Consider the following 57,671-nt stretch of genomic DNA (forward strand, 5'->3'; position numbering starts at 1 on the left):
TGGAGCACACCCTGGAGTTGAGTGATGTCCATAAAGTAGCGGAAGTCGATGGTGCACCCTTCGCCGCGGTGTCTGCGAATATCGACTCGGGCAAGCTGCAACTGACCATCGGCCGCCTGATGACCGAACGCACCGCGGTGCTGGCCAGCTACCGTCTCAGCGTCTATATCCTCGCCAGCGTCGCGGCCATTGTCCTGGCCCTGGCCGGCTGGTTGATGGTTCACCGCGGCCTGCTGCCGCTGCGGCGCCTGGCACGCCACGCCCATGGCATCGGCATCGGCAACCTGACCGAACGACTCGACAGCCAGGGCGCGCCGAAGGAGCTGTTACCGATGATCGACTCTTTCAATACCATGCTCGAGCGCCTGGGCAAGGGTTTTGAGCAACTGGCTCACGTCTCTACGGACATGGCCCATGAACTGCGCACCCCCATCAACAACCTGCTGGGTGAAACCCAGGTCGCCATGCAGCAGAACCGCAGCGTTGAACATTACCAGCAGCTACTGGCCTCCAATGTAGAAGAGCTGGAGCGCTTGGCGCGCATGCTCGACAACATGCTTTTCCTCGCGCGCACCGACCCCAGCAGTGCCCGTCAGCAGCGCCAGGAGTTGGACGCCGCTGAAGAAGTGGAGCGCATGGCTGATTATTTCGAAGGTCTGGCGGCAGACGCCGACATCAGCATCCGCGCGGAAGGTGAAGGGGTCATCTGGGCCGAACCCGTCCTGCTGCGCCGCGCCCTGGCCAATCTGTGTGCCAATGCGATCAAGTACGGAGCACCGCATTCCGAATTGTTGATCCAGGCCATACCGTCGGACACTGGCATCCATCTGCGTGTGTGCAACCAAGGCACCACCATCCCGGCGGAGCACCTGCCGAGACTGTTCGAGCGGTTCTATCGGGTTGATCAATCGCGTGAGCGCTCGGCCCAATCCAATGGGCTTGGCCTGTCGATCGTAGCGACCATCATGCAATTGCACAGTGGTCACTACAGCGTTACCAGCGAGAGTGGCGTGACCTGTTTCGAGCTGTCCTTCCCGATGCGCGAGCAATAAATCGGTTGGATCGATCACCCGTTCATTTGCGCCAAACTCCGGCTTTCTCTCAAATCCGCGCTACGCTAAGTCAGCGGTCGCCATGATTTCTCCGGGCTTTTCCGGGAGCTGCCAGCCGTGCTTGAGATATCAGGTCATGAGCCAGATCACGCGCGTAGCCCATACTCGTACCCAGGCCCTTGCCAAGCTGTGTCTGCCGGCGTTCCTGCTGCTGAGCTATCACGCATGGGCTGCGCCACAACCGATCGACCTGTTTATCATCGACGCGCCCCCGCTGACGCTTGTCGATGACGCCAAGGGGCACGGCATCGTCGGAGATGCCGCCCTGATGGCCATTGCCAAAGCCGGCTATGTCGCTCATATACAGGCGCTGCCCTGGGCCAGGTCGCAAAAATACGTCAGTGAGAAGCAGGACCTCTTGATCGCCCCGTTGTCACGTACGCCCGAGCGCGAAGATCACTTCACCTGGATTGCGCCCATCATGAGCATGGACCGTGCTTTTTTCAGCCTTGAGCACCGGGTGAGCAGCTTCGCCGAAGCCAGGAAGATCTACCATGTGATCGGCGTGGGCCTGGGCAGTGCGCAAGAGGAAATCCTGCGTGCCCAAGGTTTCAGCGACAAGCAGATCCACCCCTTGACCATTGGGGAAAATCCCGCGCAAATGCTTTTGAAAGGCCGCATCGATGCGTGGTTCAACGGTGTCCCCGAAAGCCAGTACATCTGGCCCAAGGTCTCCAGCCGCAAGCTGCTGATGAGCCCCGTCATGAGCACGGTGGATCTCTATCTCGCCTGCTCGAAGCAATGCTCCTCCGAACAGGTCCACGACTTGCGCCAAGCGATTGAAGCGCTTCGCCGTGACGGGACGCTGGCACGGATACAAAAGGACTACCTGTCGCAGTGAGTCGCGAAGGGGGACCCCTTTTGTACGTGCCATCCTCCCTGCCGTTTACGGCGTTCACTCAACGCCTGGCGCCTTGCCCTTGCGATACGCCATCGAGTCATCGATTCTCTTGAGTATGTAGTCCCCCGCCGCCACTGGCGGATACAGGCTCTGCGCCGAATCGATCCCCAGCTCACAGGGATCGACCAGGGCGCCATAGGTCGGATCATAGAAGGTGGCAATGGAGTAACGCTCATGACCTGAGCGGTTGATCACCCGATGCAAGGTCGAGCGAAAGCGATTGTTGGACCAGCGCGCCAGCAGGTCGCCGACGTTCACCACCAGGCTGCCCGGGATCGGCGTCGCATCGATCCAGCTGTTGGAGCCCAGCTCACGGACCTGCAAGCCGCCGCTGTTGTCCTGATACAGCAAGGTGATGCAACCGTAGTCGGTGTGGGGCGCCACCCCGAATTGATCGGCATCGGCCTGGGCCGGTTGCGGCGGGTAATAGACCATCTGGGTGCGTTGCAAAGGCTTGGTGTATTTGTCGATGAAGAAATGCTCGTCAATCCCCAACCCCACCGCCACCACCCTCAACAGATCCGCCCCGGCCTTGCCGATTTCCTGATAGTACTCGGCCAGGACCTCGCGCAACGACGGCATAAATGCCGGCCACTGGTTCGGGCCGCGCAGCGCCTCACCGGCGAGCACGCTGGGATCGTCTTCAGCCAACTCGAGCCCGATACTGAAAAACTCCTTGTGATCGGGTTTGCTGGCTTCGTACATGGTAGCCCCGCCCAGCGCGTGCCAGCCACGATGGCGCTTGTTGACGGCCGCCTCGCGCTTGACCTCGGTCGGATAGGCAAAGAACTCCGCGGCAGCCGACATCGCCCTGTCGATCACCGGCTGCGGTACACCGTGATTGATGATGTAGAAGAAGCCGGTATCGCAGCAGGCAGTCCGGATGGCATCGGCGGCTCGACGAATACTCGCCTGGTCACCTTCGCGAACACCGGACATATCAATCAGGGGAAGACGGATGCTGGAAGACATATGCACTCCTGGGGGCGTGGTTGAGAGGACATGACGCACTTATTGCTCAGCTGTATATACAGCTATAAGCATTTACCGTGCCGTCCCTCTCGCCCGACACCCCTTCACCGCACGCCAAAGCGCCTACCCACTGTTCAATACCGCCGGTGGGGTGGATTTCCCCGTGACCATTGATTTCCATACGCCCCAACAGTGTGCGATGAGCACGTATCAGGTGCGGCTTTCGGTTACACCCCCTGAGGCAGCAAGGCCAGGCTGTGCCGGGCGATGACCGCGTTTTCGTCAGTGGCAATGACCCATGCCGATACTTTGCTCTGCGCCTGGGAAAGGCAGGCAGACACGGCCTGATCGGGCTTCTCACTGCCGGTGTTTTTTCGAACTACGCCTAACCAAGCGCACCCCTCAAGAATCCCATCGCGCACCTCATGCGCGTGTTCTCCGATGCCACCGGTGAACACCAGCGCGTCAACGCCACCGAGCACCGCGGCCAGCGCGCCGATTTCCTTGACGACGCGGCGTACAAACAACGCTATGGCCTGTTTGGCGGCGTCCGAACGGCTGGCCATCAGCGTGCGCATATCGCTGGCCTCGCCGCCAGAGACACCCAGCAAGCCGCACTCGTGATACAGCAGGTGTTCGACTGCCTGCACGCTCATGCCGCGCTCACGCAGCAGGTACAGCACGATCCCGGGATCCAGGCTTCCCGGTCGACTGCCCATGAGCAATCCGTCCAGCGTGGAGAAGCCCATGGTGGTCGCGCGGCTGATCCGGTCATGCAGCGCACATAAACTGGCGCCGTTGCCGAGGTGGGCGACGATCGTCCGCCCTTGTGCCGCATCGCGGTCGTAATCGGGCAAAACACCGGCAATATACTCATAGGACAAGCCGTGGAAGCCGTAACGGCGAATGCCCGCCTCACTCAGGGCCTTGGGCAGTCCGTAAAGGGTTTCCAGTGGATCGAGGGTGTGGTGAAACGCAGTGTCGAAACAGGCCACCTGGGGCATACCGGGATACTCACGGGCTAAGTGGAGCATGGGCGCCAGGCACAACGGCTGGTGCAACGGCGCCATCGGCGTCAGCGCCTGCATCTCGCGGATCAGCGACCCATCCACCAGCGCCGCCACCTCGCGCCGCTGGCCGCCATGGACCACGCGATGGGCCGCGGCGCGGACACGCCACCGGGTATTGCTGTCGATCCAGCCCATCAGGTGGCTCAAGGTGGCAGCGTCCATGCCGTCACCGGCACTCGACCAGTGCGCCTGCGGCCCGGCCTTGAGCCGGGTGTCCTGATAACTCAGGCTGGCCTTGTGTTCGCGCACTTCGACACTGCCATGCCCCAGACAGTGGGGCGCTGACAGGCTCGCGTCATAAAGGGAAAACTTGAGCGTCGAAGAACCCGCGTTAAACACCAACAACGCGGGGCAAGGATCATCCATCGTGGTGCACTCCTGTTTTGCCGCAGCCGTTACTGGCCAGGGCCGTCCGCTCCGTTTTCGGAGGCCGGCGTCCATTGCCATTGCGCCACTTCCGGCAAGTCCTGGCCATGTTCGATCAGGTACAGGGCATGCCTTTCCCGGGAGGCCCAATAACGTGCACGCGCGGTCTCGACCTGCGGCTGCAGGCGTGGGACACGTTCAATCACATCCAGGGCCAGTTGGTAACGATCCAGCTGGTTGATCACCGTCAGGTCAAAGGGCGTCGTGGTGGCCCCCTCCTCCTTGAACCCCCGGACATGAAAACGCTCCTGCTGTCCGCGACCGTGCAAAAGCCGGTGGATCAACGATGGATAGCCGTGGAAGGCAAAGATAACCGGTATATTGCGGGGAAAAAGTTCCTCGAAAGCCCCCTCCGATAGACCGTGGGGGTGCTCGCTATCGGGTTGGATCACCATCAGGTCGACCACATTGACAACCCTGACCTTCAGATCCGCTACGTAATCGCGCAACAAGGTCACCGCCGCCAGGGTTTCCAGGGTTGGCACATCACCGGCGCAGGCCATCACCACATCCGGGACCTCATCGTCATGACTGGCCCACGCCCAGCGACCAATGCCACGCAGGCAATGGCTGATGGCCGATTCGATATCCAGCCACTGCCAGGCCGGCTGTTTGCCCGCGACAATGACATTGATGTAATTGCGACTGCGCAGGCAGTGATCTGTCACCGACAACAGGCAATTGGCATCGGGTGGCAGGTAAATACGCACCACCTCGGCTTTCTTGTTGGCCACCAGATCGATGAATCCCGGGTCCTGATGGGAAAAACCATTATGGTCTTGCTGCCAGACATGGGAAGACAGCAACAGGTTGAGCGAGGCAATGGGTTTGCGCCAGGGCACACTGGCGGCGGTTTTCAACCATTTGGCGTGCTGATTGACCATCGAACCGACAATGTGAATGAAGGCTTCGTAGCAGGAAAACAGCCCATGACGCCCGGTGAGCAGGTAACCCTCCAGCCAACCTTCGCACACATGTTCACTGAGTATTTCCATGACCCGCCCATCGGCGGCCAGATGATTGTCTCCCGGCTCCAGGTCCGCCATCCAGGTCTTGCCACTGACCTCATAGACCGCGTCGAGCCGGTTGGAAGCTGTTTCATCCGGGCCAAACAGCCGGAAGTTCGCAGACGCCAGGTTGCTTCTCATGACCTCTTTCAAAAACACGCCCAGCACACGTGTCGGTTCTGCCTGTAAGGCCCCGGGGCTTGGCAGTTTGACCGCATATTCCGAAAAACGCGGGATTTCCAGGGAGCGCAGCAGCAACCCACCGTTGGCATGGGGATTGGCGCTCATGCGCTGGTGTCCGCCCGGTGCCAGTTCGGCAATGTGGGGCAGCAAGGCGCCGCCGGCGCTGAACAGCTCCTCCGGGCGGTAACTCTTGAGCCATTCCTGAAGTTGCATCAAATGCCTGGGTTGTTGCAGGTCCGCCAGCGGTACCTGGTGGGCACGCCAGGTCCCTTCCACAGGCAAGCCGTCGACGAACTTGGGGCCGGTCCAGCCTTTGGGCGTGCGTAGTACCAGCATCGGCCAGAGCGGACGCTCCGGCACCGACTGCCTGGGCTGCCGACGCGCAGTACGCTGAATTTCGCGCAGCTCCGATAAAATGGTGTCCAGGGTTTTAGCCAGGGCCTGATGCACCGTCTCGGGATCATCGCCTTCGACAAAGTAAGGCTCATAGCCATAGCCATACATCAAGGCGCTGAGCTCTTCCTCGCTGATGCGCGAGAGCAGCGTAGGGTTGGCAATCTTGTAGCCATTGAGGTGCAAAATCGGCAGTACGGCGCCGTCACGCCGCGGGTCGAGAAACTTGTTCGAGTGCCAGCTGGCCGCCAGTGCGCCGGTTTCGGCCTCGCCATCGCCAATCACACAGGCGACGATCAGATCGGGATTATCAAAGGCCGCACCATAGGCGTGCGCCAGGGAATAGCCCAACTCCCCGCCTTCATTGATGGACCCGGGCACCTGCGCCGACACATGACTGGAGATACCATAAGGCCAGGAAAACTGTCGAAACAGCTGCAGCAATCCGTCGGCGTTTTGTTCCACCCGCGGGTTCAGTTCGGTGTAGGTCCCTTCCAGATACGCCTGCGCCATGATGGCCGGCGCGCCGTGCCCCGGGCCGGTGACAAAGAGCAGGTTCAGGTCATGGGTCTTGATCAGGTGGTTGAGGTGCACGTAGATCAGATTCAAGCCAGGACTGGTTCCCCAGTGCCCCAGTAACCGAGGTTTTACATCGGTCAGTGCCAGGGGCCTGCGCAACAGCGGATTGTCCTTGAGGTAGATCTGCCCAACGGCCAGATAGTTGGAAGCCCGCCAGTAGGCATCGAGCCCTTCCAATTGATCCTTGTTCAGAAAGTCACTCATGAAGAACTCCGATGGGTGCGAACACGAGCGTTTACTATCGGAGTCGGAGCACTTTGCTGCTTGATCTACATCAAGCCAGTTGGTTTCCCCGGCCTTTACCGAGCCATCAACTCCGGTTGCAATTGATGGGACACGCCATCGGCCTGCGCGCCCTCTTGCGTCTGCGCATACGCATTACAGGACGCGGGAGGCAGTTTGAGTGCAAGCACATTGCAGACGGGATTATCGAGAATCCCTTCCGCGGTGCTCCCGATCGTCGAACTGAGAAGATGGTGATTGGCAGAGCCAATGATCAGGAGATCATAAGTATTACGCTGGATATAGCTACGAATGACGTTGGCCGGTGCTCCCACCAGGAAATGCCGATGTTCCTTGGCGAACCCATGTTCAGTCGCCAATGCATCGAATACGTTCCTGCGGGCCTCATAACTCGGCAACTCAGCACTTGAGAGGGCTGCTGCAATGCTCTTGCAGCCTACGGAATCGCAGTGGTAGACCGTAATCAGATGCAACGACGCATGACAGGCATCCGCCAATTGCCGGGCCATGCTGATGATCTGGTCATTTTCAGTCGCGCGCGCCTCGCCCTCCAGTTCAATGTCCACTGCCACCAGGATCTTGCGCAGACGAGGGGCTGGTGCTTGCTTGATATAGAGTACCGAGGTCTGGCTGGCACACAACAGGTCCCAATCGAGCGACGACAACACCAGACGTTTTAGATGAGCTTCCTCATGCAAGTCTTTGATAATCAAGTCAGTCTTCAGGTTCTGCGCGTAGGCTGCCAGCTCAAAAGCGGATGGTTTTCCCCAAATAACCTCGTACTGCACTTCAACTCCCTTTTCACGCAACAAGACCGCTTCGCTGTTCAGCCACTGCCGATAAACATCCATCATGCCGTTGCGGGCGTTGTCCAGATTGACCGAATGGCCGTGCCCGACCACATCGAGTGCCGCTGCATGGACGAAAGCAACCAGATGCAACGCCGAATTGAGTGTCTGCGCCAATCCCCCCGCATATTCCAACGCAGGGGTGTGCACCGGTTGGGAAGGTGCAATAAGCAGTAGACGCAATGATCGGATCATGACTCACCTCGGCATTTGGCAGTCCCGCCGTTGATTGACCCATGTACGCCCGTTCTGCTCATGGTCTGTTTCCATAGTGGACCCAAAGCAGCAGGCGAATTTGATCTCCCTCAACAAGCACGCTGTTGTAGCGCGCCGTCCGCGGCAGAATCCGTCGTGTATCACCGTGTATCTCAAGCCGGTTCGATACAAGCATTTACACCCACAGGGCAATCTTGAAACAGGCCAGATACGTCTCCGCGTTCAAATAAGAGTCAGCCAGAACACCTGACCCTTCGTTTGAAAGGACACCGGAACATGAAGACAACCCTGTTGAAACACCCCGTTGATAAAAAACGCCGCCTGCTTGGCTCGTCCGTCCTCGCATTCACGCTGATGCAGTTCGGTGCGCTTGGTGTCGCCCACGCGCAAGCCAGCAACGCAGCAGCCCCGGCAACGGTGAATACTGGCGGCACCAGCGGTGCGGCCCAGTCCACCCCGTTCGGCCTGCTCAAGCATATCGATGCCGGTTTGCTGGATGTGGCCTACGCCGAAACAGGCCCGGCCGATGGTCCTGTGGTCATTCTCCTGCACGGCTGGCCCTACGACATTCACAGCTATGACGCAGTAGCACCGTTACTGGCGGCAAAGGGTTACCGGGTACTCATGCCCTACGCACGGGGCTACGGCGATACGCACTTTCTTTCCGCCAACACCGTGCGCAACGGCCAACCCGCCGCGCTGGCCAGCGATGTTATCGACTTCATGGACGCACTGAAGATCAAGCAGGCGGTGCTCGGTGGCTACGATTGGGGCGCGCGCTCGGCGGATATCGTCTCGGCACTCTGGCCGCAACGGGTCAAGGCGCTGGTCTCGGTCAGCGGTTATCTGATCGGCAACCAGGAAGCCGGCAAGACCCCATTGCCGCCCAAGGCCGAGTTGCAATGGTGGTACCAGTACTACTTCGCCACCGAACGGGGCCGTGCCGGCTACGAAAAGAACACCCACGACTTTGCCAGGCTGATCTGGCAGACGGCCTCGCCGAAATGGGCCTTCGACGACGCCACCTTCAATCGCAGCGCTGCTGCCCTGGACAACCCCGACCAGGTTGCCATTACGGTCTTCAACTACCGCTGGCGCCTGGGACTGGTCCAGGGGGAAACGAAATACGATCCTCTGGAACAGAAGTTGGCCAAGGCCCCGTCCATCGGAGTGCCGACCATCACCCTTGAGGGCGACGCCAACGGCGCACCGCATCCCGCCGCCGAGGACTATGCCAAGCGTTTCACCGGCAAATATGAGTACCGGCTTATCCAGGGCGGCATTGGCCACAACCTGCCGCAGGAAGATCCGCAGGCCTTTGCCAAGGCCATTGTCGACGCCGATCATCTTTGATAGCCATTTGAAGGGACTTCGCCCTTGGGTTTGGTGTTCAAGCCCCGTCAAAGGGTGACTAACTCCATCTGCAAATACTTCTCGAACCACTCGCCAGCGAGCCTGGCGACCTCCCCAAGGGTGCCGGCCTCTTCAAAAAGATGCGTTGCCCCCGCCACGACCTCCAGCCGCTGCTCACAGCGCAGGACATGACTGCTTTGGAAGTTCAGGCCAAATACCAAGGGGTCCTGTGCGCCGACGATCTGCAAGGTCGGTGCCTTCACCCGTGGCAGCACCACTGTTGCCAGGTCGGTCCGCCCTCCCCGACTGACCACCGCGTGCACTCTGTCCGGGCGCTCAGCCGCCGCCAACAGTGCCGCGGCGGCGCCCGTACTGGCGCCAAACAGGCCGATCCGTAACGAATGCAACTCCACATCCTGGCCGATCCAGTCGATCACCTCTACCAACCGGCTGCCCAGCAGGGTGATATCGAAACGCAACTCGCGGGTCAGGTTGTCCAGGCGTTGCTCGGTCTCCGTGAGCAGGTCGAACAGCAACGTTCCCAGTCCCTCCCTGGCAAGGGCTTGGGCAACGTGCCGATTACCCGGGCTGGTACGGCCGCTGCCACTGCCGTGAACGAAGATCACCAGCCCCTTTGCATTCATCGGCAGGAACAAGTCGGCTGACAACTCGACATCCATCAGGTCCAGCGTTCGAGATTGAGGCTCAAGCATCGGAGTGCTCCCGGTTCGTATCCAAGAGGTTCCTTTTCCGGAATAGCGGTCGTGGTCGTCCAGGTCAACAGCAGGATGCTGAGGACGTTGAGGTGGACTATCAGGGTGTTCCCCTGGTTGGATCTGCAACAATGGCGCCCTTGCAGCTTCCATGAAATGACAATCGCAATGTTGACCTGGATCAACAAAGGTACGACCTCGTGCAGCCTTCATGAGATAGCTGGGGTGGGCGCTTCAACAGATTCAGCGGATGGCTTGATTCCGGCCTGGTATCGGCTGGTTTGCTTGACCCATATCAATCACGGAAAACTTCATAGGCCAGTACCTCCCCCTCCACGCTGATGGCCACCTCATCACCCGGCCGCGGGCATAAATGGCCGGGCACGCGCGCAATCAGCGTGGTCGATAGGCCCGTACCATCCGACAGCCCCAGGTGCACACAGGCATCATGCCCGTAGTAGTCCACTTTCAGCACCCTGCCCCGCGCCTTGCCGGTCGCCCATTCCACGGCTGAGAGCCTGATCTGCTCCGGCCGCAGCAACACCTGTACCGGCCCGTCGGGCATGGCCGCCATCAGGCGCAAAGGTCCCAGGGCACACACCACGCGGGCGCCGTCGACAATCCCCGGCAACAACATTGCATCGCCAACAAAGCGCGCAAGCTCGGGACTGACCGGCATCCGGTACAACTGCTCGGGGCTCGCCACCTGTACCAGTTCACCCTTCCATAACACCGCGACTTCGCTGCCCATGGACAACGCCTCGGACTGATCGTGGGTGACCAGCAACGCAGTGGCGCCGGCCGCCGACAAGGCCTGCGCTACCGCCTGCCGGGTTTCCACCCGCAGCGCGGCATCCAGCGAGGAAAACGGCTCGTCGAGCAGGACCAGGGCCGGCGCCGGTGCCAGCGCCCGTGCCAGCGCTACCCGTTGCTGCTGTCCGCCGGACAACGAATGCGGTGAACGATTGGCAAAATCGCCGGGCAAGCCCACCAGTTCGAGCAACTCGGCGACGCGGTGGTGGGCTTTTCGCAGTTGCCGCGGCAGGCCGAAGACGATGTTTTCGGCCACCGACAGATGCGGAAACAGCGCGCCTTCCTGCGGCACATAACCGATATGACGCTTCTCCGACGGCACATAGACGCCGGGACCGCTGACCCGCTGGCCATTGATCTGAATCGTCCCCGCGTCACCGCGCTCGAAGCCACAGAGCAGCCGCAACAACGTGGTCTTGCCACTGCCGGACGGTCCAAGAATCGCCACCAGGCTGCCGGACGACACCGACAGATCGACGCCACGCAATACCGGGGTGTTGCCAAACGTCTTGCGCAGGCCGCGAATTTCTACATCAGCCATGTCGATCCCTATGATTGGAAGCTACCCAGCACCGCCGATTTGCCGAACAGCGACATCAGCAGCCAGGTGGAAAACAGTGAAATACCGACCAGCATGGCGGCATACGGCGCGGCAGCGGCAAAGGCCATCGCCGAGGTATCGACCCAGACCTGGGTGGCGAGCGTGTGGGTACCGATGGGTGACAACAACAAGGTGGCGGTCAGCTCCGTGACGATGGTGATAAACACCATCGAAGCGGCGGCACCGATACCGGGGCCGGCCAGCGGCAGAATCACCCGCCATGCCGTTTGCCACCACCGCAGGCCCAACGAGCGGGCCGTGTCTTCAAGACGGGGTTCGATCTGCACCAGCGTGGCGTGTACACCGACCAGTGCCAGCGGCAGGAACAGGATCGAATACGTCAGGACCAACAACGCCGCACTCTGGTAAAGCGGTTGGATAAAGCGGATCGAGATCGAAATCACCGCCAGGGCGATGACGATACCCGGCACGCCCTGCCCCAGATACGCAATACGCTCCAGCAAGGTGCTGATACGACTTGGAAAGCGCGCCAACAAAAAGCCCAGGGGCAACGCGAGCAAGGTGGTGAGCAGCGCCCCGGCCAGGCCAAGGCCCAAGGAGGCACAGGTCGTGCTGGTCAATTGCCCCAGCGAGAACTCGGAGGGCGTCACGGCGGCCTCGCTGTGCTGCAGCAACCAGTAGCCGATCATGCCCAGGGGAACGCCCAGGGTGGTCACGGTCAAACCGGCAAACCCGGCCCATACCAGCCATTTCGCCCGGCCCAGTTCGTAGCGGGTGGCCGATCGGCGTGTGCCACGGTCGAGCCGGTCATAACGCGTGAGGCCGCGCACCTTGAACTCCGCCACCAGGCAGATCAGGCACAGCAGTACCAGCACGCAGGCCAGCAAGGCCGCACCGGCACCGTCGAAGCTGGCACGATATTCGGCATAGATCTCGGTGGTAAAGGTCCGGAAACGCAACAGTGCGAACGCGCCAAACTCGGACAGTACGCTGAGGGCGACCAGCAGTACCCCGCCCAGCAACGCCGGTTTGAGCTGCGGCAGCACCACGCGAAAGAAGCAGCGCCACGGCCCGAGCCCGAGGGAACGGGCGGTTTCCTCCAACGCCGGGTCCATGCCCCTGAGCGCAGCGGAAACCGGCAGGTAAACCAGTGGAAAGTAGGCGGTGGTGACCACCAGCAAGGCACCGGAGAAATCCTGCAACGACAGGCTCAAGGAAACCCATGCATAGCTGGTGATAAAGGGCGGCATGGCCAGCGGCACCGCCGCGAGCACCGCCCAGACACCTCGTCCCGGAAGATAGGTGCGTTCGACGAACCAGGCCACCGCCGTACCGATCAAGGCCGAGGCGAACGTCGCCGCCAGGACAATCAATAAGGTATTGACCGCCAGCTCGCCGACAATGGGCCGGAACAGTAATTCGACCGCGTCATCGTAGCTGAAGCTCGCCGCCTGCTTCAGGGTGAAGGCCAGCGGCGCCAGCACCAGCAGCGCCACGACGACACAGACAAACAAAAGTCCGAACGGCGTACGCCGTTCGGACTTGACCGCAATGGTCGCATTGGCCATTTACAGCAGGCCGGCCTGGCGCAGCAACTTGACCGCGTGGCTATCGTCACCCAGGGTTTTCATATCCAGGGCCGGTGGCGAAAGCTTGCTGAACGGCAGCAGCACAGGGTCCGGAGCAACACCCGCGCGCAGCGGATACTCGTAGGTCACCTTGTTGCCGGCCATCAACTGTTGAGCGCCTTCGCTGGTCAGGTAGGCGACAAACTTGTTGGCGGCTTCCTGGTTGCGGGTGGTCTTCAGGACCGCGACGCCCGACACGTTGACCAGCGCCCCGACATCACCGTTGGCGAAGTGATAAAGCGCACTGTGGGTCCCTTTGTCACCGGCTTCGGTGTGCAGGCGCGCCCAGTAGTAGCTGTTGATCACCCCGACGGCAACACCACCACGGTTGACGGCAGCGGTAACGCCTTCGTCATCGTTGAAAATCTGCGAGTTGGTGCGCAGGCCCTTGAGCCACTGCAAGGTGGTGGCTTCGCCCTTCACCGCCAGCATCGCGCTGACCAGGGGCAGGAAGTCGGCATCGGCCGGCGCAATGGCCACCTTGCCTTTCCAGGCCGGCTCGGCCAGGTCGAGCAACGAGGCCGGCAATTCAGTGGCCTGGACCAGCTTGGTGTTGTAGGCCAGCACGTTTTCACGGGCCAGCACCCCGACCCAATCACCGCTCGGCGAGCTGTAACGGGCCGGGATAGTCGACAAAGTGGCGGGTTGCACGGGGGCCAACAAGCCCTTCTCTTCCAGCAACATCAGCTCGGGAGAGTTTTCGGTGAAGTACACGTCGGCGGGCGAGGCACTGCCTTCGGCCAGCAGTTGCGCCGCCAGTTCCGGACCTTCACCGGTGCGCACCTTGACCGAAATGCCGGTCTGCTTTTCGAAATCCTTGACCAGTTGATTGACGGTCTGCTCGTGTTGCGCACTGTACAGGGTCAGCGAGGCGGCCTGAGAGACGCCGCACGCCAGCATCGCGGCTGCCAGGCAGGCGAGTTGGACAGTGCGCGGCAACGTGGCGTTGAAAACCTTGAAAGACATTCGAAATACTCCCAATACAGCGATGATTACAGCCAAAGAGGCGCAGCCCGATACAGGCTGCGCCCTGCTCGACAGCCCTTAGCTGTCGAGCCCTTCGAACAACCCGGCACCGATGAACGAACCCTCGCTGGCACCCGGTGGGCAGGCGAAGATCCCACTCCCCACATGGGTGGTGAACTGGTTCATGATGTCCAGGGTGGACAGTTTCTTGTTGATCTTGATAAAGCCGCTGCGCGGGTCGCGCTGGTAAGCCACGAAGAACAACCCGGCATCGAGCATCATGCCCTGGCGCCATGGTGGCCAACGCTCGGCATAAAAACCCACCCCATCGTTGTAGGAGTAGGCACGCCGCAGAATCTGCGCACCGTCGTTTTCAGCGGCGGCGGACAGCCGCGCATGGGCATTGTCCGGAATGATCGGGTTGCCGTCCTTGTCTTGTGCTTCAAGATCCAGCGGGTCGGACTCGTGGGTCTTGCCCAGCGGCGCGCCACTGGCCTTGTCACGACCCACCACCTCTTCCTGGAAGCCCAGTTCCGTCCTGTCCCAGTGCTCCAGCGCGATACGGATACGCCGCACCACGACATAGGAGCCCGCCTTCATCCAGCCGCCTTCATCGCCGACCCAGACCACCTCGTCCATCATCTTGCTGTCGCGAGTGGACGGATTGTTGGTGCCATCCTTGAAACCCATCAGGTTTCGGGTGGTGCCGCCGCCAGCCGGGGGGCTGGTAAAACCGGACTGCATCCACTTGATCAGGGCTACGCCATCCGCCAGGGCGAGCAGTTCGCGCAACGCATGGAAGGCCACCTGCGGATCATCGGCACAGACCTGGATACTCAGGTCGCCGCCGCACTTCTCGGGTACCAGTTGGTCACCGTTGAATTTCGGCAGATCGACCAGCGCTTCCGGGCGCCGCGATGCCAGGCCATAACGGTCCTTGCCATCACTGCTGACAAACAAGCCGGGACCGAAGCCAAAGGTCACGGTCAGGCGAGACGGCCTGAGCCCCTCGGCCGAACCGCCGTCCAGTGGCGCGGCATCCTTGGGCACCGCCAGCGGCTGGGCGGTCTCGCCATGACTCATGCGGTTGGCCGCAACGGTCCAGCGCTTGAGCAACGCGATCACATCCGCCCGCGCGGTGGTTTCCAGGTCGAATGCGGCAAACAGCGAATGGGTCTGCTGTGGCGTGATGATGCCGCCCTGGTGCACGCCATAGAACGGCTCGACTGCGGCCAACGCCTGGCCGGCCTTGGGCTTTGCCAGGCTTTCGGCCGCGGCCGCGCCGCCGGTGCCGATCACTCCCGCGGCAACGGCCAGGCTGCTGGCCGCGCTCAGGAAACGACGCCGGGACAGGCCGGGAGCACTGTCGTCGTATGTACTCATTTGGCCAGGACCAGCATGTTGACGTCGTCTTCCACGTAGTAGAAGCCATCACCGGTCGGTGTCATGACCAGGCCGAACAGATCGCCGTTACCCGGTGGTGTCTGGGCCTTGTTGGCATCGATCCACTGGGCAAAGAGTTGCTTGCCGGTATCCGGGTCGATTTCCACGACCTTGCCGTTCAAGCCGTTGGTGGTCAGCAAGTGGCCATTAGGTGCGGTGGTCAGCGCCAACGGACGCAGCAACATGCCGTCCTTGGTCAACGTGCGGCCGACACCGGCGCTGGTGGTACGGGTGGTGGCATCCCAGATTTCGCTGATGCGGTTGGCCAGGGTATCGGAGACGTACAGCTTGTCGTCCTTGCCCATCGCCAGGCCGGTCGGGCCGACGAGGAACACACCTTTGTCAGCCTGGGCGCTGAAGCCACTGCCGACCACGGTCTGGTTGGTGATCACTGGTGGCTTGCCTTCCGGGATCTTCAGGTCCAGGCGCAATACCGTGGACTGAATCACCACCGGTGGCGTGCCCTTGGCGCTGCCGACACCAAAACCGGCGTTGCTGACAAACAAGGTCGCGCTGGAACCGTTGTCGATCACCGCCATATTGCCCCACGGGTCGTTGATATTCGGCCCGGACCAGACATCCACCACCTTGCCGTTCGGGTCGAGCACCACCAGGCAACCAGCGCCCTTGGTGTCGGTGGTCCCGTCATTGCTCGGGGTGCTGCCGACGATCACCCAGCCACTCTTGAGCATGGTCATCGCGGTGCTGAGGCCGACGCCGCCCGGGCACTGCGGCAGGTCATGGGGCAATTGGGCAAACAACGACAGCTGCTTGGTGCTCGGGTTGTAGTCGACAATGGTGGTGCCGACGCCCTGCAGGTTGGCGGCGTTGTTGAAGTTGTCGACCAGCACGTCATCCTTCTGGATTTTCCCGGCGGACACCGGTGCCACGGCAATGGCGTACGGGTTCTGGTCGCCATTGTCCGGGACCGTGGACGTCAGGGGCTGGTGCTTGTGGATGCCGGTCAGGAAACCCTGGGCATCATCCGCGTGCGCCGGCAGGGCGACATTGAAGGTCAATAGCGTGGCCAGGGCCACAAGGCCTTTGCCCAGACGCGGCAGGCTCGAATACGTCATGCAATACTCCTGATTTCTCGAAGTCGACAGGCCCTGTCGGGCAGGGCCGAAATCAAACAAAGCGGATCGGTGCGCTCGGGCCGGCGCAAAGCGCTCGGCCAGCGTCCGGTCTAGAGGGTGATGTTGGTGCGCAAGCCCCAGACCAGCGTGTCACCCATTCGCAGCGTCGGATCGTTCGGGTTCTGGCCCGCCCCTGGATTGAGCGTGTACTGAATGTCCGGTTGCAGTTGCAGCCACGGGGTCAACTGGTACTGATAGGTCGCTTCAAGAAAGGTCTCGCCATTGCGCACGCGGTTGCCGCTGTCGAGATCCAGACCCGCGGCGCCACTGCCGACCTTGACGTAACCCAGCGCCAGGCTGACCGTATCGGCATCGCGGCCTTCGAAAGGCGCGGCCAGGGTCACGCCGGCGTTGGCACTGAAGCTGATCAGGTTGCGATCGCCCGGCGCCCCCATCAGGCGGGTGAACACGCCCACCGAACGCATGCTGTCCGGGGCCTGGCGCCAGATCATCTGGTCGGCCACGGCGTAGACGCTGTAGTTGCCCGAATGCTCGGTGGCGGTGCCGTTGCTGTTCGGATCGGCGAGCGACAAGCCGTCGGTGCCGTAGCGCTGGTCGGCGAAGTTCTGCGTGTTGTACCAGGCGCCGAGTTTGTAGAGACCCGGCAGACCGGGGTTGGCGGTCTCCGTCTGACCCAGAGAGGCCGGGTTGACGGCGTACTGCAACTCGGAGATGTACAGCGCGCCGGTGTGCAGGTCGAAGTTGGTGCCGTGGGCGTTCTGCCGTTGCGGGTCACCGTCGTTGGTGCCCGCCGGGTTACCGTCATAGACGCCCGCGAGGACGGTGATCGCATCGGTCGGATGCACCCGCACACGGATACCCAGGGCCGACAACGGATAGGCCGGGCCACCGGCCGGCATGTCGTAGGACGGCACCGCCGGCCAGCCGAACATGGTGTTGACGAGGGTACTGGCGTACTGGCTGACCATGAACTCCTGGTCGATGCTCTGCTGGCCGACGCGCAAATCCAGGGTCTCGTCGAGGAATTTCTGCTGGTACCAGGCTTCCCACAGACGGGTGCCGGTGTCCGCTTCGATACCGCTGGCGGTCTGCAGGGTGCCCAGCTTGTCGGCGCTGAGATTTTTCCCGTGGACGCTTATGGCGCTGATGTTCAGGGTACCGCCGGCCAGGCCGAACATCTTGAGGGTGTCGAGCTTCAGGGTCATGGTGGTGAGACCGTCGTAGTCCCCACCGCGATTCAAGCCGCCCTTGGCATTGTTCAGGTATTCGCTGGTTTCCGTCAGGCCCAGGGTCACGCCATAGGCCGCGAGGCTCGAGCGCAGCCCGCCGATATCGCCGAGCATGTTCTGGCGCGTCCAGAAACCGGTCCACTGACCGGCTGGCGCGGCCTTGATCGCCAGATCCGCTTCAGGCAGGTCCGCAGGGTTGACGTCATCTGTCGCCATGGACGGATTGGCCGTCGGCACTGCTTGCGCCGCGTTGGCGGGAGCGACCCACAGCCAGGCGACAGAGCAAGCCAGGGCGGTCGACAGAACAACACGCTGGGTGGATCGGTGGTACGACATTGCGCGCATCGATGACTCCATAAGGACTTGATCCTCACACCGCGGCAACAGGCTCGGGCCACGGGAAAGGATCAAAATGAGAATCGAAATGAGAACCGGTCTCGAATTGCGCGCATCTTAGGCCTGGGAATTTTTTAATACAATTTGTTTCAGATGAAACTTCGCCTCCAGAACATGAAACTTTTTCCCCAGGCTCTGGTTCGGGCCTCACAGGACGATATCCCCCCGCCCTTCTCGGCGCCGGCCGGAGAAAAGCACGATGTGATATCTGTAATTGGCTCCGCTATAGCGGAGCATGGCCGGTCCGAGTGCCAAAGCACTCGGCGGTTTTCAGGCTGTCAGTGCTAATGCGTCGCCAGCAACGGGTTCACCAACTGATCCAGCAGCGCCCGATCGATTTTCGGATCGCCCACGCTACCGTCCTTGCGCACCACGCCCTGCCTGTCGATGACGTAGGTCATGGGCATCCGCCAGACCCGGCCAAACCCCTTGAAATCGGCGTCCCGCTGGAACGCTGCGGGATAGCTGTAGCCGGCCATGACCTTGTGCACCATGGCGTCGTCCTCCGGCTCATCCATGCTGATCGCAATAATCTTCAGCCCTTCGCCTTTGTGCTGTTGGTAATAGGCTTCCATGGCGGGCATTTCTGCCCGGCACGGCTCGCACCAGGAAGCCCAGAAATTCACGATCACCACCTGGCCGGCCTGTTTGCGCAGATCAAAGGTCTCGCCATCCAGGGTTTTCGCCGTCAGATTCGGCGCGTGCTCGCCTACATCAATCGCCCAGGCGGGCAGACCAACCAGGCTGCAACAGAGCGCGAACAAGGGCAGCAGTCTTTTTGTGCTCATCAAGTTTCCCTCCGTCTCATGGATCACTAGAACGCGTATCGGGCGCCGATGGTCGCGGTATAGCGCGGAGCAAGCTGCACGCCGTTGACATTCTGGTAGACCGGCACCTGCACGAAGCAGTAGAGCGAGGTCTTTTTGCCGACCGGCACCGTCACACCCGGACTGAGGTAGGCCAGAGTGCCGCCGGTGCTGACGGTGTCGGCATTGGCACCGACATCGCGCTCGACATGTCGCACATTCAGCTGGAGCTGCGGCGTGACGTAGGCGTTGCCCATGTAGCGCAGGCCGACATTCAGGTTGACGCCATCGCCTGGGCGATAGTGATCACTGGAATCAAGCGCCTTCTGCAGCAAGGCCTGGCCGAAGTAGTCCCAGTTCTTGTTCAGGGTATCCATGTAATAGACACCCAGGATGCCGTCGGTGGTCCCGGTACCCGGTTGCAGGCCACGGTCTATCGCCACAGGGCCTGGGGCGGTGGGGTCGGTGGACGGGGCGGTGTCGTCATGGGCCCCCGTGGGCAGTTTCAAACCGAACAACACTCCCAGGTTGTGCTGCGGTGTGAACCCCTGATAACGACCGATGACCTTGACGTCGCCGAGACTGGAGGTCCTGGAGCTGTACTGACCCCCACCATCACCTGGGGTCACACCATCCGATGCCGTGCCCAGGGTGTTATGGCTGCGAAAGATATACGGCACTTGCAGATCCACGCCCCAGCTCGCATTGAAGCTGTAGTCCAGGCCCATCGTCAGGTAGTCATTGCGGGTGTACTTTTCCACCTCCTGTGGGTTGCCGTTGTTGGAGATCTGGCTCGCGGCACCTGGAGAAATGCTGTGGCTACCACTACGCAATTGGTTCTGGTTCAGATAGTCGTAACGCAGGTCCAGCTTCAGCCCCGACGAGCTGCTGATGCCCAGATTGTCCCAATCGGAACTGAGGGTGCAGCCACAGCTGGCACAAGCCAACGCGAGGTGCGGAAATAAAGCGGTGACAGACAAAGCCGCGAGCGGCAATACGCTTCGACGGGTACGGCGCAGTGATGGCATGACCATGGGGTTGGCATTCCTGGATTAAGTTGCAACGCATAGGGACAAACCACCCAAACAGGCTGGGGAGGATTTGCCATTGCAAGGAGAATCAGGAAAAAGCGGGCGGGCCGCGCGGCTCGGAGACCAGCCAGACTGTGCTGGCGTAGGGAGGGTAGATCGCTTGTGCCAGCACGACGTCGGTGCGACCGGAAAGCTGCCACTGAACGACGCTGGGCGGTAAACCGATATCGACCGCATGGACGACACACAGCAGGCAATGGCATTCATGGTACTGGTCCGGCGAGGGATCGCGGCTGCCGGAGGACGTGTCGTGTCCGGTCATACCGACCATGTTGCAATGCTCGCCCATCATCATCGACTGCCCATGGGCAGCCGGCAGCAACAGCATCACGCTCGGCAGCAACGCCGCAAGCATGGCCAGGCAAATGGCAAGCCGACGCAATGAGTGGGAAAACCGGGGCATGGACACGAAAGTGACGTCGCTGATTATTATTGGCGCCAAGGGTGACAAACAACGGTCACCAGTACAACGTGTCGGCAACGGTTGCGACATTGTGCCGCAACACGTTTCAGGCAACAGTTTATATATAGCTTATATAACGGCCCGGCGCGTCAGCTCAGCCCAGATCACCTCCTCCTACTGGCAAGGTCACGCCAGTAATGTAGGAAGCATCGTCGCTGGCGAGAAAAAGGATCGCCCCTGCCTGTTCGTCGATGCTGCCATAACGCTTCATCAAGCTGCTGTCCACGGTCTGCTCGACGATCTGTCGATACCAGGCTTGTTCATCGCCGCTGGGTGCCTGGGCATTGCGCGGGATACGCCGCGGCGGCGCATCGGTGCCGCCCGGTGCCGTGGCATTGACCCGAATCCCGCGGCCGGCGGTCTCGAAGGCCAGGCAGGCAGTCAGGGCATTGACCCCGCCCTTGGCCGCGCCATAGGGCACCCGATTGATCCCGCGCGTAGCCACCGACGAGACATTGACGATCGCCCCGCCGCCCTGCTCCAGCATGTAGGGCAATACCGCATGGCAGCACCAGAGGGTCGGGAACAGTGAGCGGCGCACCTCCGCTTCGATCTCGGTTTCCTGGTAATGCTCGAAAGGTTTGGCCCAGATGGTCCCGCCGACGTTGTTGACGAGGATATCGATGCGCCCGAAACGCTTATGGGCGGCGCGCATGACCTCTGTGCAAGGAGCATGCTGTTCCAGGTCGGCAGTCAGGCTGAGGACCCGTTCGCCACGCAGCTCGTGGACCAGTTCGGAACGGTCCACGGCCACCAGCCAGGCGCCCTCCTCCAGCAAGCGTTCGGCCACTCGTCGACCGATACCTTGGGCCGCGCCGGTGACCAGCGCTACCTTGTCCTTGAAACGTGGGTTCATCACGATCTCCTCAGGCGGCATCGCCGGTCACCAGGGTATTGGCGGTGAATTTCTCGTAGTGGAAGCTGCTTGGGATCACGCCCTCTGCCTTGAAGTGCTGCCGTACGGCATCGACCATCGGCGGCGGGCCACACAGGTAAACGTCGACCTCCCCGCCGTTGAGCAACCCGGGCGCGATGTGCCGGGTCACATAACCCTGGCGCGGGTGCAGGGTCCGCGGGTCGGAGACACAGGTGACGAAGGTGAAATTCGGCAAGCGCTCGCTGAACCCTTGCAACGTCTCGACCATGACCAGGTCCTGGTCCCGGGAAACCCCATAAATCAGGTGGATCGGCTGACGTTCGTTGCGCTCGGCGAGCACTTCGAGCATCGACAGAAACGGCGCCAGTCCGGTACCACCGGCCAGGAACAGCAACGGCCGGGTCACCGTGCGCAGGTAGAAACTGCCCAGCGGCCCGCTCATCGAGACCTTTTCGCCGGGCTGGGCCCGACCCAGCCAGCCGCTCATCAGCCCACCCGGGACATGCTTGATCAGAAAGCTGACGTGGTACTCGCCGGGCAGGCTGCTGAACGAATACGAGCGGGTCTGTTCACTGCCGGGGACGCCGATATTCACGTACTGTCCCGGCAGGAACGCTGGTGCCTGATCAAGTTCGAAACGGACTTCCAGAGCTGCGTCGGCGTGAGCGGTGATCCCCGCCAGGGTCGCGTCGAACCGCGAGGTGCCAGTCTTGCAGGTGCCGGACGGCACCGGCACGGCCAGCACACAGTCGCTTTCGGGAATCATCTGGCAAGTCAGCACCTGGCGCTGCTCGACCTCATCGGCCCCCAGCGCTTCCTCGAGATAATCTTCGCCGAGGTCATAGGCGCCGCTTTCGCAACGGCATTTGCAGGTACCGCAGACGCCGTCGGAACAGTCCATGGGCAGGTTGATCCGTTGGCGAAAGGCGGCGTCGAGCACCTTCTCGCCGGCCTTGCAGTCGATAAAACGAGTGACCCCATCCTCGAAGTTCAGGGCAATGCGATACGTCATGGGCCGGCCCTCAGATATGATAAATATCAATGACTTGGTGGATATAGTCGTTCTTGAGTATCACCTTCTTGCGGGTGATCAGCGGTTGCTCGCCGCTGATATCCAGGCGATAGAACGAGGTCCCGAAGTACGAATCCGTGGTCTTGTAGCGATGGCTGAGGGTGTGCCAGTTGAAGCGCAGCTCGACTTCACGCTCATCACCGTCCAGCACTTCCAGGTTGGCGATCAGGTGCACGGTGCGCGGCTGCGGGGTGCTGGCGCTGGAGCGCTCGGTCTTGATCCGGAACACGCGGTCTTCCAGGCCGTCGCGGTTGGGGTAGTAGATCAGCGAAATCTCGCGCTGCGGGTCTTCGGTCAGGCTGTCGTGGTCATCCCAGGCCGGCATCCAGAATTGCGCCTGCTGGCTATAGCATTGCAGCCATTCGTCCCACTGGCGGTCGTCGAGCAGTCGGGCCTCGCGGTAGAGGAAATCCAGCAAACGATCACGTGAAAGGTTCATACCTGGCCCTCCTTGTCCGTGGCGATCAAACCTTTGCGCTCGCGCTCCAGCGCCGTGAGCAGGCTTTCGGCCCAATGCGCGTGCTGGCGCACGAACAGACCTTCGTCCTCGGTCTTGATACCGCTGAGCAGCGGTTGCATGCCCATCGCCCGGGCATTCTCGTCGGCGCCTTCCAGCCATTGTTTGGCGCCACGGCTGAGGTCGTTCCACAACGGGATCGAGCCCTGGTAGCCGGTCTGGCAGGAGCGAAACTCCTCCAGGTCATCGGGCGTGCCCATGCCGCTGACGTTGAAGAAGTCCTCGTATTGGCGGATACGGGTTGCGCGCTCCTCGGCGCTTTCACCCTTGGGCGCCATGCAATAGATGGTCACTTCGGTCTTGTCCACCGCAATCGGCCGCACCACACGGATCTGCGTCGAGAACTGATCCATCAGATAGACGTTGGGGTACAGGCACAGGTTGCGGGTCTGATCGACGATAAAGTCGGCACGTTCCTGACCCAAGCGCTCAGCCAGAGCCTGACGATGAGCATGCACCGGACGGACCTCCGGGTTGAGCAAGCGGGTCCAGAGCAGGATATGGCCATGCTCGAAGGCGTAGACGCCGCCCAGGCTTTTCGACCAGCCGTTGGCATCCACGGTGCGCGTGCCCTCGGACTCGTAGTTGCGCCGCTGCATGGTCGCCGAGTAGTTCCAGTGCACGGAGCTGACGTGGTAACCGTCGGCACCGTTCTCGATTTGCAGCTTCCAGTTGCCGTCGTAGACATAGGACGAGCTGCCCCGCAACACCTCCAGGCCTTCGGGGGCCTGGTCGACCATCTGGTCGATGATGACCCGGGTTTCCCCCAGGTAATCGTTCAGCGTCGGGACTTGCTCCGAGAGGCTGCCGAACAGGAAGCCGCGATAGTTTTCGAAGCGCCCCAGGCGCCGCAGATCATGGGAACCGTCGCAGTCGAAGCGGTCGGGGTAGGCGCCGGTCTTGCCATCCTTGACCTTGAGCAGCTTGCCGGTGTTGCTGAAGGTCCAGCCGTGGAACGGACAGGTAAACGAACCCTTGTTGCCTTGCTTGTGGCGGCAGAGCATGGCGCCACGGTGGGCGCAGGCGTTGACCAGGCCATGGAGCAGGCCCTGCTTGTCGCGGGTGATCACCACCGGCTGGCGGCCGATAAAGGTCGTGAAGTAGTCGTTGATCTCCGGGACCTGGCTTTCATGGGCCAGGTAGACCCAGCCGCCTTCAAAGATGTGTTTCATTTCCAGCGAAAACAGTTCGGTGTCGGTGAAGATGTCGCGGCGGCAGCAGAAGGTTCCGCTGGCGGGGTCTTCCTGAACCGACTCGCGGATCTGGCAGGCGAGTCTGTCGAGTGTGTCGCTCATGGGCTGGGCCCTCCATTGTTCTTGTCTCAGGCGCCCTCACCTTATGCCTGCCCTGACCGTCACAATATCCGCCCCCTGCAAATCGCTATCCGCTACGTGCAGCCACCTCCCGCTGGCGGCGCCAGGTGTGCGAAGGCAGCTCGCCAAAGCGTTTGCGATAGGTTTCGGAGAAGCGCCCCAGGTGAACAAAACCATGGTCCAGCGCCACTTCGGTGACACTGCGGGCGCCCGGTAGCTGCAATAGCGCATGCACCCGCTCCAGCTTGCGCTGGCGCACATAGTCGCGGGGCGAAATACCGACATGCCGTTCGAACAATAAATACAGGGAGCGCTCGCTGACCCGCGCCACCTCGCGCAATTGCTCTACACCGATCTCATCGTGCAGATGCGCCTCGATAAATTGGCGGACCGCTTCGAAGCCACCAGCGCTCTCCGCCTCGGGGCAGACCCGTTGCACATTGCTCGCCAGCAGGCCCAGCAGCTTGCTGGCGACAATGCGCTCATACAGGGTTTGAGTCTCCGGTTCCGCGCAGCTCTCAGCCTCGTGGCAAATCAGCCCCAGCAATTGCACAAAGCCATCCAACCCGGCCAGGTCGCGGCGCTCACTGTCGAAGCGAATGCCCTGGCGCGGCAGCAGCCAGTGCTGATCCAGGCAGGCATTTTCCAGCAAGCGCACCGGCAGCTTGACGATAAATTTCTCGCAATCGGCCGAATAGGTCAGGTCCACCGGATCATCCGGGTTGATCAGCAGGATCTCACCGGGCGTATAGATCCGCTCCTCGCCCCGGGAGCTTGAACGGCAGTGTCCGCTCAGCAGTATCTGCAAGTGATAGATGGTTTCCAGGGCCGGCGACGTTACCTGGACCCGGGCGCCGTAGCTGATGCGGCACAGGTCAAGGCTGGAAAAGGTCCGGTGCTTGATACTCGCTTGCGGGCGGCCCCTGGGCGGCAGGCGAATGCAATGGCTGCCGACATGCTGGTTGACATACTCGGAGACCGCATGGGCATCGGCCTGTTCGAAAATCCGGCTGCGCTCACTCAACAAAGTGGTCATGGGATAAGCCTCTCTTGTTTTTCCATCAAGGCTGGCAGGACGACAAAAGTCCCGCGGGCAGACGCACGCGGGACCTGTAACGCCGGAACGCGGCGAGGGTCAGGCTTCGAGTGCCCGCACCCGCTCACCCTTGTCCTGTTCCTTGGCGGCGTCGGTCGACTGCAAGGCAAAATCGAAGTCGATCTCGGCATGTCGGCCGTTCGCGTCTTCCTTGAAGACGATTTCGGCAATCAACTCGTCGCGGGTGGCGTAGGCAAAGTCGTCGTGCAGGTAGGGATCGCCCGCCAGGTTGATCTGCGTGGTCAGGTGACGATGACCCGGGGCGGAAATAAAGAAGTGGATATGCGCCGGGCGCTGGCCGTGCCGGCCCAGTTGATCGAGCAACTGCTGGGTCGGGCCGTCCGGCGGGCAACCGTAGCCGGAAGGCACGATGCTCTGGAAGCGGTAGCGACCTTCGGCGTCGGTACGGATGCGCCGGCGCAGGTTGAACTCCGACTGCGAAGGATCGAAGTAGGAATAGGTGCCACCGGTGTTGGCATGCCAGACATCGACCAGCGCATGGGCCAGCGGCTTGCCGTCGAGGCCGCGGACCTGACCGCGCATAAACAGCACGGTGCCCGGATCAAGGCCGTCATCCAGCCGGGCCTCCTCTTCACAAAGTGGCGCACCGGCCACATACAGCGGTCCTTCAATGGTCCGTGGCGTGCCACCGACATGACCGGCCTGCTCGTCTTCGGCATCCAGCAACAGGTCGAGATAGTGTTCCAGGCCCAACCCGGCGACCAGCAGGCCGGCCTCCTGGCGGCTGCCCAGTTCGTTCAGGTAGTTCACGGCCTTCCAGAACTCTTCCGGCGAGATCCGCAGGTCTTCGATCAGGCGGATGCTGTCGCTCAACACCCGGTGGACAATCTGCTTCACCCGTGGATTGCCGGCAGCCTGGTCAAGGCCGGCGGCGCCTTCGAAGAAGCTCTGGACTTCGGCGGTTTGGGAAATACGAACGGTCATGCTGCTGTTCCTCATCATTGTTCTTGTGGATGCAAACCTTGGAAAACCCCGGCTCAGCGGTCGTCGTCACGGACCGAAGAGGGATGCCTGCACAGCGCCATGACCTCGATCTCCATATAGGGATAAAGCGGCAGTTGCATCAGGGTATCGTGCAGCGCCTGGGCATCCGGCACATCAAAGACGCTGACATTGGCATACAACCCGGCGATGCGCCAAAGGTGGCGCCAGGTGCCCTCCCGTTGCAGGCGCTGGGCCAGTTCGCGTTCATCGGCCTTGAGTCGCGCAGCCTGTTCGGCCGGCATGTCGGTGGGCAGTTTGACGGTCATGCGTACGTGAAAAAGCATGGTGTGTCCTCTGGGTTCAGGAAGTCAGTGGCGGGCAAAACGCGCCAGGCGTTCTTCATCGATGACCAGGCCGAGCCCGGGAGTCTTCGGGATCAGCAGCTGGAAATCACGATAGGTCGGCGGTTCGACCAGAATGTCTTCGGTCAGCAGCAACGGGCCGAACAGTTCGGTGTGCCACTCCAGCCTGTCGAGGGTGGCGAAAGCATGCGCGGCCGCCAGGGTGCCGATACTGCCTTCGAGCATGGTGCCGCCGTACAGGCCGATACCCGCCGCCTCGGCAATCGCGGCCGTACGCAGCACGGCACGCGGGCCGCCGGTCTTGGCGATCTTCAGGGCAAAAATACTCGCGGCGCCCATTTGCGCCAGGGCAAAGCTGTCCTGCACCGACTCGATGGCTTCGTCGGCCATCAGCGGGATCGGGCTATGGGCGCTCAAACGCACCATGCCGGCACGATCATGGCGGGACAGCGGCTGCTCGATCAGCTCGACCCCGGCATCGGCCAGTTGGCGACAGGCACGTACCGCCACGGCCTCGCTCCAGGCCTGGTTGATATCCACCCGCACACTGGCGCGGTCGCCCAAGGCACGCTTGATCGCCGCGACATGGGCGATATCCCGCGCCGGTTCGCCGGCACCGATCTTGAGTTTGAAATGACGATGGCGGCGCAGGTCGAGCATGCGCTCGGCCTCCTCGATGTCCTTGCCGGTGTCGCCGCTGGCCAGGGTCCAGGCCACTTCCACGCCGTCCCGCAACCGGCCACCGAGCAGTTCGGCCAGCGGCAGCCCGAGGCGTTTGCCCTGGGCATCGAGCAAGGCGGTTTCCACCGCCGAGCGGGCGAAGGTATTACCGCGAATGGCCCGGTCGACCCGTTGCATGGCGGCGTTGACATTGCTGGCGTCCTGGCCGATCAGCAGCGGCGCAAACCAGGTATCGAGGTTGACCTTGATGCTTTCCGGGCTTTCCCCGGCATACGCCAGGCCACCAATGGTGGTGGCCTCGCCGATGCCGACGATACCGTCGCTGCAACGGATACGCAGGATCACCAGCGTCTGGCCGTGCATGGTGTGCATCGCCAGTTTGTGCGGACGAATGGTGGGCAAATCGACAATCTGGGTATCGAAGTGTTCGATCGTTACAGCGCTCATGGCGTATCCATCTACGTGGTATTGGTCTTTCCGCCATGATTGACGCTCAAGGCGGCGCCGGTCCAATATTGAATAAGTCTCGCTTCATACCCAGGAGGTATCGTGGAGCTTCGTCATTTGCGTTATTTCAAGGTGCTCGCCCAGACCTTGAACTTCACCCGTGCGGCCGAGTTGTTGAACATTGCCCAACCGCCCCTGAGCCGGCAGATCCAGCAACTGGAAGATGAATTGGGGGTGGCGCTGCTGGAGCGTTCGCGGCCCTTGCGCCTGACCGAGGCCGGGCGTTTTTTCCAGGAACATTCCAGCCAGCTGCTCGAACAGCTTGAGCGGGTTTGTGACGATACCCGGCGCGTGGCCGCCGGCCGCAAGCGCTGGTTGGGTATCGGCTTTGCGCCTTCGACCCTCTACGGTGCCCTGCCCGACCTGATCCGCCGCCTGCGCAGTTTTGGCGATATCGAGCTGGGCCTGTCGGAGCTGATCACCCTGCAACAACTGGAGGCGCTGAAAAGCGGGCGGATCGATATCGGCTTTGGGCGGATGCTGTTCGATGACCCGGCCATCGTCCAGAAAGTCCTCCGCCAGGATCCCCTGGTCGCAGCCTTGCCGGCCGGGCATCCGCTGCTCGGGCGACCGGTCAGTTTGGAGGAGTTGGCCGCGGAACCCTTTATCCTCTATCCCGCCAGCCCGCGCCCCAGCTATGCCGACCATGTCCTGGGGGTGTTCGCCGGGCATGGCCTGAGTATCCACGTGGCGCAGATGGCCAACGAACTGCAGACCACCATCGGCCTGGTGGCCGCCGGGGTCGGCATTGCCCTGGTACCGGCCTCGGTTCAGCGCTTGCACCGGGATGACATTGGTTACACCTCGTTGCAGGACAGCAGCATCACCTCGCCCATCGTGCTCAGCTACCGGGCGGGCGACGTCTCGGAGGTGTTGCAGCGTTGTCTGAACCTGTTGAACAGTCATGACGAGTAGCACTTTTTCGAGCGCTTTTCATTTGTCTGATCCGACGGCTGGTTGCAAACTGCAAATCTACCGTGATTTACAAGGAGCCAGAATGACCGAGCACAGCACGGGGGTCACACTCACTGCCAAGGGCCTGGTGTTCGAGGATGACTGTGGCGAACCCTTTCTCCAGGACGACGCCGTGCGCGGGCTGCTGGAGAAAGTCTTTGCCGATAGCGGCGTCGATATCACCGCGATCCACACCCAGAGCCAGTACAAGAAGGCCTTGCGGCATGTGATGATCAGTTCGATCCAGGGTCCGGGCGGTATCGAGGCGATCCTGGCCATGGCGCTGCAAGGCGTCGAGCTGCTGCATCAGCAATTCGCCGGGCGCGATGACTTCCAATCGCGGCTGTGTGCCGGTGCGCTGCAAGGCCTGTTGAATGGCGATCCGGATGGTTTGGCCAAGGCCAAGAGAGCCAGCAGGATCCTCGCTAGCGGCTTGCGGCCGGTGGCAAGCGTCAGCGTGCCGGACGACCGATCACTTCGCACAGGCGACTCATGCACACCGAGCCCACCACCGCGAGAATGATCGGCACCAGGAAGTCGTGATCGATCCGGGTGAACTCCGCCACCAGCACAATGGCCGTGATCGGCATGCTCATGGACGCCGCGAGGAACGCCGCCGCACCGACAATGGCGAAGGCCCCCAGGGCGACGCCTGGAAACGCCAGGCTCCATAATCCCCCCAGCAGAATCGCCATCAGCGCGCCAATCGCCAGGGCGGGCGTCAGCAGCCCGCCTTCGGCCCCGGCCCGCAAGCTGGCGCTGGTCACCAGCACCTTGGCCACCAACAGCGCGGCCGCCAGCCCCAACGTCAGTTCGCTGTCAAAGCCCAACTGCGCCGGCCCCTTGCCGTTACCCAGCACCTGGGGCAGATAGACCGCCACGCAGCCGATCAGGGTGAAGTTGATCAAGGACAACACCGGCAAGCGCCAGCCGCGGGCAGCCTGGATCCGGGCGCGACCGGTCAGTTGCACAAAACCATAAGCGGCGAGCCCGAACAGCGGCCCGGCCAGCATCGACCAGGCGAGCAGCCCGGGTGTCAGCGCCAGGCTCGGCACCACGTATTGCACCTGCGCGCCCAGTCCGACCCAGGCCACGGCGGCGCCAATCGCCGAAGTCGCCAGGGCCATGATCGCCGCCGGCCAACTGAACACCGCCAGCAACCCTTCCAGGACAAATACCGCGCCCCCCAACGGCACGTTATAGACCGCCGCCAACCCGGCCCCTGCCCCGCAGGCAATCAGCAGCCGGTGGGTCTCGGGGGGCAACTGCGCCTTGCGCGATAACCAGGCACCGACCAGTGCGCCGACCTCCCGGGGCGCGACTTCACGGCCCAGCGGTGAGCCCAGGGCCACGGTGATGATCTGCAACAGCGCATGGCACACCGTGGTTTTGGGCGGCATTGCCGGTCCGTCGGGCGCCACGGCTTTCTTGATACCGACCAGCGGGCTGCCGAATCGATAGATCGCCCACCAGCCCAGGCCCGCCACCAGACCGCAGAGCGCCAGGGCCAGGATCCGTCGCGACGTCGAGGCGCTGCTCACGCCGATCAGGAAACTTTCATGGCTGGTGAGGCTGTCCTGGCCATAGCCGTAGGCCAGGTGCTGGATCGCGTGCAACAGCATCGCCAACAGCGTGCCGCCGAGGCCGGCGCCAATACCGGTGAGGATCACCACAAGACAGAGAACGAATAATGCGTGGGCTCTGGAACGAACCTTGGTTTCAGTGTGTAGCGACGAATCCGGCAAGGCCATTCAAGACTCCGCGAGGTCTGGTGCACAACGACCGGATGGCCGCACGCCGGAAGTGATTATCCGGTATTCCCGGCAAGAATAGGAACTATGCCGTGGCCCTCTCTACCGGCCCCACGGCCGGGCTGTGAGCATGACCGGGTGATTAACGATCCACTCATCAGGAAACGACCATGACTCTTCAAGCAAAACTCGACGCCTTCAAAGCCGACTTCGTCAGCGGAAAACCACCCTACAACGCACCGCCAGCGGTTCACGCGGTGATGAAACGCGCCACCGACGAACTGATCGCCAGCGGCCTGGCCGAGCGCGCCCTGAAAGTCGGCGACAAAGCCCCGGCCTTCACCCTCGACGATCCCGACGGCCATCCGGTTTCCTCCACGGAACTCTTGTCCAAGGGGCCGTTGGTAGTGAGTTTCTATCGTGGCGTGTGGTGCCCTTACTGCAATATGGAGCTGCAGGCCCTTGAGGAAGCCCTGCCCGCCTACCGCGAACTCGGCGCCAACCTGGTGGCGATCTCGCCACAGATCAAAGCCAACAGCCGCAAATCGGTACGCCAGAACAACCTGAGCTTTCCGATCCTCAGTGATACCCGCGGTGCGGTCGCCGCGGCCTTCGGCCTGCGCTTCGAGCTGCCGGACTATCTGGTCGAGCTGTACAAAGGCTTCGGCAACGACCTGCCGACCTTCAACGACGACCCGAGCTGGAGCCTGCCGATGCCGGGGCGTTTCGTGATCAGCCAGGACGGTATCCTGCTCTACGCCGAAGTGAATCCAGACTACACGCTGCGTCCGGACCCTTCCGAGCTGCTGCCGGCGTTGCGCGGTTAAGGCACGGCCGCCACTTCGGTGGCGGCCTCAGCTATTTGCCTGCAACTGCTTGAGTTACCACACGGCGATATGGGAATCGGTACGCGGTTCGGTACCGCCGCACAGCACACCACTGAGCGGGTCGCGCAGAATGATCTGGCCACGTCCATATTCGGTGAGGTCACAGGTGATTTGCACCTGATGGCCGCGCCGCGCCAGCCCCATCGCCAGGTCCCGTGAAGCGCCCTGCTCGATACCCACCTTCATCTCCCCCAGCCATTGCCAGCGCGGTGCATCCAGGGCGGCCTGGGGGTTGAGAGCGAAGTCCACCAGGTTCATCACCATCTGCACGTGGCCCTGGGGCTGCATATAGCCGCCCATCACACCGAACGGCCCGAGGGGTTCGCTGCCCTGGCTGAGAAAGCCGGGGATGATCGTGTGATAGGTCTTCTTGCCGGGCACCAGGCAGTTGGCATGGCTCGGGTCGAGGCTGAATTCCTGCCCACGGTTCTGCAAGGCGATGCCGCTGTCGGGCAGCACCACGCCGGAACCGAAGCCGTGATAGTTGCTCTGGATAAACGAAACCATATTGCCTTCGGCATCGGCGCTGGCCAGGTACACCGTGCCGCTGGCATGGGGATCGCCAGGCTTGGGCGGCAGCGCCTGCTCGCCGATCTGCCCGCGGCGGCGGGCGCTGTAGTCGTCGCTGAGCAGGTCCGCCACCGCTACCCGCATATGCAAGGGGTCGGTGATGTAGTGCAGGCCGTCGCTGTAGGCCAGCTTCATGGCCTCCAGCTGGCGATGCCAGGTCTGCTGGCTGTCGCGATGGTCAAAGCTGAAGCCTTCAAGGATTTTCAACGCCATCAGCGCCACCAGCCCCTGGCCGCTGGGCGGGATTTCCCAGACGTCATAACCGCGGTAGTTGATATGGATCGGCTCGACCCACTGCGCGCGATAACCCTGCAGGTCGCTGCCGCGCAGGTAACCGCCGGTGGCACGGGAATGGGCATCCAGGCGCGCGGCCAGTTCACCGCGATACAGGCTTTCGCACGCCGTGGCGGCCAGCTCTTCAAGGGTCCGGGCCTGGGCCGGATTGCGGAACAGCTCGCCGGCCCGGGGGGCGCGGCCCTCGATCAGGAACGTCTCGAACCAGGGCTCGAGCACGGCGTCGCGATGGGGGCTGAATTCCACCAATGCCTGCTGCCATTTGTAGGCGATGACCGGCGACACGGGAAAACCCTCCCGGGCCAGGCTGATGGCCGGCTGCAGCAGCTCGGCAAAGGGCAACTTGCCAAAGCGTTTCGACAATTCGGCCCAGGCCGACGGGCAGCCCGGTACGGTTACCGGGGTCCAACCATACAGCGGCATTTGTGTATGCCCCGCCGCCTTGACCGCCTCGATGCTCAGGGCCTCCGGGGCCTGGCCGTTGCCGTTGAGGCCGTGCAGTTTGCCCTTGCACCAGACCAGCGCGAAGGCATCGCCACCGAGGCCACAGCCGGTGGGCTCGACCACCGTCAGCGCCGCCGCCGTGGCGATGGCAGCGTCAATCGCATTGCCGCCCTTGCGCATGATCTCGATGCCGGCTTCCGCGGCCAGGGGTTGCGAGGCCGCCACCATGCCACGGCGGGCAAACACGCTCTGGCGTTGCGACGGATAAGGATATTCGTGGGCAGAAAATTTCAACATGGCAAAAGTTCTTCCAAACAAGGGTTGGTTTCACAACACACGGCTGAGAAAAGCTTGGGTACGCGGATGCGCGGGCCGACTGAAAATCTGCTCCGGTGGCCCCTGCTCGATCAGTTCCCCCTGGTCGAGGACCACCACGCGGTCGGCGACTTCCCGGGCAAAGCCCATTTCGTGGGTCACCACCACCATGGTCATGCCCTCCTCGGCCAACTGCTTCATCACCTGCAACACCTCGCCGACGGTTTCCGGGTCGAGGGCGCTGGTGGGCTCGTCGAACAGCATGGCCTGGGGCTTCATCGCCAGGGCCCGGGCGATCGCCACCCGCTGCTGCTGACCGCCGGAAAGCATCGAGGGGTAATGCCCCGCCTTGTCCGCCAGGCCGACCCGGGCGAGCAAGGCCCGCGCCTGCTCCAGCGCCTCGGCCCGCGACATGCCGAGCACCTGGATCGGTGCCTCGATGATATTTTCCAGGGCGGTCATATGGGGGAACAGGTTGAAACGCTGGAAGACCATGCCGATATCCCGGCGCTGACGGGCGATATTGCGTTCGGAGTCACGCACCAGGCTGCCGTCGGCACGCTCGCGGTAACCCATGGCCCGGCCGTTGACGCGAATACGCCCACCCTGGATATCTTCCAGCAGGTTGATGCAGCGGATGAAGGTGGTCTTGCCCGAGCCCGAGGCGCCGATCAGCACCACCACTTCACCGCGGCGTACCTGCAGGGAAATGCCCTTGAGGATCTGCAAGTCGCCAAAGGACTTTTGAATGTCCAGCGCTTCGATGATCAGTTCTTCGCTCTTGTGCGCCATGTTCAACGCCCCCTCAGCAGTTTAAAGGCACTGCGACCAAACATTCGGCTGGAGGCCGGCGGCGGTGACGACGGCCGGTCCGACTGACCGAAGCGTGCTTCGAGCCAGCGCTGGAAGAAGCCCCACAGTGTAGTGAGCAACAGGAAATAGATCGCCACCACCAGGTACAGTTCGAACACCCGGAAGGTCGCCGAGGTCACCATCTGTGTACTCAGCAACAACTCCTGCACCCCGATCACACTGACCAGCGTGGTGTTCTTGAGCATCACGTTGAACTCGTTGCCCAGCGCCGGCACGATCACCCGGAAGGCCTGGGGCAGGACGATACGCCGCATCAGTTTGCCGAAGGTCATGCCCAGCGAACGTCCGGCCTCGTACTGGCCCTTGTCCACCGCACCGATCCCGGCGCGGATGATCTCAGCCATATAGGCGCCTTCGTTCAGGCCCAGGGCGATGATCGCCGCCTGGATATTGCCCGGTATCACCAAGCCGAACAGTTCCAGGTCCTCGAAACGAAAGATCCCGCCGGCCGCCAGCGCGGTGTAGAGAAAGACGATCTGCACCAGCAACGGCGTGCCGCGCATCAGCCACACGTAGAAACGTACCGGCAGGTGCAGCAAGGGATTGCGTGACAGCCGCAGCAACGCCGCGGCCAGCCCGAGTACACAGCCCAGCGACATCGCCAGCACGCTGATCAGGCAGGTCAGCCAGAGCCCGGTGAGGTAGACCCCGCTGGGCTGCAACAGGTACTGCCAGAACACTTGCCAATTGAAGTTCATCGGGCGCCCGCCTCAGTCGAGTGTGTCGCTGGCGACATGCCATTTGCCCAGCAGTTGGGCGTAGCTGCCATCACTGCGCATATCAGTGACGATCTGCTGCACGGCCTTGCCCAGTTGCGGATCGTCCTTGCGAATCCCCAGGCCAGTGAGAATCCGGCTGAAGGCCGGCACGCCCTCTTCGAACAGATCGGGGGCCATGGCGGCGTAGTAACCGGCGGTTTCCACGGTGGTGCCGTAGGCGTCGACCTGGCTGATACGCAGGGCCTGGAAGGCATCGGTGTCGGTGTTGTAGACCACCAGCTTCATCGGCGTCTTGCCGGCCTTGGCCAGGGTGTCGTTTTCGGCGTCGAGCAGGGTCTTGATGGTCGAGCCGTTGAGCACCGCCACCTTGTGCCCGGAGAGATCGTCCAGGGCCTTGATGTGCTTCGGATTGCCCTTGGGCACCACCACCGACTGGCTGGAATACATGTAGTTGACGATGTCGATCACTTCCCGCCGTTCGGGCTTGTCGAACAGTTGATCGACGATCATGTCGCATTGTTGCGCCAACAGCGCCGGCAGCAGCCCGGAGAAGGGAATGACCCGCCATTGCACCGTCTTGTTATCCAGCCGTTTGGCAATTTCCAGACCCAGGTCGACGGTCAGGCCCCTGGGCTTCTGGGCCTCGTCGAACGACACCAGCGGGGGTGAATCCATGCCCGAGCAATAGGTCAGTTTTGCGACCTTCTGCAAACGCTCCGGTACCTGGGGCGCGGCGACCGCCCCCTGCACCAGCAGCACCAGGGATACAGCGGCAAACAACACGCGAGGTTTATGCATGACCAGACACTCCTGTTCGTTGATAACGGGGCAGTTCTCAAAGTCAAGACACGGCCGGGCTTGAGCCCGGTTCTATTTTTTCGTTTGCAGAAAATCGATCAGCGCCGGCACCGTGCCCTCGATGTGCTGGCGCACCACGGCCTCGGCGTGCGCGGCATTGCCCGCGCGAATCGCGTCGAGGATCACCGCGTGTTCCTGGCGTGCGCTCAAGGGCTTTTCGCTATGTTGCAACCACAGGCGCATCGGCGCCTCGATCAGTGAATAGAGGGCCGATATCTGCTTCATCAGCCGTGGCCGGCCGCTGAGGCTGCACAGGTATTCATGGAAGGCCCGATGCCGGCTGACCCACTCGGCGCTTTCGTCGCGGTAGTCGTCCATCTCGTCGAGCATCCGTTCCAGGGCCGCCAACTGGCGTTCGCCGATCTTCGGCACGGCCACGCGGATCGCCAGGCCTTCGAGGGCACTGCGCATATCGAAGACTTCCTGCAGCTCGTCGAACTCCAGGCCGCTGACAATCGCCCCGCGATTGGGCCGCAGGGTCACCAGGCCCTGGGCGTCCAGGCGACGAAAGGCCTCGCGCACCGGCATGCGGCTCATGCCGATCTCGCCGGCGATGTCCTCGGCGATCAGCCGGTCGCCTTTGCGGTAACGACCGCCACAGATCGCCTCCAGCAGAAAGGTGTAGGCCTCCTCCTCGGCGGTCCGGGGCTGACGGTCAACGTAAGCGGGAGCGAATTGCATGGGAAGCACCTTTGTCTTTTTGTATCCAATTATCCATGAATACAAAAAAGCATAACGCGTGCCAGCTTCCTGAAAATGCATTCAAGGGTTTGATAGGAATAGGCTTTTGTCAGAAACAGGGCCATTCAGGAGGGAGTGGCGTAACGGCTGACTGCTACAAAAGCGCGCAGGGACGCGCCAAAGAGGTGAAGCAAAGTATCCGGTAACACCTCGGCTAGCGGGCGCCGGAAGCGCGCTCGACCTTGAGCGTATTGGACTCAAGTTCCTCGCGCAGTTCCTCAAGTAGCCGCAGTGCCCCTTCGCGCCGGTGCAACAGGTTCAGGGCTATGCCCGTGACCATCAGGTCGACCCGCCCGCTCTCGGGGTCATAGACCCTGACACTCAGCGACGCTTCGCCCAGCAGGCATTCACAGGCAAGGGGCGCAAAGCCGCTTTCGAGCAAGCTGCGTAATTCCATTAGAGAGAGCACACCGGTGAGTCCCGTACCTGGTTATTCGTCACGCGGGCGACCCGCCCGCGCGTCAGGCAATCATGCTAAGAAAAACCGTGGAAGCTCTACACCCGTATATGCACTGGTGGCACTGGTGCATTTGCACCCTCAACGCCTGGTGACAAACAAGCCACGTTCGCGCGCCCAGACAATCGCCTCGCTGCGGCTGTGCACGTCGAGCTTGGAGTACACCGTGGCTACATGATTGCGTACGGTATTGAGGGCCAGTTCGAGCCGTGCGGCGATTTCCTTGTCCGCCAGGCCCTCGCAGATCAGGCCCAGCACATCGCGTTCGCGCGGCGTCAGGTCGGCGAGGGAAAAGCCCGGCAGGTTGGGCGCACTGACACTTTTCACCGTGGCGAGCTTTTCGATCAGCTTCTGGCTGAACCAGGACGCGTCCTGCATCACCGCTTCGATGGCCGTCACCAGCTCCAGCTCCGAACGTTTGCGCTCGGTGATATTGGTCAGCACCAGCAGGTAACAGGGCGCGTCCTGGATCAGCACGGTGTCGGCCGACAGCACGCAATCGATGGGCTCACCGTTCTTCTGGCGGATCCTGAGGTCCAGGCCCTCCAGGCGGCCGGTTTTTTCCAGGGCCACGAACAGTCGTTCGCACAACACCCCATCCTCGATAAACCCCACGGCCTGGACACTGTGCCCAAGCAATTCTTCGGCGGCATAACCGGTGATATTCAGGAAGGCTTCATTGGCGTCCATCAGTTGCTGGTTGTCCGCACTGCAGAGCAGGGTCGGTACCGGTGTCAGCCGAAAGGCCTTGGCAAAACGCTCCTCGCTCTGGCGCAAGGCGATTTCGATCTTGCGTCGCGGCTCCAGGTCCATAAAGGAAAACAGCATGCAGTTGTCCTCGTGGATATCCAGGGGCTGGCCGGCGACGATCACCAGTTTGCTGCCACCGTCCGCCAGCCTGATCTCCGCCTGCATCTGCGCAATGGTGGCGCCCTCCCCCAGGCGCTGGATGGCCAGGTCCCGGCGCTCGGCGTTTTCGAGCACATCCAGTTCGTAGACCGAGCGACCGATGACCTGTTCGCGGCTGTAGCCGGTCATCTCCAGGAAGCCCTGGTTGACCTTGACGTAGCGCAGGTCGCTGAGCCGACAGATCACCGCCGGTGCCGGGTTGGCACTGAAGGCTTTCTCGAAGCGCTGTTCGGCACTGGCCCAGTCGGTGGCGTTGCTGATGATCAGCACCAGGGACTCGGGGTCGCCGGCGCGATTGGTCAGGATCATGCTGCTGATACGCAGCACGCACAGGGGCGTCTGCTCATCGGCCTGGACACTCATCTCGACCACCACATCGTCAAAGGTCTCGCCATTGGCGACCCGGACGATGGGGTATTGGTCGGCGCTCAGGGGATGGTTGTTGCGATAACGCAGGTTGAAGCGTTCCTGATACTGCTCGGCATTGGCGCCCAGTTCGCTGAGCTGGCTGACGCCATGCATGGCCAGTGCGGCATCGTTGGCCCAGAGAATGCTCTGGTCGACCTCGATCAGGATCACGCCTTCGGACAGGCCGGCGATGATCTGCTGCAACTGGCGGCGGTTGGTTTCGGTCGCGAGGACATCCTGGCTCATCGTTTCTCCCAAGTGGCCCGGTTAGGTCAAACATCTGACCCCCGTGCAACGCGCAAGTGCAATTGGAAAAACGTCGGGCCGGTCAGTGTTGCAACGAAGCACTGATCCAGTTTTTCAGATCCTCGACTTCCGTGGCGCTGATGGTGTGGCCGACGCCGGGATAGGAGTGAAACTGCGGCTCGATGGACAGGCCCTTCAGCACGCCCAGGGCCTCGGTCGCCCCGGCATAAGGCACCTGCGGATCGGCGGTGCCATGGCCGATAAAGACCTTCAACCCAGAGTACTTCGCCCCGCCCTTGAGTTCCGAACGCAACGCCGGCAACACCCGGCCGCTGAGGGAGGCGATACCGCGCAGGACCTCGGGATGCCGCAGCGCAACCTCATAAGTCATCATTGCGCCCTGGCTGAAACCCACCAGGAACACCTTGTCGGGCTGGGTGTGGTATTTCTCCGTGACCCGGGTGACAAAGTCGGTGATGGCCGCGGCGCTCTGCAACAGGTCGCCGCTGTCGCCGTCGTACTGCGCCTCCCCGACCTTCTTGTGGAACCACTGGTAGGCGCCCAGGTCCAGTTCCAGGCGGCCGCGCACCGAAAGTACGGTGTAGTTGGCCGGCAGGTCGTCCTTGATGCCGAACAGATCGTCTTCGTTGCTGCCGTAACCATGCAGGAAAATCACCAACGGCTGGTCCTGGGTATCGGCATTGGCCTGGGCCTGGTAGGTCAACGGCATATCGGCGAGCAGTTCGGCCTGTGCCGCCGACGCGGTGCAGGCCAGCAACAAGGCCAGGGCCAGGGGTTTGAGCATGGTCGGGGTTCTCCGGGCGTTCGGTGGGGCGCCCAGCTTAGCACTGGCGGCGCGCCCCACCGAATCACTCAGCTCTCGGGAACGCCCTGCTCCCAGGCTTTCCAGTTGCCGAGGATCGCCTGCACCAACGGGTTACCCGCGCGGTACAGGTTTTCCAGGGCCGGGACAAAACCGCCCTGGTCGGCATACTTGAGCAGGTTGTCGACTTCGCTGTAGCCCGGATACGGCCGGTCGAAATCCGAACCGGCACGGACCACGGCCAGGCGATTGATATCCACCCGCCCGGCCTTGCTCGCGCGGAGCAAGGCTTCGTAGGTGGAGTTATCTTCCTGCTGGGTGGTGCAGTAGACGCCCTTGTTGTCCGTCAGCAAGCGGGTCCAGACCTCGGCCCGTTCACTCAGGCGTGTCCCGGAGAACCAGGTGTTGCCCGCCAGGGTGTCGCAGCGGCTCACGACCGGCGGCTGGTTGGCTGGTGCATAAGGGTATTTGACCCGCCAGGCCGCGGATTCCTTGCTCTCGCTCAAGCTCACCTGATGCGACAGGGCAAACGCCTTGGCCTGCAGCTTGGGGTTGAGTTCGAAGACTTCGGTCTTGTAGTCCAGCGGCGGCTTCTCGTTCGGCCCGCGGGTGTTGATGCCAATGTAGCCGGTGGGCCAGTCTTTCGGCGCATCCCGCGCGTCCAGTTCCCACTGGGTGCCGAACTCCACCAGGTAGTGGGCCCAGGCCGCGGTGCCGATGGTGCCTTGATGGGGGTTGATCCCGGCAATGCCGGCAATCAGGAAGTACGACTGGCGCAGGTCGAACTGCGGCGACAACGCCAGGGCCAGGGTCGAAGCGGCGGCGTTGGTCTGGCCCATGCCGGTCACCAGCAGGCAGGTGTCCTGGTCATTGCAGCGAATGTTCGGGTACTCGGCGCTGAGGCCCGGTACCGGGATTTCATGCTTGAGGGCCAGGCGATCGATCCAGGTCTGCGCTTCCGGCGCGAACATGGTGATCAACATGACCTTGGGCTTGATCGGCACCGTCGGTGCGGCCCAGGCCAGCTGTCCGGCCAGGCTGCCGAGCAGCAGGCCAGCGATAAGGGTGTGACGAGTCACAGTACGCATGAACGCTCCTATTAACGAGGGTTTCAGAATTGGTAGCCGACGCCGGCGTAATAACCCCAGCCGTTGGAACGGGCGCGGAAATCGTCGTCGCCGAAATTCAGCTGACTGCCGTCGCGCCAGTTGCCGCCGTTGTGGAAATAGCGTCCCACCAGGGTAAAACGCAAATGTGTAAAGGAATACAGCAGCACGTTGGTCGCCACCGTGGCATTGGCGGTACGCGCCGGATCGGTCTTGTGCAGGTCGGAGCCGAAATCGAAGTTGGTAAAGCCGATATAGGTCAGCGACGCGCCATTGCCGAAGTGGTCGATGGGCACGATGTACTTGAGCTGGGCGCGGTAGCCGTCCCACGAATACTCGTTGTTCGCGCCGTAGTTCTCCCACTGGTAGCGCCCGTAGAAGTTGGCCGACAGATTGACCCGCGAATGGGTGTCGATATCGGTACCCAGGCCGCTGTAGAGGGTATTGGCGCGGTTGGCGGTGCGGCTGCCGTGATCGTAGATCCAGTCGAAGGCCACATACCATTCCTTGAACGGGCCGAGCGCCAGGCTGCGGCCGCTGAGGGCGTCGATGGAGATGCGTGGTTCGTGCTCCATGAACACCGGCGAGCCGTGGTCCCAGGCGCCCTGGTCATGGCTGTTGCCGATGCCGAAGACCTTCGGGATATCGACATAGCCGTAAAGTTCGAACGGGCCCTTACGACCGAAGTATTCGTATTCCAGGTAGACGTCATCGGCCGGACGAGGCCCGAAACTGATGTCCCTGCTGCCGATCACGGTCAGGTCCTGGTTGAACCAGTCGGACAGGTAGGCGCCCTGCTTCGCCGCAGGTCCTGCATCGGGGCTCAGTGCTTCGCCCTGGGCGGACTCATCGACAGGGGCCGATTGGGCCTGGGCTTCGCCATGGGTCTGCAGTGTCAGGCTGCCGAACAGCAGGGACAGTGCAAGACGGGTAAAACGCGGGGATGGCACGGCGTGCCGGAGCAGCGGCTGGAACAAGACGGACATTGAAACTCCCTGTTTTTATAGTGTTCGGTGGAAACGGCCAGGCGTACCGTCCTCCGATGGTGCGGCACTCCCTGGCCTCACCCACAACCTTACATATAGCGGTAACAAGCGCCTACAAAATATTGAAATATATGGAAATGAAATGTCAAAACTGTCGATTGGGTCAGGGAATTCGGGGGCAAATGCTGGATTGCTATCGTCAGCAATCCAGCCCCCACAGGGATCAAAGCGCCTGGAGACGCTCGACGATCTGGTTCTTCACTTTCAGTCGCCGTTCCTTCAGCGTTCGCAACGGATCATCCGCCGCCTGGGCCGACTCGGCCGCCAGCACTTCCTTGTCGATATCGTCGTATTGATCAAGCAGTTGGTTGAGCCTGGGGTCCTTGCTCCTGTGTTGCGCCAGCGCCTCTTTGTTCAACTTCAGGTCCGCGAGCAAATCGTGCTTGACCGGCATATCGTCACCTCTTGGTTCTGTGGGCAATACATGAAGTTCCAGAGCCGCCCCTTCATGAAAGGTTCAAGGCGATGCATCCCTAAGCAATAGCACGCCCTGGCCCTCCTTGCCTCAAAGCTTAGCTTTACGCCGACGTACCCACAGTGTCGCCAACCCGGCCAATAGCGCCAGGACGCCTACGATCAGCGCCACCTTGTAAGGCCGCAACGCCGAACGCACGGCGTTCAACGGCTCGGTCAGATAACGCTTGTTGGCCTGGTCGAAGTTCGGCTCCTGGCATTGCTGGCCGAAATTCGTCGCCCAGCTCACATACGGACCCTGCTCGACATAACGCTGGTAGAACTGGATTTCCTCATCACTCCCGGCGACCCAGCTCGCCGCCTTGCACAGCACGGCGGCGAAAGCCTGGCTGCTATGGGGCAACTGGTCGGCGGCCTGGCTGGCCAGGTCCGCAGCGACCCAACGATAGTGATAACGCCGGTCGGGCTTGGCCACGGTGGCCTGCTGTCGCTGGATTTCCGCAGTTTGCAAAAACGGCACCGGTTGCAACGGGGGCATCTCCAGGCTGTAGTTTCCGTCCAGGGAGCGGTAATCCGGCGCCATCTCATAGCCGAGGATTTCCATGCCCGACTTGCGCGCCAACGTGGCGGCGGCAAACAACGACTCGGCACGCCCGGTGGCGGTCCAACGCGACACTGCCTGCTGGCGATCGCGGCCATAGTCCTGCGCGGTGGCCTGCAATTCGGGGCTGGTGAAGTATTCCGGCGCTTCATCATAGCGCCCCTCACGCAGCAGGCGTCGGCCCAGCAGTTCACGTAGCTGCGGGCGCCGCACGTAACTCTCCATGTCCTTGCCTTCGGGTTTGGCCGCGGCTGCGGGCGCATGGGCATCGACATAAGTTTTCAGTTCGTCGGTCGTCAGCACCCGCTCGGCCACGGTCGCGGCATCTAGCCAATAGATATCCTGGCTGCGGTAAAGCTGGTCGAACGCTTGCAGGTAGTCGCCACGGTCCAGTGCCAGGATCGCGCTTTCACCCTCGACCCGGCAACCGGGCTGCACGGTCTCGAAGCTCCAGTCCGGCGCCCGCCGCGTACCCCAGGCTTCATCCTTGGGAAAGGCCTTGGCCGCCTTGGCATAAGCGCTGGCGGCCTGGACCTTGTCGCCGTCGCGCAGGGCCAGCTTGGCCCGCACCCACCATGCCAGGCCACCGTCGCCGGCGTGTTCGACAAAGGCCCTGGCTCCCGCGTAGTCACCCTTCTGGTAACTCAGGGCCGCCAGGCGATCAGCGTTGTCCAGGCTGCCGGCGGCACTGGCCAGCAACATCTTGGACAGTCGCTGCTGGCCCTCAGGCGACTCATCGAAGATCCAGCCAACTCGGCTCAACAGATAAGCGGTCAAGAGTGCCTGGACGTTTTTCTCCTTGAGCACGACGCTCAACTGTTCATCCGGCAACTTTGTCAGCTCACCGACGACCTGCTGAAGCGAGGAGTTGCCCGTGCCGGACCCCAACTGGCTCTGGCTGGCATACAGCGCGATGGCACCCTCCCAGTCGTTGTCGAGCATGGCCAGCCGGGCTTCCTCGCCGAGGCTGGCAATCCCCAGCTCCAGCGGATCGCTGAAATCCCCGGCACTCAAGGTCCGCGTCTGCTGGAACGCGAGCCGGGCCTGGGCCAACAACTGGGCATCGGTGACAACCGCGGGCGTGCGGCCCCCGGCGTTATCGGTCTCCCCTTCGGCCTGGACGCTGAGGGCCACCAGCGCCCGTCCCAGGGAGTACGCAGCCCAGGTGCTGCGCAACTTGCGCTGGTCGGCCGGCAAGGCCAGGACCTGACGGAAGTACTCTACCGCCCGCTGCGCATCACCGGCCTGGAAGGCCACGGCACCGGCGATATACAGCCGCAGCTCGGCCGGCAGGCTGGCGCCCTGGGTCTCGACCTGTTGCGGGTCTTGTAGGCCGCGCAAGCGCGTCACCTCGGCGCGCAGGTTTTCTGGCAGCTCGCTGGCCTCGACCTTATCCCGTTGCTCGCGATAAGGCTTGTTGCTGTCGTCGCTGTCCCAGTACGGCGTGAGGGTCGCATCGGTCGCCGCTTTCAGGCCGGTTACGGCTTGTCCAATACGACTGACTTCGAAGGCGAAGTTGGTTTCCGGCAGATCGGCCAGGGACTGGGCACGATCGCTCAACAGACGCAGGGGGAAGTCCGGACCGCAGGCCAATGCCGATAACGGCAGACTGAGGGACAGGCACAGCAGGTGCCGAGGCCAGTTACGGGTAGACATTCCAAGCTCCTTGATCGATTCGGGTACAGCGCGCCCAGCCGAGCGCACGTTGGCCGTCAGCGGCGATACGCGCGCTGGACTGGCGGGTAAAAATGAGCTGCTTCGGTGTTTGCCGCAAGGTGTAGCCATTGATGCCGTCGACGCCATCACACTGCTCGGCATCCAGTACCACGCGCTCGGGTAGCGGCCGGTCGAGATTGCCGACATTGGCCAGGCGTATGTCGTAGAGGCCGTCGTGGGCCGACAGTTCAACCTGCCATTGACTTGAGAGCGCTTCGCCACGGGCCACCGCGCGCAGGGTCGCCAGGCTCCAGGCGCGGCGATCACCGGGCAGCGGCAGGCGAAACCAGATCAGCCCGGCCAGATGCGCCGGCGGCTTGGTCCGCAGTTGTTGGGCCAGGGTTGCCAGTTGCTGCGGATCGGCCAACAGTTCGCGGCGTTCGCCGCCACGGTTCAGCGCGACTTCACCTTCGACCACCGGCCCACCCTGATCGTCCGGCAACAAGGCCACGCCATAGGCCGGCAGCGCCAGATAAAACGGCTTGTCGCTGACCCGCCCCCAGCGCTCGGCCCAGTCCCTGGCTTGGCCAGGATTGAACAGCCCGAGCCTCGGGTTGCTCACGGCATGCACCTGCAACACGCTGCTGTCGACCGCCTGCAACAAGGCCGGCAACTGCGGGCTGTCGAGCCAGGCCGGCAAGGCGGTGATGCTCAGTTTCAATGAAGGTGGCAACAGGCCGCGCAGTTTGACCAGGAAATCGGTATAACCCGGCAGGCGTGCGCTACCGCTGTCATGGTCGATTTCCAGCCCGGCGGGCGCCACGCCGCCAGCCTGCCAATCGGCCAGCAGCGTCGAGATTTGCGTGCGCGCGAGGTCCAGATCCAGGGCCGGAAGCTGGCCGTCGAGGCGAACCACCGCGATCACCGGCCGGCCATCGGCCTTGAGTTGCGCCAGATCCACCCGCGCCCTGCTCCACCCGGCCTTGGGCTGGGCCTGCAGGGCCAGCACCCGCAAGGTCGAGAAGTCCGCCCGGCTCCGGGCCAGGGCCTGCTCATGGGCCGGGCGCCATTGGCGTTGCCAGATATAGAGTTGTTGGTCGAGGGGCGTTGTCGGTGCGGGCTGGCAGCCGCTGAACAGCAAGAGCAGGCCGAGGGGCACCAGCCTGCGGGCAGAAAAAATCAAGGACATACGAACCCTTATCGAACACGGCGGGCCTGTTTTGCCGGCATATTACCTCAACAGCGCGGCACTTCAGAGACGGGTCAACGGCAACGAACGCGTCGCCCGATCGAACAGCCCCCGCAAGCCGGCGTTGTCTCCACCCAGCGAGCGCAGAGTGCCGAGGGTTGTCATTGCCAAGCCGCGGGGCACTTTCACCTGCAACCCGGAATGAAAATCGGCACGTCGATGCAGGTTACGCAATGTCAGTATCGCCAGGCCAATGGAGTGCAGGCAGAAAAACCTCAAGCTGGCGCGCTCGGGTGCAATCAGCAGCGTGTAGTCCAAGGCTCGGCGCAGATGAGCGTGGGCAATGCCGATCAGTTCTGTCAGCGCCGGCCCATAGCCAGGTTGCGTACTCGTATGCAACGACAACAAGCACACGCCATGTCGTGCAAACAGGTCCCGTGGCAGCCAACAAACGCCACGCTGCCGGTCTTCCCATTGGTCCTTGAGGATATTGGTCAATTGCAACCCCTCGCCAAACGACACGGCCAGTGAAGCCATCCGCTCCTGATGAACCACCAGTTCCGGCGCGAAGTCGACGAACAATTCGGTGAACATTTCGCCCACCACGCCCGCAACGCAGTAACAGTAGCGTTTGAGCTCGGACAAGGTCTCCAGCCCCTGCAAACCAACGACCCGCTGGAAATCCCCCATGCCGAGGCACATCACCCGCAGGCACCGCACAATGGCCACCTGCTGCGGTTCGTCAAGGGTCCGCAGCACTTCCAGTACCCGCGGCAATTGGCTCAACAGTGCTCTTTCCGCTGGCGAACTGGCCTCGGAAAGCAAAGGGGCCAGCTCATCACAGAACGGCTGGGCATCGATCTCACCGAGAACTGCCCGGATGTACGCCGCTTCATAATGCTGCTTGTCGGTAATCGACAGCGTCGGCTCGTCCTCGATGGTGTCGGCGATCCGACAGAGCAGGTAGGCGGTGGTCATGGCCGTGTTCAACGGCGGCGGCAATTGCGGGATGGTGAGGGCGAAAGAACGAGACACCTGAGGGAAAATCGCCTCCTGATAACCGAGGGCGCTCTGCGGTGCCAATGCTCCGGTTGCTTGGGTAAAGGGCATGGTCAGGCTCGTTGAATAAAAGAAATCGCTTGGGGCGTGTGCATCTTAACGGCTGGAAAACACCGACAAGATACCGCCTTGCAACAGATTGTTATAACGAGCCAGCGCCCACCGCAAAAAATATTACCGACACCCTCGTCGGAGTGGCCTCCTCCTGGGAAAACCGACAGGCCACGACGCCTCACTTACCGGTCAAATCGCCCCCTTGCCAACCACCGCCCAGGCTCTGGATCAAGCTGACGCTGCCCTGGGTCAACTGGCCCTGGGTGTCACGCAGACTCTGCTCGGTCTGCAACAGGATCAGTTGCTGGGTCAATACATCTTGCAGGCTGACCGTGCCGGCCTTCTGCTGGGCCTGCTGGCTGCCGAACAGTTGCTGGTTGCGCTGGTAGATCTGCTGGTAGGCCTGGGTCTGGGTCTGCAGGTGATTGAGCGTCGAGAGGTTGTCTTCGACGTTCTGTAAGGCGCTGAGCACCGTGCCGCGATAGTTCGCGACTTCCTCGTCATAGCTGGCTTCGGCCTCCTTGACCGCCGCCGAACGCGCACCGCCGTCGAACAGGGTTTCGGCCAGCGCCGGGCCGACGCTCCAGATCCGGTTCGGCAAGGAGAACAGGCCGCCCAGGGCGCTGCCCGTGTAGCCGACCTGGGCCGTCAGATCGAGATTGGGATAGAACGCCGCCTCGGCAACGCCGATTTTCCCATTGGCCGCGGCCACCGAGCGCTCGGCGGCGACGACGTCCGGACGCCGTTGCAACAGCCCCGACGGCAGGCTCAGGGGGGTTGCCGGCAGGTTGAAGGCAAAGCTGTCGACCGGCGCGAGGCTGAACTGCGCCGGCGCCACGCCCACCAGCACCGCCAGGGCATGCTCGAATTGCTCGCGTGAACGCTGCGAGGTCTGCAGGGCAGCCACTACCGTGGTCAGTTGGTCCTGGGCCACCAGCAACTGGTCGTTGGAGGCGGTGCCCTGGGTGTATTCGGTCTGGGTGATGTCCAGCAGTTGCTGATTGATCCGTTGTTGTTCGTTCAACAAGCGGATATCGATATCCAGCTGGCGGATGCCGAAATAGTTGCTGGCGACACTACCGCCGATGGACAGCCGGACTCCCGCCAACAGGGCATCGGAGGACTGGGCCGAGGCCTGGCTCGACTCGATGCCACGGCGTACCAGGCCCCACAGGTCCGGCTCCCAGCTGGCGCCGAGGGTGGCGCTGACACTCTGTTCGACCGAACCGCCCGAAGTGCTCGTGGCAGTCCCGCTGCTGCCGCTCTTGCCCACCCCGCGGGAACCGGACAGTCCAGCGGTCACCGTCGGCCAGAGCCCGGCCCGGCTGGAGGCGACTTGCGCTTGCGCCAGGCGATAAGCCGCCTCGGCGGCGACAATCGACTGGTTGGCCTTGGCCGCGCGGATCATCAGGTCGTTGAGGACCGGATCGTGATAATCCAGCCACCACTGGCTGTCCAGCGCCCCCTGGGGATTGGCGGCCGCCCGCTGCCACTGCGCACCTTCCTTGAAGGTCTGCGGCAGTTCGATCGGCGGTTTCTGGTAATCCGGCCCGACCATGCAGCCGCTGATGCTCAGGCTGAGCAGCAGGACCAGGCAGGGGGCGCGTCGACCCATCATCATGTTCAAGACTCCTTGCCGCGCCGGCGCAGCCGCTCGGAAGCGCTGTCCAGCCACAAATAGATAACCGGGGTGGTGTAGAGCGTCAGCAATTGGCTGAGCAGCAACCCGCCGATAATGGAAATCCCCAGCGGACGGCGCAGCTCCGAACCGTAGCCACTGCCCAGGACCAGCGGCAAGGCCCCGAGAATGGCCGCCAGGGTGGTCATCATGATCGGCCGGAAGCGGATCAGGCAGGCCCGGTGAATCGCCTCGCGGGCACTGCGCCCGTGCTGGACCCGCTCGGTAATGGCGAAATCGATCATCATAATGGCGTTCTTCTTGACGATCCCGATCAGCAGGATCACCCCCACCAGGGCGATGATCGACAGCTCGGTGCCGGTCAGCAGCAAGGCGATCAGCGCGCCGACACCGGCCGAGGGCAAGGTCGAGAGGATGGTCAGCGGGTGCATCAGGTTCTCGTAGAGCATCCCCAGCACGATATACACCGACAACAGGGCCGCTACGATCAGCAGCGGCTCGCTGGCCACCGACGACTGGAACACCTGGGCCGTGCCGGCGAATTGCCCGACCACGCTGGCCGGCATACGCAACTGGGCCACGGCATTTTCCACCAGCACCGTGGCCTGGCCGATGGAGGTGCCCGGCGCCAGGTTGAACGAGGCCGTTACCGCCGGGAAGGTGCCCTGGTGGGCAATGGAGATCGCCGTGCGCTGGATGCCGGTATCCGACAGCGCCGACAGTGGCACCAGCGTCTTGCCGCTTGCCGAAAGCGTTGTAGCGTTGGCCGCCTGGCTGGAGCTCACCGGCCCGGTCGGGACATAGATCGACTTGAGGGTCTGTGGATCGGTCCAGTACGGCGGCGCCACTTCCATCACCACGTGGTACTGGTTGGCCGACTTGTAGATGGTCGAGACCTGGCGTTGGCCAAAAGCGTCGTAGAGGGTCTGGTCGATATTGCCGATATTGACCCCCAGGCGGGCAGCGGTGTCGCGGTTGATGCTGATGTTGGCCAGCAGGCTGTTGTCCTGCTGGTCGGTGTTGATATCGGTCAGTTGCGGCAGGGTATGCAGCACCGCGACGACCTTGGGCACCCATTCATCCAGGGTGGCCTGGTCATCGGCGGTCATGGTGTACTGGTACTGCGCCCCGCTCTGCCGGCCGCCGACCGTGATGTCCTGGGCCGATTGCAGGTACAGCCGGGTTCCCGGCAGGTCACCGAGGGCCTTGCGTACCTGGGCGATCACCTGGTCGGCGCTATCCTTGCGCTCACCGACCGGCTTGAGGGCAATAAACAGTTGGCCGCTGTTGATCGCACCGCCACCACCGATAAAACCACCGACAGTTTCGACATTCGGGTTCTTCGACACGGTCTGGTTGATCTTGCTGAAGGCCTCCTGCATCGCCGCATAGGAAATACTTTGTGGCGCGATGATGCTGCCCTGCAGCCGCCCGGTGTCTTCCTGGGGAAAGAACCCCTTGGGCACCAGCACATAGAGCACACCGGCAAGGACGATGACCAGCACGGTCAGCAAGCCCATCAAGGCCGAATGCTCGACGACCCAGAGCAGGGTCCGGTCATAGAAGCGATGGAAGCGCGAGTCCGGGTATTCGTGATCCGAGCCCGTCTCCTCGCTCGGGCGCAGCAGGATGCTGGAGAGCATCGGCGTCACGGTCAGGGAGATCAGCATCGAAATCAGGATCGCCACCGACAGCGTGATGGAAAACTCGCGGAACAGCCGCCCGACGATGCCGCCCATCATCAGCAAAGGAATGAAGACTGCAATCAGCGAGACACTGATGCTCAACACCGTGAAACCGACCTCCTGCGCCCCGGCCAGTGCCGCCTGCACCCGGCTTTCGCCGCGTTCCAGGTGGCGCATGATGTTTTCCACGATAACGATCGCATCGTCCACCACGAAGCCGGTGGAAATGGTCAGCGCCATCAGCGACAGGTTGTTCAGGCTGTAACCGAGGAAATACATGGCGCCAAAGGTGCCGAGCAACGACAGCGGCACGACGATGGCCGGCACCAGGGTACTGCGCCAGTCGCGGAAGAAGCCGAAGGTCACCAGGGTCACCAGGAAAATCGACACCAGCAAGGTGACTTCCACATCGTGCAACGACGCGCGGATGGTGGTGGTGCGGTCCAGCAGGATATTGAGCTTGATCGAGGCCGGGATCGAGCCTTGCAGGAACGGCAACGAAGCCTTGACCGCGTCCACCGTCTCGATGACGTTGGCCCCCGGCTGTTTGAACACCACCAGCAGCACCGCCGGCCGGCCGTTGGACAGGCCGAAGTTGCGCAGGTCCTCGACATCCTCGCGGACATAACCCAGATCGGCGATATGCACCACGTCACCGTTGCTCTGCTTGACTATCAGCGGCGCGTAATCCTCGGGTTTGAACAGCATGTCGTTGGCGCCGATCCCGTAGGACTGGTCGTTGATGGACAACGCACCCTTGGGCAGGTTGGCGTTCGAGGAGGTAATCGCCGCGCGCACCTGCTCCAGGCTGACACCGTAATGGTTGAGCCGATCCGGATTGAGTTCGATACGCACCGCCGGCAGCGCCCCGCCGCCGACGTTGACGTCGCCGACGCCGCTGGTCTGCAGCAGTTTCTGCTCGAGCAAGGTCGAGGCCACGTCATACATCTGGCCCGGCGTGGCACTGTCGGAGGTCAGGCTGATGATCATGATCGGCGAGTCGGCCGGGTTGACCTTGCGGTAGGTCGGATTACCCGACAGATCGCTGGGCAGGTTGCTGCGGGCGGCATTGATGGCCGCCTGGACGTCACGGGCGGCGCCGTCGATATTGCGGCTCAGGTCGAATTGCAGGTTGATGCGGGTCGAGCCCAAGCTGCTCGACGAGGTCATCTGGGTCACCCCGGCGATCTGCCCGAACTGCCGCTCCAGTGGCGTGGCCACCGACGTGGCGACGGTTTCCGGATCGGCGCCCGGCAGCGAGGCGCGCACGCTGATGGTCGGGAAGTCGACTTGCGGCAACGGTGCCACCGGCAGCAACAGGAAGGCCAGCCAGCCGAACAGGGCCAGGCCGACCGCCAGCAGGATGGTTGCAATCGGGCGTTGGATAAACGGCGCGCTGATGTTCATCGGCATCAGCCCTCAGTCTCGGCGTGACGCTTGCTGAAGCGACGTTCCAGCTGGTTCATCGCCAGGAAAATCACCGGCGTGGAAAACAGCGTCAGCAACTGGCTGAGCAACAGCCCGCCGATGATCGCGATGCCCAGCGGATGGCGCAGCTCCGAGCCGATGCCGGTGCCCAGGGCCAACGGCACCGCGCCGAACAGCGAGGCCATGGAGGTCATCAGGATCGGCCGGAAACGCAGTTCCGCAGCCTTGCGAATCGCCGCCACCGGGTCGAGTCCGTCGTTGCGCTGCAACTCCAGGGCGAAGTCGACCATCATGATGCCGTTCTTCATGACGATCCCGATCAGCAGCACAATGCCGATCAAGCCGATGATGTCGAACTGGGTGCCGGTGATCAGCAACGCCAGCAAGGCGCCGAGGGCCGCCGAGAGCAAGGTCGAGAGAATGGTCACCGGGTGCACGAAGCTCTCATAGAGAATACCGAGCATCAGGTAGACCACCACAATCGCCGCCACCACCAGGAATATCTGGTTCGACAGCGAGGACTGGAAAGTCGCGGCGGCGCCCTCCAGATTGGCCTGTACCGTCAATGGCAGGCCGACGTCTTTTTCAATCTGGTCCAGGCGCGTCACGGCCGCGCCCAGGGTCTGGCCGGGAGCCAGGTTGAAGGAGATGTCGGCATAGGGGAACTGGCCCAGCCGGTTGATGGTGATCGGGGTGCGGATCACCTGCTGGGTGGCCATGCTCGCCAGGGGCGTCACGGCGCCGCTGCTGGTGGTGACATAAAGCCCGGTCAGCAGGTCGGCGATATTGCGCGGCGGCCGGTCGGTGGCCATCACCACGTGATACTGGTTGAGCTGGGTGTAGATGGTCGACACCTGGCGCTGGCCAAAGGCGTCGTACAGCACGTTATCGATGGCCTGGGGCGTGACGCCCAGGCGGGAGGCCGTGGCACGGTCGATATTGATCTGGATCTGGTTGCCGAACTGCATCGCCTGGCTTTGCACATCGCTGAACATCGGGTCCTTGCCGATGGCCGAGAGTAGTTTGGTCGTCCACTCTTCCAGGACCTGCGGGTCGGTGGCCTGCAAGCCGAGGCGGTAGCTGGTGGTCGAGATCGTCGCGTCGAGGGTCAGGTCCTGCACGCTGTGCAGGTACAGGCGCACCCCGGAATCATCGGCATTGGCATCCGACAGCCGACGAATCACCACCGCCGCGCTGTCGCGCTCGCCGCGATCCTTGAGGTTGATCAGCAGATTGCCCTGGTTGATGGTCGGGTTGGTCTGGTCGATACCGACAAAGGACGACAGGCTGGCCACTGCCGGGTCCTTGAGAATCCGCGCGGCCAGCTTCTGCTGTTGCAGTTCCATCTGCTGGAACGACACGGTGGGCGAGCCTTGGGAAATCCCCTGGATCAGCCCGGTGTCCTGCTCGGGGAAAAAGCCCTTGGGCATGACCACGATGATGAACAGGGTCAGCAGCGCGGTGAAGACGATGGAAATCAGCGTCAGGGTGCGGTGCAGCAGTATCCAGTCCAGGCCACGCACGTAGTAGCCGTTGATCTTGTCGAAAAAGTCCGGACGCCGTTCCCCGCTGTGATTGCGCAACATGCGCGAACACATCATCGGCGTCAGGGTCAGGGAGATGATCGCGGAAATCACGATGGTCACCGCCACCGTCATGGCGAACTCGCGGAACAGCCGCCCGACCACATCGCCCATGAACAGCAGCGGGATCATCACCGCGATCAGTGCCACCGACAGCGAGATAATGGTGAAACCGATCTGTGCCGAACCCTTGAGCGCGGCCTGCAACGGTGTATCGCCCTCCTCCAGGTAGCGGGTGATGTTTTCGATCATGACGATGGCGTCATCGACCACGAAACCGATGGCAATGGTCAGCGCCATCAGGGTCAGGTTGTTCAGGGAAAAGCCCAGGACGTAGGCCACCGCCAGGGTACCGATCAAGGTCAAAGGCACGGTTACGGCCGGGATGATGGTGGCCGGTACATTGCGCAGGAACAGGAAGATCACCAGCACCACCAGCAGTATCGCAACCCCCAGCTCGTACTGGACGTCGGTGACCGAGGCGCGAATGGTCTGGGTGCGGTCGGTCAGTACGCTGACCTTCAAGGTCCCCGGCAAACTGGCGCGCAGCTTGGGCAGCAGTTGCTGGACCCGATCGACCACCTGGATCACGTTCGCGCCCGGCTGGCGCTGGATATTCAGCACGATCGACGGTGTGTCGTTGGTCCAGGCCGCCTGTCGTGGGTTTTCCGCGCCCTGGATCGAGGTGGCGATCTGCGCCAGGCGGATCGGCGCCCCGTTCTTGTAGGCGATCACCAGGTCGCGGTATTCCTCGGCCGACTGCAGCTGATCGTTGGCGCCGATGGAAAACGCCTGGAACTTGCCGTCGATATTGCCCTTGGCCTGGTTGACGTTGGCCGCGCCCAGGGCGGTGCGTACATCCTCCAGGGACAGGCCCATGCTGTTGAGCGCCGAGGTGTTGGTCTCGATCCGTACCGCCGGGCGCTGGCCGCCGCTGATGGTGACCAGCCCGACCCCGGATATCTGCGAGATCTTCTGCGCCAGGCGGGTATCGGCCAGGTCCTCGACCTTGGTCAGGGGCAATACATCGGAGGTCAGCGACAGTGTCAGGACCGGCGCATCGGCCGGGTTGACCTTGCTGTAGACCGGTGGGTACGGCAGGTTGGCCGGCAGGAAGGTACCGGCGGCATTGATAGAAGCCTGCACTTCCTGCTCGGCGATATCCAGTGACAGCGACAGGTCGAATTGCAGGGTGATAACCGAAGCACCGTTGGAACTGGTGGAACCCATCGACTTGAGGCCGGGCATTTCGCCGAACTGGCGCTCCAGCGGCGCGGTGATCGAGGAGCTGATCACATCCGGGCTGGCCCCGGGGTATTGGGTGAAGACCTGGATAGTCGGGTAATCGACTTCAGGCAGGGCCGAAACCGACAGAAAGCGATAGCCGAGCAGCCCCAGCAGGAAGATGGCGACCATCAACAACGTGGTCGCGATGGGGCGCTCGATAAAGGGTCTGGAGACATTCATGAGCAATGACTACCTGGGCGGCACAAATAGAGTGTCTGAGACATTGCTGAACTCACTGGCTGACCACCTTCACCGTGGAGCCGTTGTCCAGTTTGTCAGCCCCTTCGGTAATCACCTGCTCGCCGACTTTCACGCCATTGTCCAGCACCGCCGTCAGGTCGCCACTGACCGGCCCGCTCTTGATAGTGCGCAGGCTGGCCTTGTTGCCCTGTACCACGAAGACAAAATCACCCTTGCTGCCGTGCTGGATCGCCAGGGTCGGGACCACCGCAACCTGCTGCAGGGTATCGGCCTTGAGCCGGGCATTGACGAACTGATTGGGGAACAACGCATTGCCGGTGTCGTTGAATTGCGCCTTGACCCGTACCGTGCCGGTGGTGGTGTCGACCTGGTTGTCCAGGGCCAGCAAGGTCCCGCTGGCCAGCAGGTTATGTTTGTTGCGGTCATAGGCCAGGACATCGACCTTGCCCTTGGCCATTGCCTGGTCGATGGACCCCAGATCGTCCTCCGGTACCGCGAACACCACGGTTGCCGGGTTCATCTGGGTGATCACCGCGATCCCCGTGGTGCTACCGGCGGAGACAAAGTTGCCGGGGTCCACCAGGCGCAGGCCGACGATGCCATCCACCGGCGAGGTGATGGTGCAATAACTCACCTGCACTTGCAGGTTCTGCACCGCACCGTCATCCGCCGCCACTGTCCCCAGTTGCTCTTGCACCGTGGCAACCTGGGTATCGAGGGTTTGTTGGCTGACCGAACCGACCTTGATCAATTCGCGAAAGCGCGCCAGGTCACGCTGGGCATTGACCAGCACCGCCTGGTCGTGGGCGAGCACGCCCTTGGCCTGGGCCAACTGGGCCTTGAGCGCGCGGTCATCGATGCGCGCCACCACCTGGCCCTTGCTGACCCGCTGGCCTTCCTTGAAGTCCACCGAGGAGAGGATGCCGGAGACCTGGCTGACCACGGTCACGCTGCGGGTCGGTGTCACCGTGCCCAGGGCATCGATGTACACCGGCACATCCATCAACTTGACGGCAACGGCGGTCACCGGATCGCCCACCGAAGGCGGTTTGCCCTTAGGCTTGTTCAAGCTGTGATAAAGCACCCAGCCTCCCACCAGAAGCCCCAGCACCACGACCACCAGCAGAATGCTTGTTCCCTTGCTGTGCTTCACTCATCTCTCCCCTGGGGCTTGTTTCTTTACGGGTAACGGCCACTGGCCATGCCCCTGAAGATTAGTCTGCTATCGAGGTTGCGCCCGGCAACCTGAACCTAAGCTTTCTGGGGCGATACGCCGATCGTGAAACTCTTGTCAGTTAAGCAAGTGACGAGCGGCGTGGAGAAATGCCTGCGCGCCGTCGGGCGCGGTCTAGCCTTTACGCCTTCTCATTCGAAATAGTCTGAAGTTCCCCAAGTCGTCGGGTCGGCAGTCAGCTCCGTTGGTGAAGACGTCACGGACATCCAAACCATGGAGCAGCCCGTCATACGGATGGATGCCACATCGATCACAAACGACACAGGCAAACCCTGTCTCCCTGATCAGCCTCAGGATTGACAAGGGAGGCGCGGCCGCTTAACAATCAAGCCAAGTCATACGATGACAGACAATTAAAAACAACAATAAAGAGTCCCTGAAATGAGTCGAACCAAAACCCTTCAAGGTTTCGCCGGTGCCGCACTATTGATGATCACCCCACTGACCTGGGCCAACACCTACGTCTACGTTTCCAATGCCAACGACGGCACGCTCAACAGCTATGAGCTGTCGGCAAAGGGGCAATTGCAGCCGCTGGCCACCACCGACGTCGGGGCCGGCGTGATGCCCCTGGCGCTGAGCCCCGACCGCAGCAAACTCTATGCGTCCATACGCGCCAAACCCTATTCGGTAGCGACCTACGCCATCGACCCGGCCAACGGGGCTCTCAAGCACCTGAAGAATTCCACAGTCGCCGACAGCCTGGCCTATATCTCGACGGACAAGGCCGGTCACTATCTGTTTGGTGCTTCATACGGCGAAGACCTGATCAGCGTCAATGCCATCGATGCCAAGGGTGTGGTGAGCGATGATATACGACAAGTCATCAAGACCGGCCCGAACGCCCATTCGATCATTGTCGATAAGACCAATCGCTTTGTGTACGCCGCCAGCCTGGGTTCCGATCAGTACCTGGAATTCAGGTTCGACGCCGTCAGCGGCAAGCTCACGCCACTGGGGCATATCGACATGCCCAAGGGCAGTGGTCCCCGTCATCCGGTGATCTCGTCTGATAACCGCTTTCTCTACCTGCTCAGCGAAATGGCCGGCACCGTGACCACATTCGCCATCGACCCGAAGAGCGGACGCCTGAGCGCACTGTCCGAAGTCAATGCCATCCCCGCCGACTCGGGCCTGGTACGCGGCATCGCCCGACCGATGATCAAGCCTGGCCAACCGACACCGCCGCCGCTGGCGGCCAACCTGATCTGGGCCGCCGATATCAAGCTCACTCCCAACGGGCGCTTCCTCTACACCTCGGAGCGCACCGGCAGCACGGTCAGTGCCTTTTCGGTAGACGGCAAAAGCGGCAAGCTGAGCTTTCTGCAGAACATCAAGGTCGAACAGCAACCGCGGGGGATCACCGTCGATCCGTCGGGGAAATGGCTGCTGGTGACCGGAGAGAAAAGCCCTGAGGTGGGTGTATATGCCATCGACCCGCTACACGGCACGCTGACGCGTAGCTCCGGCGCACCTTCTGGCAAGGGCGCCAACTGGGTGCAGGCAGTCAGCTATCCGTGAAGTGCCGGGGAGAGGCACGACCACCCTCGCCTCTCCCTGCTGGTCTCAGGACAGTGAGTAGTCAAACTGGTAGGAATGCTGACCTTCCTCAATCGTGATCACCAGGCTACCGGCAAGCCCTGCAAGCTCCCCGGTAGCGGAATCAGGCACAACGTTAATGGACTGCTCAGCTACGCCGCGAGTCATGGAGGAGCTGTGCTGCAATACAAAGCTGCCATTGCGTCCCTGAAGCGTGCCGGTCACCGTTTCCATCGCCACGTAGCCGGCGGAACCCAGCACACTGCTGCGCAAAGAAAGCATTTCACCTTGACTGGTCGCCACGAGGTCGCCCTGGAAGACCTTGTTGAAGGACATGCGTCCAAGACCTGTCCCGGCAGCCGGTTCGCTAAGGGCTTCGGGGTTTAGTCTGATTTCAAAAGAACCATTTGCTCGTGTGCTTTTCATGGAGTGTTCTTCAAGAAAGGAATGGGTGACTTCCATACTGATAAATTGGATTTACCGGATTTCGGCTCACAGCGCCTTGGTGTTCAGCAAGCGTACGCCCAGACCGATGAATATCGCCCCAGTGGTGCGCTTCAAGGCCACGACCCAATGCGCGGCGCTGAGGCGTTTACTGAATCGATAAGCGGTGTAGCAGTAAACCGAATGGACGATCACTACGATAGCTGCAATGGTCAGGTACATCATCAGGAACTGCCCGGGAATGGGCCGATCATGATCAAGAAACTGCGGTAAAAAAGCGCAGAGAAAAATCAGCGTTTTGGGGTTGCTCGCGGAGACCAGAAACGCCTCCATACCAATGTTCCATTTCGATGACGGTGGGCTGGTTTGCGGCTCAC

Annotated in this window: 50 protein-coding genes (2 of these 50 only partly in view); 7 read left to right on the top strand and 43 right to left on the bottom strand. The window is 62.1% G+C overall.

The genetic code is table 11. From position 1 onward, the window contains the following. On the top strand, window positions 1–1,052 hold the 3' portion of the coding sequence (locus tag M5C01_RS12765) for a heavy metal sensor histidine kinase (protein WP_152739080.1). Its footprint begins 337 nt before the window's first position; the window shows 1,052 of its 1,389 coding nt (coding positions 338–1,389); its start codon lies off the left edge, out of view; the stop codon is at window positions 1,050–1,052. 136 nt (window positions 1,053–1,188) lie between these two features. Further along, entirely contained in the window at window positions 1,189–1,953 is a 765-nt protein-coding gene (locus M5C01_RS12770) for an ABC transporter substrate-binding protein (RefSeq protein ID WP_152739083.1), read from the top strand. Window positions 1,954–2,007: 54 nt separating this feature from the next. On the opposite strand, the gene M5C01_RS12775 is transcribed toward M5C01_RS12770, so the two are convergent. The 4 genes from M5C01_RS12775 to M5C01_RS12790 all read right to left on the bottom strand — a co-directional run bounded on the left by M5C01_RS12775 (window position 2,008) and on the right by M5C01_RS12790 (window position 7,929). Next, a complete protein-coding gene (locus M5C01_RS12775) occupies window positions 2,008–2,985 on the bottom strand; it encodes a 2-oxoglutarate and iron-dependent oxygenase domain-containing protein (protein ID WP_152739086.1) in 978 nt (325 codons plus the stop codon). 227 nt (window positions 2,986–3,212) lie between these two features. Beyond that, a complete protein-coding gene (locus M5C01_RS12780; RefSeq protein ID WP_152739089.1) occupies window positions 3,213–4,421 on the bottom strand; it encodes an acetate/propionate family kinase in 1,209 nt (402 codons plus the stop codon). A 29-nt stretch (window positions 4,422–4,450) separates the two neighbouring features. Beyond that, a complete protein-coding gene (locus tag M5C01_RS12785; RefSeq protein WP_152739092.1) occupies window positions 4,451–6,847 on the bottom strand; it encodes a phosphoketolase family protein in 2,397 nt (798 codons plus the stop codon). Between the two features lie 95 nt (window positions 6,848–6,942). After that, on the bottom strand, window positions 6,943–7,929 hold the full coding sequence (locus M5C01_RS12790; protein WP_152739096.1) for a universal stress protein: 987 nt from the start codon (window positions 7,927–7,929) through the stop codon (window positions 6,943–6,945). Window positions 7,930–8,226: 297 nt separating this feature from the next. Between M5C01_RS12790 and M5C01_RS12795 the strand changes: the two genes are divergently transcribed. After that, entirely contained in the window at window positions 8,227–9,303 is a 1,077-nt protein-coding gene (locus M5C01_RS12795; RefSeq protein ID WP_152739099.1) for an alpha/beta hydrolase, read from the top strand. Between the two features lie 47 nt (window positions 9,304–9,350). Here the strand turns inward: M5C01_RS12795 and M5C01_RS12800 are convergent, their stop codons facing one another. The 18 genes from M5C01_RS12800 to M5C01_RS12885 form a co-directional block, all read right to left on the bottom strand. Beyond that, the gene (locus M5C01_RS12800; protein ID WP_103497443.1) at window positions 9,351–10,016 is read right to left on the bottom strand and encodes an alpha/beta family hydrolase; all 666 of its coding nucleotides are present in this window, start codon (window positions 10,014–10,016) and stop codon (window positions 9,351–9,353) included. Between the two features lie 295 nt (window positions 10,017–10,311). Then, entirely contained in the window at window positions 10,312–11,370 is a 1,059-nt protein-coding gene (locus M5C01_RS12805) for an ABC transporter ATP-binding protein (protein ID WP_152739102.1), read from the bottom strand. A gap of 8 nt (window positions 11,371–11,378) precedes the next feature. Then, window positions 11,379–12,959: an iron ABC transporter permease gene (locus M5C01_RS12810; RefSeq protein ID WP_152739105.1), complete on the bottom strand. Its 1,581-nt coding sequence runs from the start codon at window positions 12,957–12,959 to the stop codon at window positions 11,379–11,381. Then, window positions 12,960–13,985, bottom strand: coding sequence for an iron ABC transporter substrate-binding protein (locus M5C01_RS12815; RefSeq protein WP_103497446.1), 1,026 nt, complete (start codon window positions 13,983–13,985; stop codon window positions 12,960–12,962). Window positions 13,986–14,063: 78 nt separating this feature from the next. Then, a complete protein-coding gene (efeB, locus tag M5C01_RS12820) occupies window positions 14,064–15,368 on the bottom strand; it encodes an iron uptake transporter deferrochelatase/peroxidase subunit (RefSeq protein WP_152739108.1) in 1,305 nt (434 codons plus the stop codon). Next, entirely contained in the window at window positions 15,365–16,504 is a 1,140-nt protein-coding gene (locus tag M5C01_RS12825; RefSeq protein ID WP_152739111.1) for a hypothetical protein, read from the bottom strand. The genes efeB and M5C01_RS12825 overlap by 4 nt, the downstream gene beginning before the upstream one ends. 110 nt (window positions 16,505–16,614) lie before the next feature. Continuing rightward, window positions 16,615–18,099, bottom strand: a complete 1,485-nt coding sequence (locus tag M5C01_RS12830) for a carbohydrate porin (protein WP_218171191.1) — start codon at window positions 18,097–18,099, stop codon at window positions 16,615–16,617. Between the two features lie 335 nt (window positions 18,100–18,434). Beyond that, a complete protein-coding gene (locus M5C01_RS12835; protein WP_103497450.1) occupies window positions 18,435–18,938 on the bottom strand; it encodes a TlpA disulfide reductase family protein in 504 nt (167 codons plus the stop codon). Between the two features lie 26 nt (window positions 18,939–18,964). Then, entirely contained in the window at window positions 18,965–19,990 is a 1,026-nt protein-coding gene (locus M5C01_RS12840) for a TonB-dependent receptor (protein ID WP_152739114.1), read from the bottom strand. Window positions 19,991–20,075: 85 nt separating this feature from the next. After that, a complete protein-coding gene (locus tag M5C01_RS12845; RefSeq protein WP_248764324.1) occupies window positions 20,076–20,450 on the bottom strand; it encodes a DUF2946 domain-containing protein in 375 nt (124 codons plus the stop codon). A gap of 154 nt (window positions 20,451–20,604) precedes the next feature. Continuing rightward, the gene (locus M5C01_RS12850; protein WP_152739120.1) at window positions 20,605–21,366 is read right to left on the bottom strand and encodes a 1,6-dihydroxycyclohexa-2,4-diene-1-carboxylate dehydrogenase; all 762 of its coding nucleotides are present in this window, start codon (window positions 21,364–21,366) and stop codon (window positions 20,605–20,607) included. Between the two features lie 10 nt (window positions 21,367–21,376). Further along, window positions 21,377–22,399, bottom strand: a complete 1,023-nt coding sequence (benC, locus tag M5C01_RS12855) for a benzoate 1,2-dioxygenase electron transfer component BenC (protein ID WP_152739123.1) — start codon at window positions 22,397–22,399, stop codon at window positions 21,377–21,379. 10 nt (window positions 22,400–22,409) lie between these two features. After that, complete coding sequence (gene benB / locus M5C01_RS12860) at window positions 22,410–22,898, bottom strand: benzoate 1,2-dioxygenase small subunit (protein WP_152739126.1); 489 nt, start codon at window positions 22,896–22,898, stop codon at window positions 22,410–22,412. Continuing rightward, a complete protein-coding gene (locus M5C01_RS12865; protein WP_152739129.1) occupies window positions 22,895–24,271 on the bottom strand; it encodes a Rieske 2Fe-2S domain-containing protein in 1,377 nt (458 codons plus the stop codon). Before M5C01_RS12865 ends, benB begins: the two co-directional genes overlap by 4 nt. Before the next feature lie 85 nt (window positions 24,272–24,356). After that, window positions 24,357–25,325 carry an AraC family transcriptional regulator gene (locus M5C01_RS12870; protein WP_152739132.1) on the bottom strand — a complete coding sequence of 323 codons (969 nt, stop codon included), beginning with the start codon at window positions 25,323–25,325 and terminating at the stop codon, window positions 24,357–24,359. A 99-nt stretch (window positions 25,326–25,424) separates the two neighbouring features. Continuing rightward, entirely contained in the window at window positions 25,425–26,330 is a 906-nt protein-coding gene (catA, locus tag M5C01_RS12875; protein ID WP_152739135.1) for a catechol 1,2-dioxygenase, read from the bottom strand. 53 nt (window positions 26,331–26,383) lie between these two features. After that, on the bottom strand, window positions 26,384–26,674 hold the full coding sequence (catC, locus tag M5C01_RS12880) for a muconolactone Delta-isomerase (protein WP_152739138.1): 291 nt from the start codon (window positions 26,672–26,674) through the stop codon (window positions 26,384–26,386). A gap of 24 nt (window positions 26,675–26,698) precedes the next feature. Further along, on the bottom strand, window positions 26,699–27,820 hold the full coding sequence (locus tag M5C01_RS12885; protein WP_152739141.1) for a muconate cycloisomerase family protein: 1,122 nt from the start codon (window positions 27,818–27,820) through the stop codon (window positions 26,699–26,701). Window positions 27,821–27,922: 102 nt separating this feature from the next. On the opposite strand from M5C01_RS12885, the gene M5C01_RS12890 reads away from it, so the two are divergent. Together M5C01_RS12890 and M5C01_RS12895 are read left to right on the top strand one after the other, a co-directional pair. Continuing rightward, entirely contained in the window at window positions 27,923–28,795 is an 873-nt protein-coding gene (locus tag M5C01_RS12890) for a LysR family transcriptional regulator (protein WP_177099020.1), read from the top strand. Between the two features lie 82 nt (window positions 28,796–28,877). Continuing rightward, entirely contained in the window at window positions 28,878–29,357 is a 480-nt protein-coding gene (locus M5C01_RS12895) for a hypothetical protein (RefSeq protein ID WP_152739144.1), read from the top strand. Here the strand turns inward: M5C01_RS12895 and M5C01_RS12900 are convergent. Next, window positions 29,287–30,585 (bottom strand): chloride channel protein, encoded by a 1,299-nt coding sequence (locus M5C01_RS12900; protein ID WP_152739147.1) that lies wholly within the window; start codon window positions 30,583–30,585, stop codon window positions 29,287–29,289. The genes M5C01_RS12895 and M5C01_RS12900 overlap by 71 nt on opposite strands. A gap of 170 nt (window positions 30,586–30,755) precedes the next feature. Here M5C01_RS12900 and M5C01_RS12905 point away from each other — a divergent pair, with 170 nt between their 5' ends. Further along, window positions 30,756–31,412, top strand: coding sequence for a peroxiredoxin-like family protein (locus M5C01_RS12905; RefSeq protein ID WP_152739150.1), 657 nt, complete (start codon window positions 30,756–30,758; stop codon window positions 31,410–31,412). Window positions 31,413–31,466: 54 nt separating this feature from the next. On the opposite strand, the gene M5C01_RS12910 is transcribed toward M5C01_RS12905, so the two are convergent. The 18 genes from M5C01_RS12910 to M5C01_RS12995 all read right to left on the bottom strand — a co-directional run bounded on the left by M5C01_RS12910 (window position 31,467) and on the right by M5C01_RS12995 (window position 55,191). Further along, complete coding sequence (locus tag M5C01_RS12910) at window positions 31,467–33,077, bottom strand: gamma-glutamyltransferase family protein (protein WP_152739153.1); 1,611 nt, start codon at window positions 33,075–33,077, stop codon at window positions 31,467–31,469. A gap of 30 nt (window positions 33,078–33,107) precedes the next feature. Next, on the bottom strand, window positions 33,108–33,887 hold the full coding sequence (locus M5C01_RS12915; protein ID WP_152739156.1) for an amino acid ABC transporter ATP-binding protein: 780 nt from the start codon (window positions 33,885–33,887) through the stop codon (window positions 33,108–33,110). A 2-nt stretch (window positions 33,888–33,889) separates the two neighbouring features. Then, window positions 33,890–34,666: an amino acid ABC transporter permease gene (locus tag M5C01_RS12920; RefSeq protein WP_152739157.1), complete on the bottom strand. Its 777-nt coding sequence runs from the start codon at window positions 34,664–34,666 to the stop codon at window positions 33,890–33,892. A 12-nt stretch (window positions 34,667–34,678) separates the two neighbouring features. Further along, window positions 34,679–35,485, bottom strand: coding sequence for an ABC transporter substrate-binding protein (locus M5C01_RS12925; protein ID WP_103497465.1), 807 nt, complete (start codon window positions 35,483–35,485; stop codon window positions 34,679–34,681). 72 nt (window positions 35,486–35,557) lie between these two features. Next, window positions 35,558–36,226, bottom strand: coding sequence for a GntR family transcriptional regulator (locus tag M5C01_RS12930; protein ID WP_103497466.1), 669 nt, complete (start codon window positions 36,224–36,226; stop codon window positions 35,558–35,560). A 214-nt stretch (window positions 36,227–36,440) separates the two neighbouring features. Then, a complete protein-coding gene (locus M5C01_RS12935) occupies window positions 36,441–36,683 on the bottom strand; it encodes a DUF1652 domain-containing protein (RefSeq protein WP_103497467.1) in 243 nt (80 codons plus the stop codon). Between the two features lie 141 nt (window positions 36,684–36,824). Then, window positions 36,825–38,306 (bottom strand): helix-turn-helix transcriptional regulator, encoded by a 1,482-nt coding sequence (locus tag M5C01_RS12940; protein WP_152739160.1) that lies wholly within the window; start codon window positions 38,304–38,306, stop codon window positions 36,825–36,827. An 82-nt stretch (window positions 38,307–38,388) separates the two neighbouring features. Next, the gene (locus M5C01_RS12945) at window positions 38,389–39,111 is read right to left on the bottom strand and encodes a dienelactone hydrolase family protein (RefSeq protein ID WP_152739163.1); all 723 of its coding nucleotides are present in this window, start codon (window positions 39,109–39,111) and stop codon (window positions 38,389–38,391) included. Window positions 39,112–39,179: 68 nt separating this feature from the next. Further along, window positions 39,180–40,217 (bottom strand): purine nucleoside permease, encoded by a 1,038-nt coding sequence (locus M5C01_RS12950; protein ID WP_152739166.1) that lies wholly within the window; start codon window positions 40,215–40,217, stop codon window positions 39,180–39,182. Between the two features lie 23 nt (window positions 40,218–40,240). Then, window positions 40,241–41,221, bottom strand: a complete 981-nt coding sequence (locus M5C01_RS12955) for a nucleoside-specific channel-forming protein Tsx (RefSeq protein ID WP_152739169.1) — start codon at window positions 41,219–41,221, stop codon at window positions 40,241–40,243. 223 nt (window positions 41,222–41,444) lie between these two features. After that, window positions 41,445–41,675, bottom strand: a complete 231-nt coding sequence (locus M5C01_RS12960) for a hypothetical protein (protein WP_103497472.1) — start codon at window positions 41,673–41,675, stop codon at window positions 41,445–41,447. A gap of 111 nt (window positions 41,676–41,786) precedes the next feature. Next, window positions 41,787–43,952 (bottom strand): hypothetical protein, encoded by a 2,166-nt coding sequence (locus M5C01_RS12965; protein WP_152739172.1) that lies wholly within the window; start codon window positions 43,950–43,952, stop codon window positions 41,787–41,789. Continuing rightward, complete coding sequence (locus M5C01_RS12970; RefSeq protein WP_152739175.1) at window positions 43,939–45,141, bottom strand: DUF3142 domain-containing protein; 1,203 nt, start codon at window positions 45,139–45,141, stop codon at window positions 43,939–43,941. The genes M5C01_RS12965 and M5C01_RS12970 overlap by 14 nt, the downstream gene beginning before the upstream one ends. 63 nt (window positions 45,142–45,204) lie before the next feature. Continuing rightward, window positions 45,205–46,251 carry a phytoene/squalene synthase family protein gene (locus M5C01_RS12975; protein WP_152739177.1) on the bottom strand — a complete coding sequence of 349 codons (1,047 nt, stop codon included), beginning with the start codon at window positions 46,249–46,251 and terminating at the stop codon, window positions 45,205–45,207. A 181-nt stretch (window positions 46,252–46,432) separates the two neighbouring features. After that, entirely contained in the window at window positions 46,433–47,875 is a 1,443-nt protein-coding gene (locus M5C01_RS12980; RefSeq protein WP_248764318.1) for an efflux transporter outer membrane subunit, read from the bottom strand. A gap of 2 nt (window positions 47,876–47,877) precedes the next feature. Further along, window positions 47,878–50,991 carry an efflux RND transporter permease subunit gene (locus M5C01_RS12985; protein WP_283094111.1) on the bottom strand — a complete coding sequence of 1,038 codons (3,114 nt, stop codon included), beginning with the start codon at window positions 50,989–50,991 and terminating at the stop codon, window positions 47,878–47,880. Then, entirely contained in the window at window positions 50,991–54,056 is a 3,066-nt protein-coding gene (locus M5C01_RS12990) for an efflux RND transporter permease subunit (RefSeq protein WP_152739180.1), read from the bottom strand. Before M5C01_RS12990 ends, M5C01_RS12985 begins: the two co-directional genes overlap by 1 nt. Before the next feature lie 52 nt (window positions 54,057–54,108). Continuing rightward, entirely contained in the window at window positions 54,109–55,191 is a 1,083-nt protein-coding gene (locus M5C01_RS12995; RefSeq protein ID WP_248764325.1) for an efflux RND transporter periplasmic adaptor subunit, read from the bottom strand. Between the two features lie 501 nt (window positions 55,192–55,692). Here M5C01_RS12995 and M5C01_RS13000 point away from each other — a divergent pair. Continuing rightward, window positions 55,693–56,832 (top strand): lactonase family protein, encoded by a 1,140-nt coding sequence (locus M5C01_RS13000; RefSeq protein ID WP_152739182.1) that lies wholly within the window; start codon window positions 55,693–55,695, stop codon window positions 56,830–56,832. Window positions 56,833–56,877: 45 nt separating this feature from the next. Here M5C01_RS13000 and M5C01_RS13005 read toward each other — a convergent pair whose 3' ends face one another. Together M5C01_RS13005 and M5C01_RS13010 are read right to left on the bottom strand one after the other, a co-directional pair. Next, complete coding sequence (locus M5C01_RS13005) at window positions 56,878–57,276, bottom strand: DUF3224 domain-containing protein (RefSeq protein ID WP_152739185.1); 399 nt, start codon at window positions 57,274–57,276, stop codon at window positions 56,878–56,880. 66 nt (window positions 57,277–57,342) lie between these two features. Continuing rightward, on the bottom strand, window positions 57,343–57,671 hold the 3' portion of the coding sequence (locus M5C01_RS13010; RefSeq protein WP_152739188.1) for a LysE family translocator. Its footprint extends 304 nt past the window's final position; 329 of the gene's 633 nt are visible here — the last part of the coding sequence; its start codon lies off the right edge, out of view — the gene reads right to left on this strand; the stop codon is at window positions 57,343–57,345.

Origin of the sequence: Pseudomonas sp. MWU12-2319, from assembly GCF_023242525.1 — a bacterium.
In the GTDB taxonomy this organism is placed as follows: Bacteria; Pseudomonadota; Gammaproteobacteria; order Pseudomonadales; family Pseudomonadaceae; genus Aquipseudomonas; species Aquipseudomonas gingeri_D.

What these genes read in the sequence shown, in the direction of transcription:
- M5C01_RS12770 (WP_152739083.1), top strand. Translation starts at nt 1,189, where the DNA reads ATGAGCCAGATCACGCGCGTAGCCCATACTCGTACCCAGGCCCTTGCC.
- M5C01_RS12775 (WP_152739086.1), bottom strand. Translation starts at nt 2,985, where the DNA reads ATGTCTTCCAGCATCCGTCTTCCCCTGATTGATATGTCCGGTGTTCGC.
- M5C01_RS12780 (WP_152739089.1), bottom strand. Translation starts at nt 4,421, where the DNA reads ATGGATGATCCTTGCCCCGCGTTGTTGGTGTTTAACGCGGGTTCTTCG.
- M5C01_RS12785 (WP_152739092.1), bottom strand. Translation starts at nt 6,847, where the DNA reads ATGAGTGACTTTCTGAACAAGGATCAATTGGAAGGGCTCGATGCCTAC.
- M5C01_RS12790 (WP_152739096.1), bottom strand. Translation starts at nt 7,929, where the DNA reads ATGATCCGATCATTGCGTCTACTGCTTATTGCACCTTCCCAACCGGTG.
- M5C01_RS12795 (WP_152739099.1), top strand. Translation starts at nt 8,227, where the DNA reads ATGAAGACAACCCTGTTGAAACACCCCGTTGATAAAAAACGCCGCCTG.
- M5C01_RS12800 (WP_103497443.1), bottom strand. Translation starts at nt 10,016, where the DNA reads ATGCTTGAGCCTCAATCTCGAACGCTGGACCTGATGGATGTCGAGTTG.
- M5C01_RS12805 (WP_152739102.1), bottom strand. Translation starts at nt 11,370, where the DNA reads ATGGCTGATGTAGAAATTCGCGGCCTGCGCAAGACGTTTGGCAACACC.
- M5C01_RS12810 (WP_152739105.1), bottom strand. Translation starts at nt 12,959, where the DNA reads ATGGCCAATGCGACCATTGCGGTCAAGTCCGAACGGCGTACGCCGTTC.
- M5C01_RS12815 (WP_103497446.1), bottom strand. Translation starts at nt 13,985, where the DNA reads ATGTCTTTCAAGGTTTTCAACGCCACGTTGCCGCGCACTGTCCAACTC.
- efeB (WP_152739108.1), bottom strand. Translation starts at nt 15,368, where the DNA reads ATGAGTACATACGACGACAGTGCTCCCGGCCTGTCCCGGCGTCGTTTC.
- M5C01_RS12825 (WP_152739111.1), bottom strand. Translation starts at nt 16,504, where the DNA reads ATGACGTATTCGAGCCTGCCGCGTCTGGGCAAAGGCCTTGTGGCCCTG.
- M5C01_RS12830 (WP_218171191.1), bottom strand. Translation starts at nt 18,099, where the DNA reads ATGCGCGCAATGTCGTACCACCGATCCACCCAGCGTGTTGTTCTGTCG.
- M5C01_RS12835 (WP_103497450.1), bottom strand. Translation starts at nt 18,938, where the DNA reads ATGAGCACAAAAAGACTGCTGCCCTTGTTCGCGCTCTGTTGCAGCCTG.
- M5C01_RS12840 (WP_152739114.1), bottom strand. Translation starts at nt 19,990, where the DNA reads ATGGTCATGCCATCACTGCGCCGTACCCGTCGAAGCGTATTGCCGCTC.
- M5C01_RS12845 (WP_248764324.1), bottom strand. Translation starts at nt 20,450, where the DNA reads ATGCCCCGGTTTTCCCACTCATTGCGTCGGCTTGCCATTTGCCTGGCC.
- M5C01_RS12850 (WP_152739120.1), bottom strand. Translation starts at nt 21,366, where the DNA reads ATGAACCCACGTTTCAAGGACAAGGTAGCGCTGGTCACCGGCGCGGCC.
- benC (WP_152739123.1), bottom strand. Translation starts at nt 22,399, where the DNA reads ATGACGTATCGCATTGCCCTGAACTTCGAGGATGGGGTCACTCGTTTT.
- benB (WP_152739126.1), bottom strand. Translation starts at nt 22,898, where the DNA reads ATGAACCTTTCACGTGATCGTTTGCTGGATTTCCTCTACCGCGAGGCC.
- M5C01_RS12865 (WP_152739129.1), bottom strand. Translation starts at nt 24,271, where the DNA reads ATGAGCGACACACTCGACAGACTCGCCTGCCAGATCCGCGAGTCGGTT.
- M5C01_RS12870 (WP_152739132.1), bottom strand. Translation starts at nt 25,325, where the DNA reads ATGACCACTTTGTTGAGTGAGCGCAGCCGGATTTTCGAACAGGCCGAT.
- catA (WP_152739135.1), bottom strand. Translation starts at nt 26,330, where the DNA reads ATGACCGTTCGTATTTCCCAAACCGCCGAAGTCCAGAGCTTCTTCGAA.
- catC (WP_152739138.1), bottom strand. Translation starts at nt 26,674, where the DNA reads ATGCTTTTTCACGTACGCATGACCGTCAAACTGCCCACCGACATGCCG.
- M5C01_RS12885 (WP_152739141.1), bottom strand. Translation starts at nt 27,820, where the DNA reads ATGAGCGCTGTAACGATCGAACACTTCGATACCCAGATTGTCGATTTG.
- M5C01_RS12895 (WP_152739144.1), top strand. Translation starts at nt 28,878, where the DNA reads ATGACCGAGCACAGCACGGGGGTCACACTCACTGCCAAGGGCCTGGTG.
- M5C01_RS12900 (WP_152739147.1), bottom strand. Translation starts at nt 30,585, where the DNA reads ATGGCCTTGCCGGATTCGTCGCTACACACTGAAACCAAGGTTCGTTCC.
- M5C01_RS12905 (WP_152739150.1), top strand. Translation starts at nt 30,756, where the DNA reads ATGACTCTTCAAGCAAAACTCGACGCCTTCAAAGCCGACTTCGTCAGC.
- M5C01_RS12910 (WP_152739153.1), bottom strand. Translation starts at nt 33,077, where the DNA reads ATGTTGAAATTTTCTGCCCACGAATATCCTTATCCGTCGCAACGCCAG.
- M5C01_RS12915 (WP_152739156.1), bottom strand. Translation starts at nt 33,887, where the DNA reads ATGGCGCACAAGAGCGAAGAACTGATCATCGAAGCGCTGGACATTCAA.
- M5C01_RS12920 (WP_152739157.1), bottom strand. Translation starts at nt 34,666, where the DNA reads ATGAACTTCAATTGGCAAGTGTTCTGGCAGTACCTGTTGCAGCCCAGC.
- M5C01_RS12925 (WP_103497465.1), bottom strand. Translation starts at nt 35,485, where the DNA reads ATGCATAAACCTCGCGTGTTGTTTGCCGCTGTATCCCTGGTGCTGCTG.
- M5C01_RS12930 (WP_103497466.1), bottom strand. Translation starts at nt 36,226, where the DNA reads ATGCAATTCGCTCCCGCTTACGTTGACCGTCAGCCCCGGACCGCCGAG.
- M5C01_RS12935 (WP_103497467.1), bottom strand. Translation starts at nt 36,683, where the DNA reads ATGGAATTACGCAGCTTGCTCGAAAGCGGCTTTGCGCCCCTTGCCTGT.
- M5C01_RS12940 (WP_152739160.1), bottom strand. Translation starts at nt 38,306, where the DNA reads ATGAGCCAGGATGTCCTCGCGACCGAAACCAACCGCCGCCAGTTGCAG.
- M5C01_RS12945 (WP_152739163.1), bottom strand. Translation starts at nt 39,111, where the DNA reads ATGCTCAAACCCCTGGCCCTGGCCTTGTTGCTGGCCTGCACCGCGTCG.
- M5C01_RS12950 (WP_152739166.1), bottom strand. Translation starts at nt 40,217, where the DNA reads ATGCGTACTGTGACTCGTCACACCCTTATCGCTGGCCTGCTGCTCGGC.
- M5C01_RS12955 (WP_152739169.1), bottom strand. Translation starts at nt 41,221, where the DNA reads ATGTCCGTCTTGTTCCAGCCGCTGCTCCGGCACGCCGTGCCATCCCCG.
- M5C01_RS12960 (WP_103497472.1), bottom strand. Translation starts at nt 41,675, where the DNA reads ATGCCGGTCAAGCACGATTTGCTCGCGGACCTGAAGTTGAACAAAGAG.
- M5C01_RS12965 (WP_152739172.1), bottom strand. Translation starts at nt 43,952, where the DNA reads ATGTCTACCCGTAACTGGCCTCGGCACCTGCTGTGCCTGTCCCTCAGT.
- M5C01_RS12970 (WP_152739175.1), bottom strand. Translation starts at nt 45,141, where the DNA reads ATGTCCTTGATTTTTTCTGCCCGCAGGCTGGTGCCCCTCGGCCTGCTC.
- M5C01_RS12975 (WP_152739177.1), bottom strand. Translation starts at nt 46,251, where the DNA reads ATGCCCTTTACCCAAGCAACCGGAGCATTGGCACCGCAGAGCGCCCTC.
- M5C01_RS12980 (WP_248764318.1), bottom strand. Translation starts at nt 47,875, where the DNA reads ATGATGATGGGTCGACGCGCCCCCTGCCTGGTCCTGCTGCTCAGCCTG.
- M5C01_RS12985 (WP_283094111.1), bottom strand. Translation starts at nt 50,991, where the DNA reads ATGCCGATGAACATCAGCGCGCCGTTTATCCAACGCCCGATTGCAACC.
- M5C01_RS12990 (WP_152739180.1), bottom strand. Translation starts at nt 54,056, where the DNA reads ATGAATGTCTCCAGACCCTTTATCGAGCGCCCCATCGCGACCACGTTG.
- M5C01_RS13000 (WP_152739182.1), top strand. Translation starts at nt 55,693, where the DNA reads ATGAGTCGAACCAAAACCCTTCAAGGTTTCGCCGGTGCCGCACTATTG.
- M5C01_RS13005 (WP_152739185.1), bottom strand. Translation starts at nt 57,276, where the DNA reads ATGAAAAGCACACGAGCAAATGGTTCTTTTGAAATCAGACTAAACCCC.